This window comes from Gabonia massiliensis, from assembly GCF_001403595.1.
Lineage (GTDB): Bacteria > Bacteroidota > Bacteroidia > Bacteroidales > Coprobacteraceae > Coprobacter > Coprobacter secundus.
This window is the reverse complement of sequence record NZ_LN877939.1, coordinates 1,028,051-1,085,721: the sequence shown is the minus strand read 5'-3', so window position 1 is coordinate 1,085,721 and position 57,671 is coordinate 1,028,051. Positions and strand designations below refer to the sequence as shown.

Annotated in this window: 30 protein-coding genes and 1 pseudogene; 22 read left to right on the top strand and 9 right to left on the bottom strand. The window is 37.0% G+C overall.

What is annotated here, in order from left to right; translation table 11 throughout:
- Positions 1-58: 58 nt before the first annotated feature.
- Positions 59-373: a GNAT family N-acetyltransferase gene (locus tag BN2628_RS09085; protein ID WP_021931951.1), complete on the bottom strand. Its 315-nt coding sequence runs from the start codon at positions 371-373 to the stop codon at positions 59-61.
- A 202-nt stretch (positions 374-575) separates the two neighbouring features.
- Positions 576-1,055 carry a porin family protein gene (locus BN2628_RS09080; protein WP_044225675.1) on the bottom strand — a complete coding sequence of 160 codons (480 nt, stop codon included), beginning with the start codon at positions 1,053-1,055 and terminating at the stop codon, positions 576-578.
- A gap of 291 nt (positions 1,056-1,346) precedes the next feature.
- Here BN2628_RS09080 and BN2628_RS09075 point away from each other — a divergent pair, with 291 nt between their 5' ends.
- From BN2628_RS09075 to BN2628_RS09035, 9 genes are all read left to right on the top strand, one after another.
- Entirely contained in the window at positions 1,347-4,589 is a 3,243-nt protein-coding gene (locus BN2628_RS09075) for a SusC/RagA family TonB-linked outer membrane protein (protein WP_044225672.1), read from the top strand.
- Positions 4,590-4,602: 13 nt separating this feature from the next.
- Positions 4,603-6,399, top strand: a complete 1,797-nt coding sequence (locus BN2628_RS09070) for a RagB/SusD family nutrient uptake outer membrane protein (protein WP_044225669.1) — start codon at positions 4,603-4,605, stop codon at positions 6,397-6,399.
- A 34-nt stretch (positions 6,400-6,433) separates the two neighbouring features.
- On the top strand, positions 6,434-6,946 hold the full coding sequence (locus BN2628_RS09065; protein WP_157256072.1) for a T9SS type A sorting domain-containing protein: 513 nt from the start codon (positions 6,434-6,436) through the stop codon (positions 6,944-6,946).
- Complete coding sequence (locus BN2628_RS09060; protein WP_052431397.1) at positions 6,943-8,817, top strand: heparinase II/III domain-containing protein; 1,875 nt, start codon at positions 6,943-6,945, stop codon at positions 8,815-8,817. The genes BN2628_RS09065 and BN2628_RS09060 overlap by 4 nt, the downstream gene beginning before the upstream one ends.
- Positions 8,818-8,861: 44 nt before the next feature.
- A complete protein-coding gene (locus BN2628_RS09055; RefSeq protein WP_044225664.1) occupies positions 8,862-11,126 on the top strand; it encodes a carbohydrate-binding protein in 2,265 nt (754 codons plus the stop codon).
- A gap of 96 nt (positions 11,127-11,222) precedes the next feature.
- The gene (locus BN2628_RS09050; protein ID WP_044225661.1) at positions 11,223-13,064 is read left to right on the top strand and encodes a heparinase II/III domain-containing protein; all 1,842 of its coding nucleotides are present in this window, start codon (positions 11,223-11,225) and stop codon (positions 13,062-13,064) included.
- A gap of 7 nt (positions 13,065-13,071) precedes the next feature.
- Positions 13,072-14,277 carry a glycoside hydrolase family 88 protein gene (locus tag BN2628_RS09045; RefSeq protein ID WP_044226067.1) on the top strand — a complete coding sequence of 402 codons (1,206 nt, stop codon included), beginning with the start codon at positions 13,072-13,074 and terminating at the stop codon, positions 14,275-14,277.
- A gap of 29 nt (positions 14,278-14,306) precedes the next feature.
- A complete protein-coding gene (locus tag BN2628_RS09040; RefSeq protein ID WP_044225657.1) occupies positions 14,307-15,923 on the top strand; it encodes a hypothetical protein in 1,617 nt (538 codons plus the stop codon).
- Positions 15,924-16,018: 95 nt separating this feature from the next.
- Positions 16,019-20,050 (top strand): hybrid sensor histidine kinase/response regulator transcription factor, encoded by a 4,032-nt coding sequence (locus tag BN2628_RS09035; protein ID WP_044225654.1) that lies wholly within the window; start codon positions 16,019-16,021, stop codon positions 20,048-20,050.
- 157 nt (positions 20,051-20,207) lie between these two features.
- Here the strand turns inward: BN2628_RS09035 and fabD are convergent, their stop codons facing one another.
- Positions 20,208-21,089 (bottom strand): ACP S-malonyltransferase, encoded by an 882-nt coding sequence (gene fabD, locus BN2628_RS09030; protein ID WP_044225650.1) that lies wholly within the window; start codon positions 21,087-21,089, stop codon positions 20,208-20,210.
- Between the two features lie 146 nt (positions 21,090-21,235).
- Here fabD and tatA point away from each other — a divergent pair, with 146 nt between their 5' ends.
- Together tatA and tatC are read left to right on the top strand one after the other, a co-directional pair.
- Positions 21,236-21,439 (top strand): twin-arginine translocase TatA/TatE family subunit, encoded by a 204-nt coding sequence (tatA, locus tag BN2628_RS09025; RefSeq protein ID WP_021931954.1) that lies wholly within the window; start codon positions 21,236-21,238, stop codon positions 21,437-21,439.
- 77 nt (positions 21,440-21,516) lie between these two features.
- Positions 21,517-22,353 carry a twin-arginine translocase subunit TatC gene (gene tatC / locus BN2628_RS09020; RefSeq protein ID WP_044225647.1) on the top strand — a complete coding sequence of 279 codons (837 nt, stop codon included), beginning with the start codon at positions 21,517-21,519 and terminating at the stop codon, positions 22,351-22,353.
- A 182-nt stretch (positions 22,354-22,535) separates the two neighbouring features.
- Here the strand turns inward: tatC and BN2628_RS09015 are convergent, their stop codons facing one another.
- Positions 22,536-23,714, bottom strand: a complete 1,179-nt coding sequence (locus BN2628_RS09015) for a sugar transporter (protein ID WP_044225644.1) — start codon at positions 23,712-23,714, stop codon at positions 22,536-22,538.
- A gap of 34 nt (positions 23,715-23,748) precedes the next feature.
- Entirely contained in the window at positions 23,749-24,621 is an 873-nt protein-coding gene (locus BN2628_RS09010; protein WP_044225640.1) for an arginase family protein, read from the bottom strand.
- 237 nt (positions 24,622-24,858) lie between these two features.
- Between BN2628_RS09010 and BN2628_RS09005 the strand changes: the two genes are divergently transcribed.
- The 10 genes from BN2628_RS09005 to BN2628_RS08960 all read left to right on the top strand — a co-directional run bounded on the left by BN2628_RS09005 (position 24,859) and on the right by BN2628_RS08960 (position 47,165).
- Positions 24,859-28,902: a hybrid sensor histidine kinase/response regulator transcription factor gene (locus BN2628_RS09005; RefSeq protein WP_055096923.1), complete on the top strand. Its 4,044-nt coding sequence runs from the start codon at positions 24,859-24,861 to the stop codon at positions 28,900-28,902.
- Between the two features lie 220 nt (positions 28,903-29,122).
- Positions 29,123-30,772 (top strand): T9SS type A sorting domain-containing protein, encoded by a 1,650-nt coding sequence (locus tag BN2628_RS09000; protein ID WP_157256070.1) that lies wholly within the window; start codon positions 29,123-29,125, stop codon positions 30,770-30,772.
- Positions 30,769-32,640, top strand: coding sequence for a T9SS type A sorting domain-containing protein (locus BN2628_RS08995; protein WP_044225632.1), 1,872 nt, complete (start codon positions 30,769-30,771; stop codon positions 32,638-32,640). The genes BN2628_RS09000 and BN2628_RS08995 overlap by 4 nt, the downstream gene beginning before the upstream one ends.
- Before the next feature lie 66 nt (positions 32,641-32,706).
- Positions 32,707-34,344, top strand: a complete 1,638-nt coding sequence (locus BN2628_RS08990) for a T9SS type A sorting domain-containing protein (protein ID WP_044225628.1) — start codon at positions 32,707-32,709, stop codon at positions 34,342-34,344.
- 100 nt (positions 34,345-34,444) lie between these two features.
- The gene (locus tag BN2628_RS08985; RefSeq protein ID WP_044225623.1) at positions 34,445-37,447 is read left to right on the top strand and encodes a SusC/RagA family TonB-linked outer membrane protein; all 3,003 of its coding nucleotides are present in this window, start codon (positions 34,445-34,447) and stop codon (positions 37,445-37,447) included.
- An 11-nt stretch (positions 37,448-37,458) separates the two neighbouring features.
- Positions 37,459-38,952: a RagB/SusD family nutrient uptake outer membrane protein gene (locus BN2628_RS08980; protein ID WP_055096921.1), complete on the top strand. Its 1,494-nt coding sequence runs from the start codon at positions 37,459-37,461 to the stop codon at positions 38,950-38,952.
- A 161-nt stretch (positions 38,953-39,113) separates the two neighbouring features.
- Positions 39,114-42,272: a polysaccharide lyase family 8 super-sandwich domain-containing protein gene (locus BN2628_RS08975; protein ID WP_052431394.1), complete on the top strand. Its 3,159-nt coding sequence runs from the start codon at positions 39,114-39,116 to the stop codon at positions 42,270-42,272.
- Positions 42,273-42,326: 54 nt separating this feature from the next.
- Positions 42,327-44,642 carry a hypothetical protein gene (locus BN2628_RS08970; RefSeq protein ID WP_154668439.1) on the top strand — a complete coding sequence of 772 codons (2,316 nt, stop codon included), beginning with the start codon at positions 42,327-42,329 and terminating at the stop codon, positions 44,640-44,642.
- Positions 44,643-44,700: 58 nt separating this feature from the next.
- On the top strand, positions 44,701-46,296 hold the full coding sequence (locus BN2628_RS08965; protein WP_154668438.1) for a hypothetical protein: 1,596 nt from the start codon (positions 44,701-44,703) through the stop codon (positions 46,294-46,296).
- A 17-nt stretch (positions 46,297-46,313) separates the two neighbouring features.
- Positions 46,314-47,165 (top strand): alpha/beta hydrolase, encoded by an 852-nt coding sequence (locus tag BN2628_RS08960; protein ID WP_044225610.1) that lies wholly within the window; start codon positions 46,314-46,316, stop codon positions 47,163-47,165.
- Positions 47,166-47,515: 350 nt separating this feature from the next.
- Here BN2628_RS08960 and BN2628_RS08955 read toward each other — a convergent pair whose 3' ends face one another.
- The 4 genes from BN2628_RS08955 to BN2628_RS08940 all read right to left on the bottom strand — a co-directional run bounded on the left by BN2628_RS08955 (position 47,516) and on the right by BN2628_RS08940 (position 57,144).
- Entirely contained in the window at positions 47,516-48,058 is a 543-nt protein-coding gene (locus BN2628_RS08955) for a porin family protein (protein WP_074024073.1), read from the bottom strand.
- A gap of 305 nt (positions 48,059-48,363) precedes the next feature.
- Positions 48,364-50,112: a DNA/RNA non-specific endonuclease gene (locus tag BN2628_RS08950; RefSeq protein WP_055096917.1), complete on the bottom strand. Its 1,749-nt coding sequence runs from the start codon at positions 50,110-50,112 to the stop codon at positions 48,364-48,366.
- Positions 50,113-50,266: 154 nt separating this feature from the next.
- Positions 50,267-52,585 carry a translocation and assembly module lipoprotein TamL gene (locus BN2628_RS08945; RefSeq protein WP_055096915.1) on the bottom strand — a complete coding sequence of 773 codons (2,319 nt, stop codon included), beginning with the start codon at positions 52,583-52,585 and terminating at the stop codon, positions 50,267-50,269.
- The gene (locus BN2628_RS08940) at positions 52,582-57,144 is read right to left on the bottom strand and encodes a translocation/assembly module TamB domain-containing protein (protein WP_157256068.1); all 4,563 of its coding nucleotides are present in this window, start codon (positions 57,142-57,144) and stop codon (positions 52,582-52,584) included. Before BN2628_RS08940 ends, BN2628_RS08945 begins: the two co-directional genes overlap by 4 nt.
- 315 nt (positions 57,145-57,459) lie before the next feature.
- On the opposite strand from BN2628_RS08940, the pseudogene BN2628_RS17610 reads away from it, so the two are divergent.
- Positions 57,460-57,671: pseudogene (locus BN2628_RS17610) on the top strand (PepSY-like domain-containing protein); the annotation flags it as partial.

The window sequence follows — 57,671 nt, the reverse complement described above, 5'->3', positions numbered from 1 at the left end:
TCTTTATCTCTGTTGGAGTGGGTATTTTGTTAATTTAATGATTTTTAATGAGATATGATTATGCCTGAGGTTGTTCTATATAATGCTCTTTCATTACCATTTTTTTCCATTCAGGGTTTCTCTGAATATATTTGGCAACAAAAGGGCATAAAGGGATGAGTCTTAAATTTTGTTTTTCAATATCTTGTAATGCTTTTTTTACTAGCTGTGAGCCTACTCCTCTTCTTTCGAGAGCATAGGGGACTTCTGTATGAGTAAGATATATTTCTCCATTATTTGTCTTTATATATTCTATGCGGGGAACCAACCCTTCAATATGGAATTCATATTGATGTTTCTCTGTGTTGTCAGTCAATCCGTAGTCTTCGTTCATAATAATGAGTTTTAAAATAATCTTTTCTTATAAATTCAACACCTATCCAAAGGTTTTTGTTTAGAAAAAGTGTGAAGTTATTTAGAAGAAATGATGTAAAGTAAGAGAAGACGTTTACGGTATTATAATTTTTCGGAAGACAACTATATTCAAAGTCGCTTCTTTAGGATAGAAGAGGTGACTTTAAATAGATTCGCATAAATTAAAATTTGTACGCAATGCCCCAAGAAAGCTGGTCTGTAATACCAAAATGAAACGTGTTGGCGCCATTAATTTCTCCATATCCAAGATACCCGATTCCTAAGTTGGTAGAAAGATGTTCGGTTAGTTCATATATAAGTTTAGGTTGTAACCCTACGGCCCAGTTCTCATCTCCAAAAATTATTTCTGCTTTTAAGGATGGAGCAAAGTAAAGTTTAGATATTATTGGAAGATAATAACTGGCACCTACATTGATTCCGAAATGACAATCGTCATTACCGGATAGAGATATGCCGGCCTCTATAGCCCAATGTTCACTCAGAAAAATATTTACTTCAGGAGCTATTTTGTAAGAGTTTATTCCTTCAATATTTGTGTAACTCACTTCACCTTCCAATTCGATATCTCCTTTTTTGTATTGAGCATTTGCACTCATTGCAATAATGCTCAGTAATAAGCATAGTAATGTAATCTTTTTCATTTTGTATTGTTTTAGTAAATGTTATTTGTTATTGAGGTGCAAAGTTATATAAAATATGTTTTCATTATCATGTATGAAACGAAGAGTTTTTCCATTTTTATTGTGTGGGTATAATTTAGGAAAACTCGATTTGGGTCTTTATATATTTAATTTGACCGGATTGTGACGTTTTCTGAAATTTTTCTAAAGTGCGCAGATAGGTCTTTCCTATAATTTTGTAATCGATAAAGCAGGAATAATTTTTATAATGTTGAACAAAATCGAAATCATGAATAACTAAACTATTATATTATGAATAACACAACATTGTTTAGAGCGAAGTGTGTGTGGCTTTTACTTTTCTTTTTATTATCTATTCCTCTCATGGCCCAAAATCAGGAAATTTCGGGAGTAGTATTTGATGAGAATAAAGAGGCGGTTATCGGAGCTGCAGTGAGAGTGGAAGGTATCGATGTCGGAACGGTGACTGATATGGATGGTAAGTTTACATTAAAGGTTCCTGTCGAAGGTACTGTTAGAATCAGTTATATGGGATATAATACGTATCATCTAAAGTTAACTGGTGCAACTTCCTATATGGTCTATTTGGTTCCCGATGTGAAAAATTTAGATGAAATCGTTGTTGTCGGTTATGGCACACAGAAAAAAGTGAATATGACCGGATCGGTTTCTACTGTAAATTTCGGTACCGAGATGAGTAGTAGGCCTATTATGCAATCGTCGAATGCTTTAGCTGGGTTGGCAGCCGGAGTTTCAGTTGTACAATCTACCGGTAAACCAGGAAGCGACGGTTCGACAATAAGGATAAGGGGATTGGGTACATTGAATTCGAATACTCCGTTAGTTTTGGTAGATGGAGTAGAGTTCTCGTTGGATAACCTTAATCCGAATGATATAGAGTCGATCAGTATTTTGAAAGATGCTGCGTCTACAGCGATATATGGTTCTCGAGCAGCGAATGGTGTGATTTTGGTGACTACCAAAAAAGGATCGGGTAAAACGAAGATTACTTATAACGGATATTTTACTTTACAAAATCCGGTAAATAAATTAGAATTGGTTTCGAATTATGCCGATTTGATGGAATTGGTTAATGAAGCTGCTTATAATGTAGGAAAAACAGCCATTTATTCTCAATCGGCTATTGATCGCTGGAGGGCGGCAGAAGCTGATCCGTACGGTTTGAACGAATATGGTGTAGAGAATTGGAAAGCTTATCCGAATACCGATTGGTTCTCTGAAATTTTTAATCGGGGTTTGGTTCAGCAACATAATCTTTCTATTTCCGGTGGTAAGCCCGATGAAATGAACTATTATCTCTCTGTTGGTTATCTGGGAAATGAAGGTATTATGAATCAACGAGGGTTCGATTCTTCACAAAAGAAGTATTCGATTCGTAGTAAACTGGAGACAACTTTGTTCAAACATCTTACTGTAGGGTGTAATTTGTATGGGCAATTGTCTAAATTGGGTTTGTCGAATGTCGATGGTGCGTTTAATTATTTGGATAAAACAGTTCCTGGTATATATCCAGGTGATGGAGAGGGCTATTTCGGACAACCGGCTAATCCGGAAGAATCAACGAATGCGAATAATATTTTCGAGCAAATGACCGGAATGGAGGGATATTCTGATACATATAATGTTAATGGAACTCTATTTGCGAAACTGAAAATTATCGAAGGTCTTTATCTCGAAGGTGATTATACATATACTATATACCGTTCGGATGTAGAAAAATGGGGGCAGCCGAAAATTAAATGGAATTATACGGAAAATAAATTGGTCAGTGAAACTCCTTCTTCCGAAAGGGGGGTATCGCAGAGTGTGGGACGATCTAAACGTTCCGATGCAAATGCTTTGATTCGGTACAATTCTGTGTTTAAAGAAAGACATGATTTTTCAGTTTTGGCCGGATATTCTTTGTCTCATTACGAGACACAGACTTTCGGCGCAGGGAAGAATGGCATGAGCAGTTATGATTTGCATACTTTTGATACAGTAGAAGAGGTTATCAGTGCAACAGGTTCAGCATCGGAATGGGCTTTAGTTTCTTTCTTCGGAAGAACAAATTATATTTATGACTCTCGTTATATATTCGAAGCGAACGTGCGATATGATGGTAGTTCTCGTTTTTCACCTTCTCATCGTTGGGGGCTGTTCCCATCTTTTTCTGCCGGGTGGAGAATCAGCGAAGAGCGTTTTATGAAACAATTCAATTGGCTTTCTAATTTGAAGATTAGAGCTTCTTGGGGAAAGACGGGAAATAATGCTTCCGGTAATTATGATTGGCAATCTTTGTACCGGACGAATAAAGTGACGGTGGAAGGTGAGACGAGTACCGGTTTCTATATATCGAAAATAGGAAACAATGCTTTAGAGTGGGAGAGTACGACTTCTACTAATGTGGGGTTGGATGTCGGAATTTTCAATAATCGATTGACGTTAGAGGCCGATTTTTATAATAAGAATACAGATGGAATTTTGTATACGCCCTCTTTATATATGACTATGGGAACAGTTTCTGGTTCGACGGAGAATATTGCATCGGTAAATAATAAGGGTGTCGAGTTCCAGTTGAACTGGCAAGACAAAATAGGTAACTTTGAATATAAAATTGGCGGTAATTTTGCTTTCAATAAAAATGTCGTTACCAAATATAAAGGTAAGTTAGACCGCCATTGGGTGTATGATGAGAATGGAAATGTCGTCGATTACTATACAAATATAGGAGAGGTTTCTCAGAGTGGTTTCGGAGGTCGTATTCTCGAAGGTCACATGTTGGGAGAAACATATTTGAGAAAGGTTTATTCAGGCACTGGCGCTGGCTATGATGGGTCGACGTTGGATATCAATGCCGGGCCTAAAGATGGAATGATCCGTACAGATGCCGATTATCGATGGGTAAGCCAAATGGTAAAAGCCGGTTATACTTTTAATGGCAGTACAGATGTAGGTCCGGATGGTCTGTATTACGGAGATTTTATCTATGCTGATTTAGATGGCGACGGAGACTATGGAGATGGGGATGATTTTTATTTGAGCGGACATTCATATACTCCTAAATATAATTTCGGTGTGAATCTGTCTTTGGCGTGGAAAGGACTCGATTTTTACATGTTGTGGCAAGGACAAGCCGGACATTATCTTTATTGGCATCATAATCGGTATAATGGAACGGCAGTAAGTTATGGACATTCTTTTGCTAAATCGGTAGCTTATGATCATTATACTTTCGAAAATCAAGATGCGTATTATCCTCGATTGACGTTGGATTCGGAAATGAGTAATGGTTCGACAAGCAATTTTTGGGAGTATAAGGGTAATTGGGCGAAATTGAAAAATGTACAGATCGGATATACTTTCCCGCAGAAATGGACGAAGAAGTTTTTTGTAAATGATTTGCGCTTATATGTATCGGGAGAGAATCTTTTAACGATTACGAAATATCCCGGACTTGATCCGGAAATGGGAACAGATATAACTTATCCATTGGTAAAGCAATGGGCTTTTGGTATACAGATAACTTTATAAAGAGAAACAGATTATGAAAAAAATATATTTAAGTGGAATTTTATCGGTACTTCTTTTCTCATGTACGGATATATTGGATATAACTTCCCCCGATGCGATAAGTGGTTCTGTGATGTGGACTACCGAAGAGTTAGCTGATAAAGGAGTATTAGGTATATACGGAGTTTTTTATAATACAGATCTCAATGATATAGCAGCAGGTTCTGCCGGAGGTATCAATAAGCAAGGAATAGAGTCTTTAGGATTCTGTACGGCTTATGCCGGATCTTGTGGTATTTTAACTTCTGAGACTCCGAGTGCGAGTGATGCGTATGTGACGAAAGAGTGGAAATTCGGTTATGAGGGTATACATCGTTGCAACGATGCGATAGCTAATCTGTATAAAGCTCCTATTTCTGAAAGTAAATACGGCCGTTTAATGGCTGAATGTAAATTTTTGAGAGCGTTTTTCTATTATCGTTTGAATCAATTGTTTCAGGGAGTCCCGGTATATTTGGAACCGATCGAGAATGATGAGTGCACGAGAGGTCAAGTGTCGGCAGATTCTGTATGGCAAGTTTGTATAAACGACCTTACTGATGTAATAAAGGAACCCAATATTAGTGATAATACCTTGAATACGCTTTATGGTCGTCCTTCCAAAGGAGCTGCGTATGCTTTGAGAGGAATGGTTTATCTCTGGAAAAAAGAATATGACTTGGCTCTGAGTGATTTTGAAAATGTGGAGAAATGTGGTTATTCATTATTCCAAGGTTCTTATCTCGATCAATTTTCTTATGCCAATGAAAAGAATTCGGAAATGATATTCCCATTGCAATATTCCGATGCTATGGGTTATTATGATAATATACAACAGATGGTGGGAGCTCGTGATCATCATGATTCATGGACAGTTTTGCAACCGAGTTGCGATTTTGTCAATTCTTTTCAGAATGCAGATGGAAGTCCATTCGATTGGGCTGACCATTTTCCGGGATTCAATAATTTGACCGGTATTCAAAAAGAAATGTATTTTTTAAGAGACGGGTTGAAAAGTTCTACGGAAACTGCTTATAAAGATTTTTGGAATGAATTAGATAATCGTGGGGCTAACTCTTTGGTAAAGAGACTTTATCTTGACTCTGGAAATGAAGATCGTTTGCGTGCTTGTTATGAAAATCGTGATCCTCGGTTGAAGCAAATTGTAATTACTCCGTATGAGCCGTATGATTGCTATTCGATATGGGCGAATGATGCCAAAGTGATGAAAAATAAGGAGTTGCGTTGGCCTTTTTTGAACAGAGGTGCAGATGGTGGAGATATGTGGCCCGATAAACGGAACTCTTTTTATTACATATATCGAAAATATAATGAAATGACGAATAGTATTATCGATAATCGGGCGAAATGTCATAATGATTATCCATTGATTCGGCTTACCGATGTTGTTTTGAGAAGAGCGGAATGTTTGAATGCTTTAGGAGATATAGATGGTGCGATAGAACAGACGAATCGTATTAGAACCAGAGCAGGGATGCCTCCTTTGACGAATGGAGGAGATGGGCCTAATGCTGTTATAGATGCGGATGATATGTTGGCTCGTATTCAATATGAGAGTAGGATTGAGCTATGTTTGGAAGGAGTCAATTTCTTTAATGAAGTACGTTGGGGAACGTGGATGTCTAAGAAAGGTACCGGTTTTAAAAATGCATGGGGTGAAATTACGAATGGAAATTGGAAGCAGAATGATGCGAAATGGCCGTGGGGAGCTCCTGCTACAGAGGTACAAAAGAATCCAAATTTGAAAAAACGTGAGGGTTGGGCCTATTAGAATTTATGAAAAACACTAATGAATGTTCAAAAAAATGAGATCGAGTGTATATATAAAAGCATTTGCTTGTTGTTTGTTCCTCTTTTTTGGGGAGGTAATTGGCGTTAAGGCTGATGAAAAAGAGATTCGGTTGATTATTTCAGGAAATGGCGGATTGGAGATAGAGCGTATATCTATCTCCGATATACAGAAAATCAAATTTGTAGATGGAGTAATTCTGATTCAGGAAAAAACGGAATCTCAACGATCAGTAGTCATGTCCGAAATATCGAAAATTTATTTTTCAACAGAAGAACCTACTGATATTTTTGAAGAGAAAGTTTTGCCGGAAGCGATAAAAGTGTATCCCAATCCGGCAGTAAATAATATTACGGTCGTGTTTGGAATGCCGGAAGCACAACCGGTGGTTTTAATGGGAATGAACGGAATGGTATATTATAAAAATAATTCTTTCCGTTCAGGAGAGATGATCGATATTTCCCGTTTCTCTTCCGGTATTTATATTTTAAGAATAGCAGATAAGAATATAAAATTTCAAAAACAATGAAAAAGCTATCAGTATTAATAACATTTTTATTTGTCGGGGCTTTAGCGATTTATTCGCAGGAAGGAGCTAAAATGTTGATACATCAGTCTTCTACTGTTGTAGAGTATTTATTGTCTGAGATTGACAGTATTACTTTTAAGATTCCCGAAACACAGGCGGCTGTTCATCCCAGTTTATTTTTGAAAAAAGGAGAAGAAGCAGCTATGCTTGAGAGGATAGAAAGAAGTCCATTATTATCTAAAGTCCATAAGTCGCTTATATCGGAATGTGCTCCGATATTACGAACTGCAGTTTCGAAATATCAAATATCGGCGAATCGATTGTTGGATGTTTCGGAGGAAGTTTTTCGGAGAGTGTTTTTATTGTCATATGCTTATCGGGTAACGGGGACAGTATCTTATGCGGTTCGTGCTGAAAAAGAGTTGTTGGCTGCGGCTCGCTTTCAGGATTGGCATCCTTCTCATTGGCTCGATACGGCTACATTATTGGCAGCAATGGGGATCGGGTATGATTGGCTTTATGATTATTTGTCGGAAGAAAGTCGTATTGAAATACGAGAAGCTATTGTAGAGAAAGGTTTGAACACGGTATGGGAACAGGGCTTTAATCAGACGAATAACTGGAATTCGGTATGTAATGGAGGTATGGTAGTTGCTGCATTGGCTGTTCGGGATGTTTATCCGGAATTGACGAAGAAATTGGTTGAAAAAGCTGTTGCTTCGAATCCGAAAGTTTTGACTATGTATGCACCTGACGGTGGATATCCTGAAGGATATGGTTATTGGGGATATGGAACTACTTATCAGTGTTTGATGAGTGCTGCTCTTATCGATGTATATGGTACGGATTACGGATTGAGCGATTATCCGGGATTTATGGAATCGGCACGATTTCGGCAATTTACAACAGCTCCAACCGGAAAGTGCTGGAATTATTCCGATTGTGCAGAAGCTGCTTATATTTCTCCTTGTGTATTTTGGATGGCTTATAGAAAAAACGATCCATCGCTATTGGCAGTAGAAGCTCGTTATTTGGAATCTACTATTCCATATAGTGCCGGTGAGATTTTTAAGCCGTTTATTACGATTTACGGTTCACGTCTCGATTTGACTTCTGTTCCAGAAAATTCAAATCATTTTTGGTATAGCGGAGGGGTTACTCCTATATATGTGTATCGTTCTGGATGGAAAGAAACGACCGATACTTATTTAGGTATTAAAGGTGGATATGCTGCTTCGAACCATTCGCACATGGATGGAGGGTCTTTCTGTTATGAGTATGGAGGTGTCAGATGGTCAAAAGATTTAGGCCTTCAATCTTATGGGACATTAGAATCGGTGGTCACTTTATGGGACATGACAGATGCTTCTACTCGTTGGAATGTTTTTCGATTGGGAAATAGTTCGCATAGTACGTTGACTATAAACAATAAACATCATAAGGTCAATGGGGTGGTATTTCTCAAAGATACCTATATGACTGATAAGAAGCAGGGTGCACTTGCAGATATGTCCGGATTGTATAGCGAGGATGTGGACTTGATTCTTCGTGACATAACCTTGGAGGGTAATATTCTGACGATTAAAGATAGTGTCGAGGCGAAACCGACAGTCGATTGTGATATTCAGTGGATTATGAATACGGAAGCGACTTCAGAAAAAGAGAGTGATAATTCGTTAGTATTGTCGTATTTGACGAAAAAAATGAGGATGGTCGTAGATGCACCTTGCGATTTCAGTTTGTTGCAGTTAACAAATGTAGGACCTAATAGTTACGATATTGCTAATTCCGGTTGTCGGGTCGGTGTACAAACGAAATTCCCAGCGGGATTTAAAGGGACTATTACGGTAAAACTTATACCGATAGAGTAGAGAATTGATATATTATTTTTTGTTTAACTTTTAATTAGTTTATTATGAAAAACAAAAACTTTTTGACTGTCGCGATGTTGTGCTGTTCTACATTGGTGGCGTTTGGTCAGTTCGATTTGACGACGAACAACTTTATCGAGGCCGAAGATTGGGTCAGTGAATTGAATTGTCATGTCAATGATATGGAAGGAAAAACTATAAAAAGTAATGAAGGTTTTTCCAATAAAAAAAGTGTACAATTTATGTCTGGTGGAGTGGAATATGTGACTACATATGTAATAAACGGAATACCGAAAGCTGGTACATATAATTTGAATTTGTACATGGGGCAGATGAAAGCTCGTGCGATGCAAATCGGAGTCAATCATCAGGAGTATCAAAGATTATCTTTTGTCAGTGAAGTAGATTTGTCTCTTATGGGATTATCGAAAGATGTATTCGGGACGAAAACCGAATGGGGATGGTTGTTCCCACTTTCGGCCGATTGGTATTCTCCCGAACAGTATGTGCTTCCGGTACATTTGGAAGAAGGAACTAATACGATTACGATGACTGCTGGCCGTCATGCGTGGTATGATACATGGTTTACTGGATATGTAGATTATTTTACCATATCGGATGATGCTAAAATTGAGGTCGCTCGACCGGGAAATCAATGTTCAGTTGCTGTAAGGAGTGATATGAATGAGGCTACAGGTTCTTTCTCTATTGTAGAAGGTGCCGGCCTGTCTGGAGGAAAAGCCATTCAGTTGAAGGCTGGAGAAGCTGCTACATTGAATGTCGATATGCCTAAGGGTGGAGTATTTTATCTCGATATATTTTATTGTAGTGATGCTGAAAGAGGCTTGAAAGTTGTTAATGTGAGCGATAATAATAGAGAGTATACATTCGTCAGCGAGAACAATAAAACGAATACTGGAGAATCCAGTTTAGAATTTGGAGAAGATGGAGAGGGTAATGAAACTGTTACGTCATACTACGGAATGCGAGCCAAACGATTCGAAGTTACATTGAAAGCCGGTATGAACCAACTGGTCTTTTCTCCGGTAGCAAATGGAGATGAGACTTCTTCTCCAGTTATTGATATGGTTTGTGTGAACAATGACAGACCTTTTGTAAAACCAGCAACATATAATTTATTGATGTCGGATGAAACTACACTTTCTTGCGATAAGGGTACTATTGGGCTAAACAATATAAAAGATAATGATGAGTCGACTTCATTTGTTTTAGAGGGGCAGACGTCAGCAGATATTACGGTTAGTTTGAATTATGATCATATATTGATGGGATATCGGATCGTAACTTCATTGGAAAACAAAGATTTACTTGCTGATATGACGGTAATGGGATATCATCCGACTAACGGATGGGTGGCTATTCCTCTTATTTTGACGGAAGATCAAGGTACATATATGCAGTTGGCTTCGTATAATTGTAAGACGGTATACGGGCGTAATTCAAATTATGGAAACAATGTGTCTTATTCACAATATAAAATAACGGTAAAAGGAGTGAGCAAGATCGATATTTCTGAAATTCAGTTATTCGGTTTCCCGTTGAAAAACGGTGTAAATGATTGTCGAATATCCGGAAATTTGTTGCAAGATGTCGATGATAATACGTCTCGGGCTCGTATGTCTACGGATATGTATCAAAAAGAAGCCGGTTTTGAGGGAATGGCAGTAGACCGTTTTCCAAGCAATTATTGTTATAGTGAAACTGGAGTGTTAGAATCTTATTTGGAATACGATATGGTAACACCTTCTGCTATAGGTTCATATCTTATAGGAATTCCGTATAATATATTCAATTATAGTAAATCGAAATTTGCTTATACGACGACTTCTCCAAGAGATTTTGTTATGAAAGGATTCAGTGTGGAGAAAAATGATTGGGTCGTGTTGCATGAGATGAAAGATGTAGATTGGCCATTCATGGGAATCGCTTATATCTTCAATACGACAGATCGTACGACTGTATGTTCGAAAGTGAGATTGGAAATTTCAGATAATTGCGGTGGTTATCAAACAGAGATAGCTTCTTGGCAAGCTTTTGCGACAGCTAAAGGAAAAGATTTCGAGATTCCGGTCGGTGTAGAGGATGCGATTATATTCGATGGTACGGTTTATGGTCAAAATGGTAAAATCGTTCTGAATGGAGTGACAGGACGTTATTCCATCGTCGATTTGTCGGGTCGAGCTATAGCTTCGGGTGTTTCCGATGGAACTCTTATAGAACAAGATGCTCTATCCGGTATCTATATTGTAGTTACTGAAAAAGGAAATAAGAAAGTGATAGTGAGATAACAAAATATATTATTTTGAACGAAGCGAGGACTTTATAGATGTTCGTCGCTTCGTTCATCGTAATAAAGTATGATATCTATTTATTATTGAAAAAGTATGATTCGATATCCGAAATTTTTTATTGTCGTTTTTCTCTCTTTTGTTAGTATGCAACTCGGATTTTCTCAAAGGACAATTGATTGGAGTAAGTTGGAGAAACATCCTCGTTTGTTGTTGAAAGAGGGGGAAGAGATGAAAATAAAGGAGAAACTCGAGCAGTCTCCAGAATTACAGATTATTCACAGGAATATATTAAACACAGCGGATGAGTTTATTTTTAAGCCAACGAATTATTATTATAAACAAGGAAAACGTCTTTTACATGTTTCCAGAGATGCATTTCGTGTTTTGTTTAATTTATCTTATGCTTATCGTATGACAGGAGACAAACGTTATGCGGTACGGGCAGAGCAAGAATTGAGAGCTGTGGCGGCATTCCCGAATTGGAATCCCTCTCATTTTTTAGATGTGGGGGAAATGGCGATGGGGGTATCTATCGCTTATGATTGGCTATACGATGATTTATCGGATAAGACGAAAAAAATGGTAGAAGATGCTATAGAAAAATTCGCTTTCCTTCCTGCAGATCCAGTATATACGCCGGATATGGGAAAAGACGTGAACAACTGGTTTTATGGGGCTACTCATAATTGGAATCAGGTATGTAACGGTGGATTAGGAATGGCTGCTTTGGCGTTGTATGAATCGTATCCTGAAAAATGTGATAAAATTTTGAAAAGAGCATTAGAGACTCTTCCTATAGCATTATGTGAATATGCCCCTGATGGAGCTTACCCTGAGGGATTCGGTTATTGGGGATATGGAACTGGATTTCAGGCGATGCTGAATACTTCTTTAGAGACAGCATTGGGAACGGACTTCGGTTTATCCGATTATCCGGGATTTCTGCGGTCGGGAAATTATATACAGCATATGGTAGCACCTTCATTACAAGCTTTCGGATATTCAGATAGTGGGGCTAATAAAGTGTTGTCTATGTCTCCGATGTTCTATATTGCAGCGAAAATTGGAGATACTTCTTTGCTGTACAATGAGCTGAACTTGATTCGTATGAATCGTTTTACGGAGACGTTGCTACCTTCTTATTTGATATATGCCAAGGATCTCGATTTTTCTCGAGTAACGGCTCCTACAACAAAAATGTGGTATGGCAGAGGGAAAACTCCGGTAGTTCTTGTACGTACTGATTGGGTTATGGGGGCAAAATTTTTGGGACTCAAAGGGGGGTGTGCCCAGACCAGCCATGCTCATTTGGATGCCGGTTCTTTCGTATACGAATCAGATGGAGTACGATGGGCGATAGATCTTCCCCAAGATAGTTATTTACGTATAGAAACTGCGGGAATAGATCTTTGGAATCAGAATGACGGTTCAGAACGTTGGAATCTTTTACGCCAGAATAATAAGTATCATAATACATTGACAGTTAATGATAAAAATCATTTGGCAACAGCTGAAATAGGTATAGATAAGGTAATCGATACTCCTAAAAAACAGGGTGGAGTTTTAGATTTAACCCCTTTATTCAGGGGAGATTTATCGAAAGCTGTTCGGGAGATTTCATTGAATAATGGAGATTTCTTACAGATAAAAGATGATATTCAGGCGTCCGATTCGGTTACGAAAGTTCAGTGGACAATGGTTACGAAAGCAACTCCTAAAATTGTCGCTCCTCGAAAGATAGAACTTACACAAAATAATAAGAAGGCTGAATTAATTATCGATTCTCCGAAAGATGTTTCGTGGGAAGTTTGGAATAATAATCCGGGAAATACTATTGAGACTCCGAATCCTGGGACTTGCAGAGTCGGTTTTGTGAAAATGCTTTCTCCCAAACAGAAAGTTTCTCTTAAGGTGCGTTTGGTAACAAAAGATTGATAATATGATGAAAAGAATGATTTTTTCTTTGTTGGTTGTTGTCTTGTTTTGCTCATGTTCAGATAAACAAGAGAGTATGTCTGAATTGATAGATCGGGCGATGAATGTGGCGATTGTTCAATATAAAGATATGAATGAGACTTTACGACAAAATGCTTTCCCAAAGACGACGGCTCCGGATGGTTCGTTGGAGACGTCCGGTAAATATTGGTGGTGTAGTGGATTTTATCCTGGAACTTTGTGGTATTTGTATGAGTATTCTTTGGATACGAGTATTCGGAACTTGGCAGAGGAGTATACCGAAATGTTAGACTCTTTGAAATTCGTGACAAACGATCATGATGTTGGTTTTCAACTTTATTGTAGTTATGGTAATGGTCTGAGACTTACTGGAAATCCTGATTATAAAGAAGTTTTGTATACCGGTGCGCATTCGTTGTATTCAAGATTTAAACCGTCGGTGGGTTGTATAAAGAGTTGGGATAATAAGAAATGGTCATATCCGGTAATCATCGATAATATGATGAATTTGGAATTATTGATGTTCGTGGCTAAAAACTTCGATTGTGACTCATTGAAGATAGCTTCGTGTAAGCATGCTAATACGACGATGAAAAATCATTTTAGGGATAATTATAGTACTTATCATTTAGTTGACTATAATCCGGTAAACGGAAGCATAATTCGGAAGCAAACGGTACAAGGATTGAGTGATGGTTCTTCTTGGGCCAGAGGACAGGCTTGGGCTTTATATGGGTACACGATGATGTTCAGAGAGACAGGGACTGTGAATTATTTGGAGCAGGCACAGCATGTAGCTAATTATTTGATCAATCATCCGAACATGCCGAAAGATTGCATCCCTTATTGGGACTTCAATACGACGGATGCAGATGATTACAGGGATTCGTCGGCTGCAGCGATTATGGCTTCGGCGCTTATAGAGTTGAGTACATTTATAAAAGATAAAGATATCAGCCAAAAATATTTAGGTGTAGCCGAAACTCAATTAAGAGAACTGGCTTCGGATGATTATTTGGCAGCTCCTGGGAAAAATAATCATTTTATATTGATGCATGGGGTCGGTAACTTGCCAGGTAATCAAGAGGTGGATGTACCTTTGACCTACGGAGATTATTATTTTGTGGAGGCGTTGATGAGATATGATAAAATGGTACTCGATAAAAATATGTTGCAAGCATCGCTTCGATAATTTTGTGGGAATACAGACAGATATATATTATGGAAAATAAAGAAAGAGTAAAAATGGTATCGATGAAAAGATACGGATTGGTAATTTTGTCTATATTTGTGTTCTACGTTCTTAGAGCCCAACAGTACTCGTATGAAAAGGTCTTGGATAAAGATTTTATTTCGTTGAATCGACAAGCAATAAGAGAGTATTCGATTCCAGTTCGTCCAGGAGATAATGATGGTATGCCTTTTTGGAATAAGTACGCGAAAAGTTTTATGTTCGCCCCGGTTTTTGAGTTTGTGGGAAAAGATAAAGCTAAATATTATCGATATACTGTGAATGATACTATTCATTTTAAAGCCGATACACCTATAGCTTCGTTATCGGAAATATGGAATGTATTATCGATAGGTAACCATACTCTCGTCGTTGAAGCTTTCGATAAAAAAAATCGTTTGTTGGGAGAGATCGGACGTCGAGATTTCATAAAGAAATATCCGTTTAAAGGTCCTTACAATGAAGCGGTGAGAACGTATAGGGAAACGGCATTGAAGGGGTTACTTTTTTTTAGTCAACAACCGTTTTTTAATCATTGGATTAAGAATCAGGAACCGGATATGCGTCATGGATATAATTCTTATGCGTGTAAAATTATAGGATCTACGATTTCTATTGCTGTTGCGATTGCCCGTTATATTCCTGAATATAGAGAGAATGCCATACAGATAGCGAAAAATTCGGCTTCTTTCTTAATTCGTTTAAGTCAGCCGGAAGGGGCTCCTTTAGCATATTTTCCACCGACATATTATGGAGATAAAATGACTGCAAAGCGTCCGGAAAATGTAGGTAAAACGATGATGATGGAGGCGGTGTACGTAGCTAATGCGTTTCTCGATATGTATGATTTACTAAAAGATAAATCTTATTTGGATAGGGCCGTTAATATTGCTCGGACCTATTTAAAATTGCAACAAGAGGATGGTTCTTGGCCGATAAAAGTCGATTTCTGTACGGCAGAACCGGTAAATGATGCCAAGTCGACCCCTACGGAGTTGATATTGCTCTTCGACAGATTGAAAAACGATTATGGATTTACTGAGTTTGTTTCCAGTAGGGAAAAAGCTTTCGATTATGTTATGAATCATACGATGAAAACGTATGATTGGAGAGGACAATTCGAAGATATGACTGTATTTGTACAGCCGTATGAAAATATGACGAATTGTACACCATCATTGTTTGCTTGTTTATTATTGGACAAAAAAAATTTATCTGATGTAGATACAGAGAAGGCGTTGGAATTGATTCGTTTTTGTGAGGATCAGTTTGTTTTATGGGGGACACCGGCTGATGGGAATGGTATAGTTCCTATTGGTATTCCTTGTGTTTTTGAACAATATGATTACCAAACACCTGTGGATGCGAGTGCATGCAACATGATTAATGCATATATTCGTGCATATAATAAGACTAAAGATGCTCTGTATTTGGCGAAAGCAATGAGCCTGACAAACAATATCACTGTTTGGCAAAATACTGCTTCTGGATTTTTACCGACTTTGTGGAAAATAGGCCAAGGAAAGGATTTATGGATGAATTGTGCTTATGAATCGATAAAGACGTTGTTTTTTATGGATAATTATCTGAATAAGTTAGTAAAATAATAATAGATAGGCAAAATGTTGATAGATTTTTATATCCGGTATTGTGCTATATAAATCGGATATAGAAATTTCGTGTTATCGGATATTTGTTTAGTATGAGATTTAAGTTATCGATATATTTTCTCTTTTTATGTATCATTGATTCTTTTAGTGATATACGTAAGTATGATGTTTTGGATGGTCTTTCAGAGAATTCGGTGATGTGTATTCTTCAAGATCATTATGGATATATGTGGTTCGGTACGAAAGACGGAATAAATCGATTTAATGGGATTACTTTCGAACAGTTCAGACAGGAAGATGTGTCGGGATATGTAAAAAGTACGGAGGTCTTTTTTATCAATACTTTATTGAATCATGTTAATAAAAAGGATGTGTGGATAGGTAGTACACAAGGATTATTTTTATTTAAAAAAGATGAGCATAAGATATGCCCGGTGTGGTTGGATGAAGAGCGGCGGAAGCCTTTTCCTGATTTGTATTCTTTGTTGTACGATACGAATGGAAATTTGTGGATCGCTACGCATGAAGGCTTGTATATATTGTATCCGGACGGTCATATAAAATCGTATTTAGCGTCTAATTCATATCATGGTTTACTGTGTAATTCGTTCGAATCTTTATTCCTCGATCGAGGAGGACGTTTGTGGGTAGGGTCGAATAAAGGACTCTACTTGTATGATAAATCTCGAGATAAATTCCTCTCTTATTTTCGAGATTTTTTGAATTGCGATAGAATCGTGAATAATCATATAACCTGTTTTCAAGAGGATGCAGATGGATATTTGTGGTTTGGTACATTCGATGGTGGATTATATCGGGTCGATCAGAATACAATGAGGATAGAATCCCATTTTTCAATGGATGATACGTTGTATATTAAGCGGGTTCGAGTTATTTTCCCATATTCGTTGAATACGTTTATGATTGGTTCGGGTGACGGGTTATACCTGTTCAATAAAGATAATGGAACGTGTAATAAAGTGAAGAACTATTTGCAAAATGAGAGTGTTCGCTCTATTTGTCGGGATAGCGAAGGCGGAATATGGATAGGAACGTTTTTTAATGGGGTGAGTTATCTTTCACCTATCAAATCTAATTTTCAGAATGTCGGGGGACGTGATGGGAATATGGGAGCCGGTATCTGTTTCGGAGAGATGAAAGAGGATAATAATGGGGATATTTGGCTCATCAGTGAAAATCGAGGATTGTTTTATTATGATGTAAAATCGGCTCGTTTAATGAATTTTAATGAAAAATATCATCTCGTCCAAGGAAAAATCAGTTATAATAATTTACATGCGTTGATGATAGATGATGATCGGTTGTGGATAGGCTGTTATACGAAAGGTTTGGATGTCGTAGATTTGAAAAACGGTTCGGTTAAAAATTATTCGAAAACGGAAAAATCTTATTCTCTTCCAAATAATAATATAAACGCTATATATAAGATTTCGACAGGACGCATTTTTATCGGAACTGAAAGTGGATTATCCTATTTCAGTCCTGATAAAGATGGCTTTATTCAGATCCCGGAATTAAATGGATCCGATGTATATTGTATGCTTGAAGACGAGTACGGCTTTCTGTGGATAGCGACGGAAAATAGAGGTGTCTTTAGATATAAAATAAGTTCTTTGTTGTCGAGAAAACGGGAGAAGAATGATTTGGTAAATTACGGAGGTTTGGTATCCGATTCTGCTTTGATTGCCTCCAATAGCATCAATTGGCTGTATGTGGATGGTGAGGAACGTTTATGGATGGGAGGACGTGGTGAAGGTTTGAACTGTTTCGATTTTAAGACTGGCGAAATGAAGCATTACGGTGAGAACCAAAATTTGAAGTGTTACAATACGTATGGGATGTTGGAAGATGATTTCGGACAACTTTGGATCTCTTCTAATAGTGGATTGATTTGTTATTCTCCAGAAAAAAAAATTGTCAAAAATTATACTTATGAAGACGGGTTGCAAAGCAATCAATTCAATTTAAAATCTTTTCTTAAAACGAGGGATGGAGTGTTATATTTCGGAGGAGTTAACGGGTTTACCTCTTTTGCACCGAGCGGTATTGTTGTAAACACATTTAAGCCTCGTCTCGATATCAAATCGGTTACGTTATTGGGAAATATGGAGAGTACGCAATCTAAAATTGTCATACCGGAAAATAGAGAAATCTGTCTTTCTTATAAAAATAAGTCTATAAATATAGAATATAACAGTTTTAGTTTTATTCAACCTAAAAAAAATGTATATCGTTATAAATTAGAGCCTATTTATTCCGATTGGATAGAGACGAGATCGAACAATGTTTCTTTTTTGAATTTGCCGGCTGGAGAATATACATTTAGAATAAAAGGAAGTAATAATGATGGGTATTATTCTGATAAAGAAGAGTTTATCCGGATTAAAATTTCTCCTGAACCTTGGAAATCTACATGGGCGTATGTCGGCTATTTTATTTTGTTATCGACACTTTTGTTTATTGTATTTTACTTTTATTGGAAAAGTCAAAAAGAGAAAGAACGAAAGAGAATCCATGAAATAGAACAGAAAAAGGAGATTGAGTCTTTTCAGTCTAAAATACAGTTCTTTACGCAGATAACACATGAGATAAAAACGCCATTGAGCCTTATAATTTCTCCTTTAGATGAGGTTATACAATCGAATAAATGGACGGAAGATACATCTGATTATTTAGCAATAGTAAAGAAGAATGTAAATAGGCTTATGGATTTAGTGAAACAATTGCTGGATTTTAGAAAGATGGAACAAGGAGGCTATAAATTGAATTTGGAGCCTGTAAATGTGAATATACATGTTCAGGAGATGTTGGAACGATTTAATACTAAAAGCCGGTCAGATATATTTATAATCGCTCAATTCCAAAAGAATGATATTGAATTTAATTTGGATAAGGAGGCGTTTACTAAAATATTGAGTAATTTATTTATCAATGCGAAAAAGTATGCCAGAAAGATTGTTGTCGTAAGAATAGATGAATTCCGAAAGGGAGATAACCGGATTTTATCTATTGCGGTAAGAGATGATGGTAGGGGTATTTCTTCTGAAAATGTAAAGGCTGTTTTTGAACCTTTTTATCAGATTCCAGATACAGAAAAATCGACTTCGGGAATTGGATTGGGTTTGAGTCTTGTAAATTCATTAGTGAAAAAACATAAAGGTATCGTATATGTTAATGAGAGGATGGTATCGGGGTGTGAAATTATTGTGGAGATACCTTATATCGAAATGGCTGACGGAGAACAACATACTTTGTTACCGGTACAGAATGACACTGAACATTCTCAGGTAGGTCCAGTATTCGAAAAAACAGAAAAAAAAGAGTTGCAGTCGACGATATTGTTGATAGATGATGAAAAAGAGTTATTATATTTCTTATATAATAAGTTGAGTGAAAGATTCAACGTCTTTACTGCAGAAAATGGTCTGGAAGCGTTGGATATACTTCATTTGTACGAAATTGATCTGATTCTTTGCGACTTGATGATGCCTAAGATGGACGGTATGACATTTTTGCAAAAAATAAAGGGTGATAAACAGTTTTCGCATATACCGTTGATATTTTTATCTGCCCAAAGTTCAGAACAGTTAAAACTTTTAGGTTTTGAAGATGGAGCTGAAGCATATATCGAGAAACCTTTCGATATGAATTATCTTATCAGTATCATAAGGAGTTTTATTAATAACCGAAAACGGCAGAGAGAACATCTTGATACTTCTCACGGTATGGCGTTTCAGGGAAAAATTATTAAGAAAGCAGATAAGGAGTGGCTAGATAATGTGAATGCTATTATAGCAGATAATTTAACGAATGAGAAATTCAATATCGACATACTTTGTGAAGAGGTATATATGAGCCGTTCTAATCTGCAACGAAAATTTAGATCATTAGTAAATTTGACTGTGGGAGAGTATATTCGTTCAGTACGCATGGAAAAAGCCTATCAGTTGCTGAGCGAATCGGATTATAGTATATCTCAAATAAGTGAGATCGTAGGTATTAATAATGTTACTTATTTTTCGAAATGTTTTATGAAGCAATATGGATTTTCTCCGAAAGATATACGTAAAGGTACGAGTACATCTGGGAAATTAGAACTATAATTATATATAAAATAAGATAAACAAATTTCTTTTATTTTTATTGTTAGACTTGATTTTATAGAGATATGCTCGAAATACGGATAACGCCGACTATTTCATTATAAATCAGTCGGCGTTGTTTTATTTTTTCAAAAGACTTCGAATCGGTTTTGGGGAATCATTGGAAACCATTGGTAGCGACTTCTCTATTTATTTTTTTGACTAATCCCTGTAATACATTGCCTGGACCTACTTCTGTAAATGAGTTAGCACCATCGGCAATCATATTTAATACCGATTGAGTCCAACGTACGGGAGATGTCAGTTGAGCAACAAGATTTTCTTTAATGATATCAGGATTAGTTTCAGCTTTAGCATTTACATTTTGATAAACAGGACATGTAGGTGCAAAAAATTGTGTTTTTTGAATAGCTTCGGCTAATTCTGTACGCGCAGGTTCCATAATAGGAGAATGGAATGCCCCGCCAACCTTAAGTTTTAATGCACGTTTTGCCCCTGCTGCCAGCATTTTTTCACAGGCTTGATCGATACCGGCTTCACTTCCTGAAATAACGATTTGTCCTGGACAGTTATAGTTAGCAGGAACGACGATTTCATCTTTTATAGAATTACAAATTTCTTCTACTTTTTCATCAGGTAATGCTAAAACAGCAGCCATGGTTGATGGTGTTTTTTCACAAGCTTTCTGCATAGCCATAGCACGAGCTGACACTAAACGTACACCGTCTTCAAATGATAAAGCTCCGGCTGCAACTAGTGCAGAGAATTCTCCCAGAGAATGGCCAGCAACCATATCTGGACAGAAGTCAGGACCCATTGTCTTTGCTAATATTACAGAATGTAGGAAGATGGCAGGTTGTGTAACCTTGGTTTGACGAAGGTCTTCATCTGTACCTTCAAACATTAAATCAGTAATACGGAAACCCAATATTTCGTTTGCTTTTTCAAACATTTCTTTCGCTTTTGGATGGTTTTCGTAAAGGTCTTTACCCATTCCTACAAATTGCGCTCCTTGTCCGGGAAATACAAATGCTTTCATATAAATCTATTTTTATTAAGTATTGTTGCATAAAAACGGTTACAAAGTTAATCTTTTTCAGAGGAAAAAGCAGTTTATTGCCAACAATATTTCTTACATTTGTAAACTGTTATAGTTTTGTTATTAATTAAAATAAGAAGAATAGTATGAAAACCCTTTTGTTTTTAAATCTGGGAACTGGAGAAATCATCATTATCGCTTTTGCAATTTTATTGCTTTTCGGAGGTAAGAAGATTCCTGAATTGATGAAAGGTTTAGGTAAAGGTATTAGAAGCTTTAAAGACGGCATGAAAGATGTTGAAAATCAAATCGATAAGGCCGTTAATGAACCTGACGAGAAAGAAAAATAATTTTTTTGTATATATGTTTATAGGCGTAGTTATTAAACTACGCCTTGTTCTTGTATTCTTATTTGATCGTTTTGCTTATGGTTGAGATGAACTTTTGGGATCATGTAGAGGCTTTGCGTAAAGTCCTTTTCAGGTCTTTACTTGTTGTAGCTTTATTAGCAGGGTTATTTTTTTGTTTTATGACTGATATATTTGATCAAATTATATTGGCTCCTTGCTTTTCAGACTTTATATTATATCGTTTTATATGTAATTTGAGTCATTATATATCAGTATTACCTGATTTTTGTAATTCCGAGTTTCATGTCAATTTGATAAATATTCAGTTAGCTTCCCAGTTTTTTATTCATATGAGTACTTCTTTTTGGCTGGGATTGGTATTTGCGTTTCCGTTTGTAATTTATCAGTTGTGGACATTCATTAGTCCGGCTCTTTATGAAAAAGAAAAGCAGAATGCCCGGTTTGCTTTTTTAGTAGGAAATATCATGTTTTTTATTGGTGTTGCAGTCGGGTATTTTTTAGTATTTCCATTGACTTTACGTTTTTTAGCAGGATATCAGATCAGTACTATAATACCAAATCAGATTTCTCTTGATTCGTATATGGGTAATTTCCTTACTATGATTTTTATTATGGGAGTAGTTTTTGAATTACCTTTATTATCATGGATATTATCTAACATAGGGCTTTTGACTCGGTCATTTTTTAAAAGATATAGGAGATATGCTATAGTGGGACTATTAGTGCTGTCAGCAGTTATAACTCCATCAGGAGACCCTTTTACATTAATGGTTGTTTTCTTACCTATATATATGTTATATGAAATTAGTGCCTTATTTGTGAAAAAGGAACTACCTGAAGAAGACGATAATGGTGATAATATAGAAGCAGAAATAGAAGAAAGTAAAGTTTAAATATTGTTAATTTGATGATTTTTTTAGAGAAAAATATATGTTGTATAGCATAAATAATATATATTTGCACTGTGTTTTTCATAGTATTAGATTTAAGGTTAACGAAGATTGGTTGTCGTGAGACAACCTTTTCTTTTTTATAGGTTTTTTTATGTCCGAATAAGAGTGTGATAAAAGAGTATTTATTTTTGTATTAAGAGCCGTAGTACTTTTTTGATACAATAAATTGAAGCTATGATGGCAATAGCTCCTCCGACATATCCGATATCGGAAATTGATAAATGAGAACAGACCATTCCTCCGATTAGTGCTCCACTACCAATACCGAGATTGTAGATTCCTGAATATATTGACATTGCTATTGTTGTAGCTTGGGGAGCAAATCGGATAACTTCAGCTTGGAATACGAGATTGAAAGCTGTAATAGCTATTCCCCAGAAGATACATAAAGCTATGACAGTGTAATGACTGAAAGAAGAAAAGTGTAATAAAATCAGAAAAGTGGCAATACCTGTGATGGCAAAACATATAAACGGGTAAGGATGTTTGTCGAAATAACGAGAAAATAGAATACTCCCTATTATTCCAGAGATACCGAAAGCTGTTAATGTCAAAGTTATCCAGTTGTCTTTTAATCCGGCAACTTGGCTTAAAAATGGTTCTATGTAACTATACCCTGTATAATGTGCTGTTACAATAATAAAGGTCAGGCAATAAATACTGAGTAATACTGGATTATTAAGAATAGAAGGTAACATACGCAAAGTAATAGAGTTGCGGTTGGGAACCTTAGGAAAAATAATGACTAACAAGAGAAATATGGCAAAAGCGATAGCTGCAATGCAGAAAAATGTCATTCTCCAGCCTATGTGTAAGCCTATGATACGGCCCAGTGGCAGACCTACTATCATGGCTATAGATGTCCCGGTCACAATCATACTGAGAGCCATGGAACGATGCCCTTCAGGTGCTATATTAACGGCAAGAGGGGAGGCAATAGACCAGAAAACTGCGTGAGAACAAGCTACACCGATACGAGAAATCATTAAAGTTGCATATCCTATAGAAAGAGCTGAAAGTATGTGGCTTACAATAAATAAGATAATTGTATAAAGCAACAACTTGCGGTATTCCATTTTAGAGACGAGCAACATTAGAGGTAATGATGTCAGAGCGACGACCCATGCATATACAGAAATAAGTAAACCAGCATGAGCTTCAGTTATTTTTAAATCTGTAGCGATATCAGTAAGTAGCCCGATAGGTATAAATTCTGATGTATTGAATATAAATGCAGAAAAAGTTAAACCTAAAAGGGGGAGCCATTCTCTCAGTGTAATATTCCTGTGATATATGTGCATTTAAGTTATTAATTTGTACGGATTTAAAAATACTTTATTTTAATAGAGGTAATTCGTTCATCATATTTTTGAGTTTGATGGCAATCCGGGGCATAGGTTCAGCTATAGTAAGTCCTACTAAGTCATGTTTAGAGGCAATATCGTTGATAATGCGAATGACTTCTTTTATTTTCATTCCATTAGCTTCGACACCAACACCTGCAATGATTTCAGCAGGATCTAACACATCTAAGTCAAAATGAATAACAACTTTAGATACACCGGTATTTTTTAGCCATTCTAGTATTGCCGAACTATTGTTCCTTACTTCATCAGGAGATAAACTTTTTATTTTTAGTTCTTCTTGGCGTTCTTTCATTCCTTTATCCCATGAACGAAGGCCAACAATTAAAGTTTTTGAAATATCAAATTTCTCTGGTAATAAATTTATTATTTTTTTATCTCCCATGCCTAGACAGGCAGTTAAGGCCATAGCATGATAACCGGTGTATTCATCGTATGGAAGCGTTATGTCTGGATGAGCGTCTATCCAAATAATAGCTATATCATTTTGATATTTTTTTGCCAGATATGTGAAGGGAACAACACTGACTGAACAATCACCTCCGAGAGTAACAATTTTGTCGGGGTTGTTTTCTTTAATTGTATCAAGAGCTGATTTTGTCTGGTTTAGAATAACTTGATAAGAGTTGATTCCATTTTCAATTTTTCTATCCTTTATATCTAAAGATATTGGTATTTCAATAATTTCCTGATTAGTTTCTGGTGCCAGCATATTCAAAAGTTTTGCACCTAAATAATATCCTTTTGAAGCATCATTAGCTGGGATATCAAGCATCCAGTGGGAAATGACACCACCTTGCCATTGCGGATAAATTAGTCGAATTATAGATGATCTATTTTTCATATTCTGACAATATATAAATAATCTTTTTGGTGTTGCAAAAGTAGATAGAATCTGATTCTTTTATAACAAAAGCCGAAAAATTATTTATATATTAATCAAGAATTTGATAATGCTAAATTAAAATGTGTAATCTTATTTGTTTTTGAATTTGAATAATTATATTATATAATATATTATCTTTGGATTTAAATATTGTAATACTATATAAAATTTTGTTGTTGTAATTATATATTGGAAATGAAATTTTTTGTTGTAGGGTTACTTTCTGTTTATTTTTCTCTTTATTGTAATGCATTGTGTGCAGATGATGTTTATTTTTCGAGATTGGGAATGTCCCAAGGTTTGTCTCATCCTTCGGTAATGAGTATTTATCAGGATGAGTTGGGCTCTTTTTGGTTCGGAACTCGAGAAGGACTAAACCGTTATGACCAAAATGGAATACAGGTTTTTACTCCTGAACCGGGTAATCTAAATTCTCTGTGTGGTGAAAGGATCAGACAAATATGCGGAGATAAGAACGGAAGTGTATTTATTCTCACAAATAGAGGTATTTCGGAATATAACTTAAAGACAAATGCTTTTCTGACATTGAAAGATAATGTATGTACTGCAATTTCCTATGGATATAATCGGCTTTGGATTGCAGAGTATAATAGGCTATTTGTTTATAAAGATGGGTGTATCGAAAAGTTTTTTCAATTTCCGGATCAGGTAAATATATCAGCAATAAAGGAATTGAAAAATGGTTGCCTTGTCGTTGGGACATTTTCTTCAGGGGTGTATTATTTGGACAAGAAAAAGCGGATTACGCAACTGCTGTCGGACATAGGGAGAGTTTCTGTTATATATGAAGATTTGAAAAATGACCTTTGGATAGGGTCCTATACTAAAGGTTTATATTATTTTCAGGATACACGTTTGGTAGAGCATTATTGTACAGCGGCTCTAAAAGGCGAATGTCGTTTGTCTTCAGATTTTGTAAGAGATATCTGTGAAGATAATAATGGTGATATCTGGATAGGTACATCTCTTGGAATTAATCGGTTAAGTGAGGATCGACAACATTTGTATTTTTTTGATAAAGAAGGGGGGCGTGATTCTCGAAAATTGTCTGACTGCTCTGTTTGGTCTTTGTATAAAGATGTACAAGGTACTATTTGGGTTGGTACTTATTATGGTGGAGTAAATTATTTTAATCCCGAAATAAAATTGTATAATTATCTTGATTTGCAATATCCCGGAAAAGTAAAAAATTCTGCTTCTATTGTCGGGTGTATTATCGAAGACGAGCATGAAAATCTTTTTTTATGTACAGAAGGTGAGGGGGTGATTTATTATGACGTAAAGAAAAAGCAATGTGAGCAATACTCTATTAAGAATCCCCGAAATCAATATTTATTTAAGTCGAACATAAAGGCTGCATACTACGATAAGAATAAGCGTATATTATGGCTGGGACTACACTTTGGAGGATTGTGTAAATTTAATATGTCCACACGGGAATATACAATATTTGATGAATATCAGTATTCTTGGAATGCAGTCGGTGACGCTGCTTCAGTGCGGGCTATTAAGCCATACGGGAAAGATTCATTATTGGTTGGGACTCATTCTGGATTATATTTGTTTAATACTCGAACCAATGATTTCACTCTTTTTTCTGAACATTTACATAAATATAATCCTTTTGTTGTAGATATATTGTTCGATAAAAAACAGAATCTTTGGGTTGCAGGGAAAGGACTATTATATTTTAATGTTAAGACCGGAGAAATAAGAGAGTATTTGTATGACCCGAAAAAGGAGAATTCTTTAAGTAGCAATAATATGGAGAAGCTTTTTCTGGATTCACAAAATAGATTATGGGTGACAACGGGAGGAGGTGGTTTGAATTTGTATGATGAGAAAAATGATTGTTTTCATAGATTTGACCAACGTAGTTGTGGATTAAAAAATAATTATATTGGTAATATAGCTGAATCCAGAAACGGGCATTTAATTCTTTTGCATACTGAAGGTATTTCGTTGTTTGATCCTCGGAATAGGAAGGTATATAATTATGGGATTGAAAATGGGTTTCCGCTTTCTTCTGCTTATGGTGGGGATATTCATATTACTTCTGACGGGCAGATTTACCTTTCTGGAATAGATGGAGTTGTGTCATTTACAGAAAAAGACCTGAAGCAAGAATATATACCTTTTAGAGTTGAATTTCAGGAGCTTATGGTGAATAATTGTAAGATTGTTCCCGGTGATTCTACAGGTATATTAAAATCGGTATTGGCATATACAAAAAAAATAGATTTGAAGTATGACCAGACAATACTTTCTATTTCGTTTATTTCAGATAATTATATTTCATCTAATCGTTGTGTTTATGAGTATCAGATGTTTGGATTGTCGAATCAGTGGGTTAAAATACCACCACATATATATAGCCTTAATTTTATGCACCTTGCGGAGGGAGATTATACACTTAAAATTCGAGGGAGATGGGAAGGAACTCAGCAGATTGCTTCTGAAAAACAATTATTGATTCATGTTTCTCCTCCATTTTACAAATCATGGTGGGCGTATCTGATATATATATTTGTTATTATTTCTTTGATTTGGGTTTATCTGTCTTCGGCTAAATCTAAATTATTATTGAAAACATCTCTTGAATATGAAAAAAAAGAAAAGGACCGTATAGAACAAACCAATCAATCTAAATTGCGTTTTTTTATAAATATATCGCATGAGTTTAGGACGCCTTTGACTCTTATTTTGGGTCAGGTCGATATGCTGCTACAAACATCCCGTGTTTCTCCTGTGGTTTATAGAAAAATTCTTGCAATAAAAAGGAATGCATCTCATATGCAAAGTCTTATTACCGAATTACTTGAGTTTCGCAAATATGAGCAGGGACATCTGATTTTAAAAGTTTCTCAAATAAATATAAATGACTTTTTGGATGAGATATACGTTTCTTTTATAGAATTGGCGCGGTTAAGAAATATAACATTTAAATTAGAAAAAACAGAAAAGGATATTTTTGTATGGATAGATCCGTTACAAATGCAGAAAGTATTTTATAATTTGATTTCTAATGCATTTAAATTTACATCATTTCAGGGGTCTGTGACGATTAAGGTTTTAGAGAGCGATAAGGATGTGTCTGTTTCTGTGACGGATAGTGGAATAGGTATTTCTCCGGAACATATAGACAAAATTTTCGATCGTTTTTATCAGGTCGACAATGGAATGCAAGTCAGTGATATGACACTCGGTACTGGTATTGGGTTAGCTCTGTCCAAGATGATCGTCGATGCTCATTCTGGACATATATCGGTTACCAGTACGCCGGGTGTGCAGAGTTGCTTTACAGTTTCAATTCTGAAAGGAAAAGAGCATTTTGATGTGTCCGAAATACATAATGACGCTGATATTAAACAAGATTGTGATTGCATAGGGCAGTTATCTCAATCCGATATGGATTTTATCGTTGATATCATTCATGAAAACGATATGTCTGACAAGGAGAAACCATCGATCCTGATCGTTGAGGATAATCCAGAGTTGAGGTTTATGTTGCGCGATGTATTCTCTTCGGTATATAGTGTTATTTTGGCAGTGGATGGTATTGATGGGCTGGAAAAGGTGAATGAGTGGCATCCGGACATTGTTTTGAGTGATGTGATGATGCCTCGTTTATCTGGGTTTGATATGTGTCAGAAAATAAAATCCAATTTAGATACTTGCCATATCCCAGTTGTTTTATTGACTGCTCGGACGACAATAGAGAGTAACATTGAGGGATTGAAAAACGGGGCAGACGATTATATAACTAAACCGTTTAATATCAGGACTCTTGTCGTTCGTTGTAATAATTTGATAAATAATCGAAGAATTCTTCAGGATAAATTTAGTAAACATCCAGATTCTTCGGCAAAGGTTTTGGCTACGAACGAGCAAGATATGGCATTTATCGAAAGAGTATGTGCTGTCATCGAAAAATATATCGATGATCCGGAATTTGATGTCCCGACTTTATGTTCGGAACTAAATATGGGAAGAACGAAGCTATTTTCGAAGATGAAAGGTATTTCGGCGCAAACGCCTAATGATTTTATTTTGAATATACGGTTAAAAAAGGCATCTTTCTATCTTCGAGAAAAGCCGGATATGTCTATTGCCGATATAACGTATGCTTTGGGATTCAGTTCTCCCAAGTATTTCAGTAAATGTTTTAAGGACCAATTCGGGGTAGCCCCTACAATTTACAGAAAAGAAACGCATTAGAATATTTCTGTAGTTGTAAAAAGATAGATAAGAATGTCTCTTCATACTTTTTTTGTGGAGAGACATTTTTTTGTAATGTTTCGTATTTGATAATCTATTGAAAATATTGGGTATAAATATCTGAAAACGGAAAAAAGCAGATAATATTCAGTACAAAATTATCCAATGTCGGATAATTTTCTCTTCTATTTTTGCGGTGTTAACATTAAAAATGAATTATATGAAAAACCTAAAATTACTTTTTGTTTTGCTATGTATTATAAATGTAGCTTCAGCAAAAACACTTTATGTAAAGCCCGATGTTTTGTCTACTGCATGGTCAAATGTCGAAGGTACAGTTTATACGAGTATTTCTACTGCATATTCTGCAGCTGTTGCTGGAGATCAAGTTTGGGTATCAGCAGGAGAATATGTGTTTTCGGAAATGATGTCGTTGAAAAGTGGAGTTTCTTTATATGGAGGATTTGCTGGGACAGAGACTTCATTGGATGACCGTGCGAAAAAAGAGGGTGGACATGTATGGGATTTTGTTAATGAAACGGTAGTGACGAGAGATGAAGCTCTTACAGCATCGAATTTTATCGGGCAAAGCAATACATTAGCCATATCGGCTATTATCGATGGCATTACATTTGAAAAAAGTATCGGCTCTGCTGTTACGGTCAGACAAGGCGGTATTGTCCAAAATTGTATATTCCGTGAGAATATTTCTATAGTAGGCGGTGGTGGTGTACAAATGTACATGGGCGGAACAGTGAGATATTGCTATTTTTATAAAAATAGATCTCGTTTGGCAACGGAAGGTGTTGCCGATACGAATGGAGGGGCTGGATTATATGCACATTCGACTAATGTGAATACTCCTTGCTATGTGGAGAATTGTTTTTTTGATAGTAATGTCGGACTTGGATGGGCTACAGGTGGTGGAGCTGGAATGAGAGCCAATGCTGCTACAACGGTTGCAAATTGTATTTTTTACAATAATATGGCGGCTGGCGGAAAAGGCTCGGCTATTTTCTCTTCTTGGGCATCAAATACATTTGTCAACTGTTTGATATATAATAATGTAGGTCATAGCGCTATATATGCAAATGATGGAGGAAATTTTATCAATATGACGATTTGTAATAATGTTGTAACCAATCCGGTTCATTTTGCTAAAGCTACGGCTAATGGTTATAAATTGGTAAATAGTATCGTTTGGAATAATAAAACGGCAAAAGGAACTGCAACTAAAATAAATAGTGTGGGTAATACTTCGAGTACGACTCTTAGTTATCTAGCTTGTAACAACGGGGCTTCTGGAATAACTGGGGCAATTACGACAGATATGCTTGAAGATAATTTCGTGTATGATCTTTCCGATAATAATACAGGCTCAGAAGAGGGGGTAAATTATCCAGAATTCGTACTTCCTACCTCTTTTGTAGGAGTAGTATATACTTCAGATGTCGATTCTTTAGCCGAATTGAGCGCTGCCGACTGGAAAATAAGAGGATCTTCTTTCTTGATTAATAAAGGAAATAATGAATTCGTACCATTGGAGTACGATACTGATTTGTCTGGGAAAGTTCGAGCTTTGACCGAAGAGGATCGTGTCGATTTAGGAGTTTATGAGGTAGAACCTTCTAATCCAACTGCTATTGCAGTATCTTCTATAGAGGATGAGAAATCTATATATGCAGCATCTGGAGTTTTGCATGTAGGTGTAGAGAATAGTATAGTGTCAGTGTTCGATATCTCAGGAAAGCTCGTAGCTTTTTTCCGTACAGGAAATTCGATGGAATCGGTGATCTTAGAGAGTGGAATTTATATTGTGAAGGTTGAGTCGGAAGGTGGAAGTTTAATAACAGAAAAAGTAATATTATGAAATATTCGATAAGAACGATTGTTTTAGGGGCAACATTTTTAGCGATCGGCGGAATTTCCGCCGATGCTAAAATCGTGTATTTGACTCCTGGAGGAATGGGGGCTGGGACGAGTTGGTCCGATCCGGCTTCGGATTTAAATGCTGTAATGGAAAATGTTGTATCTGGAGATGAAGTTTGGATGTCCGGTGGTTTATATACAGTTTCTAAGACGATAAACATAGTAGAAGGTGTGAATATTCGTGGCGGATTCGCGGTCGGAGCGACTTCATTATCGGAACGTGTACAGCCGGATACAGAGAAGCCTTGGATTTTTTCTGAAGTGACGTCTATAAAGGGGAGTGACCCGTCGATGCGTTTGTTCGATCGCATTGATAAAACGACGGAATGGAAAACGGAGACTTGGATAGATGGAATTACAGTCGATGGTTTTCAAACTTCGAACGGGAGAGTATGTTATTTTAAAGAGAAAGTAAATTTGTTGAATTGTCGGTTTATCGATTGTGGGGCAACAACTTCAATTACTTATTTCGAAGATGGGGGAACGATTATTGGATGTTTGTATGATGGGACGAAGTCGGGGGTATCGTTGGATCTTCGCCGAGTTAAAGCATCTGCTGATATCGTGACTGTTGATAATGTAGAAATTTGTCGTTCGAACTCTTGTGCGTTGGCTTATTATTCGACATTGGGAGCTGGAGAAGTCAACCCGAGCGAAATGGAAGGTTTGATGGCTGGAACTATTTCTCGGGTGAGGATTCATGATAATCATGTCGGGGTTCCGGCTAACTATAATCCAGCGACAGATAACGGAACTTCCGCCGGGATGGCTATCACTCATTCGCTTACGAAGGGGTTGCATATTACGGATTGTTGTATTGAGAACAATTCTATCGAAACGATGGGGGGAGCTGCATTGATTTGTAAGTATACGGGTTCTACGCGTTTTTCTCGTTGTGTTTTTAGAAATAATGAGAATAAATCGGATATATCGGTTGTGACTAAGCCGGCAGCGATTATTTATTCGGAGAATGGATTATTGATGACAAATTGTTCAGTTTATAATAATTCTGCACCCGATGTTTGCTTCAATCTTATCGGTGGATCCTATTTGAATAATACATGGGTGAATAATGTTGGGGGGATATATGCTTCTCAGACATATATTGGAATGGTCAATAATTTAATTGTAGGTAATATGTTGAATGATTCGCCTGCGTTTATTAAAGCCGATAATGCTTTTTACAGTGAGTTTTATAACAATGCATTGAATAAGGATATTCAATTTATTGTACCTACAGGCGGAGATTCTTCTGCTGCTAATACTTCTGTTGTCGATGGAAATTTCGTATTGTCGGAAAATAACACATTTGAAAGACCTACATCTTTTAGTGGAGTAGCGCAAACCGATGAACAAGCTCAGGAGATTGCTGCTGTAGATTGGATGTTATCGGAGTCCAGTGTTTGCGGGGGTGGAGGATCAGTTCTTTATTGGAATTTCTGGACCGATAATTATGATACGGGAGAGCCTGTTTTGTGGTATGATGCAATTTATAAAACTGATTTAGCGGGAAATTCTCGTCTTTCGGGGAATAAAATTAGTATCGGTGCTTATGAAAAAGGTGTATCCAGTTTGATAAAACAAGCGGAGGAGGATAATGACGGATTAAAAGTACGGGTTGTGGGAACCGATATTATTTTTGATACCGATGAGTCGGGTGTGATAGAAGTTTTTGCGATAAATGGTTCTTTGATAAAGACTCGGGCATTTATTTCGGGAGTGAATATAATAAGTGTCGATGCTCCGGGTATTTACTTATTACATGTCACACAGAATGGAAGTGTGCGGAATCTGAAAATTAAAATCTGAGTTTTTCATCGTTACAGTTATTTTTTAGGACGTTGTAGATGAATATTTATTGAAAAATTGAATGATATGAAAAAACTGAATTTATTTCTTGTTTCACTTTGCGTAGTAAGCGCGGCTTCGGCTAAAACGCTTTATGTAAAACCGGATGTTTCGTCTGTTGCATGGTCGAATGCATCTGCCGGGTCGGTGTATACCGATTTGAAAACAGCCATGGAAAATGCAGTATTCGGAGATGAAATTTGGGTGTCTGCCGGAGAGTACCAACTTTCGGAGGCGTTGAATATGAAAGACGGGGTTTCTATTTATGGGGGATTTGTCGGTACAGAAACTTCTGTAGAAGACCGGGCCAAAGTCGAAGGTGGTAATCCTTGGGATTTTGTGAATGAGACGGTGATAACGAAAGATCCTTTGCTTGCGGCTTCAAATCTTTTCAACCAAACGGCAACATTTAATAATCCAAGAATTACCGATGGGTTTACTTTTGAAAAGAGTATAGGCACAGCTTGTACTGTTAGAAAAGGAACTACGGTCCAGAATTGTATATTCCGAGAGAATGTTTCTACATGGGGTGGCGGTGGCGTACAAATGTATCAAGGCGGAACTGTAAGATACTGTTATTTTTATAATAATATATCTCGGTCGGATGATAGAAATGGGGGGGCCGGATTGTATTCGAATGCATCTACTCTCGATACTCCAATGTTTGTGGAGAATTGTGTTTTTGATAGCAACTACGGACGTCCTTACCATTATTCTATACAGGGTGGTGGTCTGAAAGCAAATGCTGCGACGACTGTTGCGAACTGTATTTTTTATAATAATATGGCCGGTGATGCCACTCTCGGATATGGTCAGGGAGCTGCCATTTTTTCAGCATATCCCTCGAATACGTTTATCAACTGCCTTGTTTATAATAATTCTGGGTCTCCGGTTGCTGTTTCGAACGGAGGTACTTTTGTGAACCTGACTGTTTGTAATAATTTGGTAGGGATAAAGGGTAGTTCTGACGCTGTTTATTTTGGCGGAGCTCAGACCCAGATTTTGGGAAACAGTGTAATTTGGAATAATCAATATACGAATAAGGAGATTTCTGGTATATATACTGCTGTGAACAATTATGTTGCTATCTTATATAATTTGGCACATAATGGGGAAATTATTTCGGCCGAGACATCTACATGGGATGATCATGTGTATGTTTTGTCGAATGATAATATGGGAAGCGCTGAAAATGAGAATTATCCGGAATTTATTAATCCTACAACTTTTATCGGAGCATCGGTTACTTTGGACGCTGATTCTTTAGCAGAGATAAGGTCTGCCGATTGGAGAATAAAGTCTACGTCATTTCTTGTCGACAAAGGAGACAATCTTTCTGTCGACATTGCTTATGATAAAGATTTAGCTGGGAATATCCGTGCTTTGACAGAGGGGGATCCCTGTGATTTGGGAGCTTATGAAGCCGTGAAAGGTGATTCGCATTTGTCTTTATCAGCTATTGATGAATCATGTATATATGCTTCTTCTGGATATTTATATGTGAACTCGGAATATAGCCGAGTATCGGTGTTCGATATTTCGGGAAAACTTGTTGTGTCTTTTAATACCGGCAATTTGGTCGAACCAGTAGCATTGGAGAGTGGAATATATATAGTAAAAGTGGAAACGGACGGGCATTCGGTGACAGGGAAGGTTGTGTTATGATTGTTGCGATAAAATAAGTAAAGAGAGCTGTATATGAGCTAAGAAGGCGATGTGAGTCCGATAAAATTTTTCGGACTCACGTTTAAATAAACTAAACATTATGATTAGAAAACGAATAATTTTTTTATTCCTTTGTTTGTTATGTGGAATGGGCATATCAGCTCAGGAAATGGTAGTAAAGGGAAGAGTGGAAAGTAAGACCGGTGAGGAAATTCCGGGAGCCTCGGTTTTTGTAAAAGAAACGAAAAAAGGTTCGATGACCGACGGTAATGGAGATTTCTCTATGTCGTGTACTTCGAAATCGGTTTTGCAGGTATCTTGTATCGGTTATAAAACAAAGCAGGTATCGGTTAACGGAAAGAATTTCTTAAAAGTGGTGTTGGAGGAGGATGACCATAATCTGGATGAAGTGGTGGTAGTCGGTTATGGAGTGATGCGCAAGTCCGATTTAACAGGGTCTGTGGCATCGGTAAATGCAGGAGAAGCGTTGAAACAAATGCCGGCATCGAATATTACGGATGCTTTACAGGGAAGATTGTCCGGTGTCAGCATCGTTTCGGCCTCCGGTCAGCCGGGGTCATCGGCTACAATTCGTGTGCGTGGAGTTAACTCTATCAATGCTGATACGGGACCATTAGTGGTAATAGACGGTTTTATAGGGGGTAGTCTTACTTCATTGAATCCAGCAGATATACAGTCTATCGAAGTTTTGAAAGATGCTTCTGCTACTGCAATATATGGATCGCAAGGTGCAAACGGTGTAATACTGGTAACTACGAGAAATGCAGAGAAAGGAAAAGTCAGCGTCCACTATAATGGTTATGTAAATTTTAAAACACCATATAGTTTGCCAGATAGAATGACTCCAGGTGAGTTTGCAAGATTGGCGAATGATTATGGAAATGAATTTTATACAGCTTCAGGAGCTGCTCCGAGAGTATTCTATACTGATGATGAAATTGCAGCTTTCGATAATGGAAGCGCCGGATACGACTATGTCGGAAATATATTCAGAAAAGTGGCGATCGAGCATACACATGAGGTTTCGGTGTCTGGTGGAGAGAATAAAACTCAGTATCTTATTTCGGGCCGTTATTCTTATAATGATGGTATTGTAAAGACTTCTTCGAGCAAAACCGCGAATTATAGAGTGAAAATCGATAGCGAAATAAAACCTTGGTTGAAAGCCGGTGTAAATTTGTGGGGGGAATACGGAACTTCGATTGGTCCGAGATTTTCCCAATATCGGGGAATATTGATAGAGAGTCTCATTTTTCCGAATACCGTTGCTCCTAAAAATGAAAATGGAAAATATAATAATCTTAATCTGTTGTCGAGTGCTCAGTATAATCCGATGGGGCATATATGGGAATTGGATAAAGATGACTATACGCTCAGTACCCGTTTGCAAGGATATGTGGAGTTGACGTTGTTGCCGGGGTTGACTTTGAGAACGAATCATAGCGTTACATTCGGATCGAATCTTTACCGTTCGACTTTTAATGAGGATTCGTATGAGGCTTGGTCGGGAAACGGTCTTTCTTCGGCAAGGGCACAAAGCAGTCAGTCGAAAAGCTGGGTAAATTCGAATATATTGAGTTATATGAAAGAAATAAATCGCAATCATAGATTGAATGCAACCCTTGTTTTCGAACAAAGTTATAGTGATAGTTTTCTCAATACGACTACTGCTGTGGGATTGCCTTCTATCGAAATCGGAGCGAATAATACATCGTTAGGAGCGACAGTAGGTGCATCCTCTTCGAGATCGAAGGCTACTTTGATGTCGGCTTTGGCTCGCGTCAGTTACGTTTTGATGAATCGGTATATGTTGACGGCTTCATATCGTTGGGATGGTTCGTCTCGTTTGGCTTATGAAAATCGTTGGGATGCTTTTCCGTCTCTTGCTTTGGCTTGGGATATCAAGCAAGAACCTTTTATGGAAAGTACTCCATTCGATCAATTGAAGCTCCGTTTAGGATACGGACAGACAGGGAATCAGGCAGTTGCCGCTTATTCGGCATTCAATGAATATTCGGCATCCAGAAATGCCGCGAATGAATTATTGCTCCAATTGGTACGTATAGGAAATCCTAAGTTGAAATGGGAGCATACGGAACAATATAATTTAGGATTAGATTTCGGTTTTTTTAATAATAGATTGGCTTTTAATGTTGATTTATATCATAAATTGAGTAAAGATGTGTTGATCAATGTCAATGTCCCTTCTTATACAGGACAAGAGACGACTTTAGCCAATGCTGCTCATATTTTGAATAAAGGTATAGAGGTTACGATCAATGCAACTCCGGTAACGACGAAAGAGGTGACTTGGAACAGTGTTCTGACACTTACTCATAATAACGGGACTTTCGAGAAATTTTCGGATGGTACCGATATGATTGTTCCGTCAGGAGGATATGAATACGATTATTTCCGTTATATCAAAGGTCAGCGGATCGGAACGATTTGGGGGTATGTATGCGATGGTATTTGGAAAACCGATGAAGTCGCTGCTTTACCTGCTGTGGTAGATCGACCCGAGGCTGGTCAATATAAGTATAGAGATATTGATGAAAGTGGTTCGGTAACGACAGATGATCAGTGTGTCATTGGAAATGGACAGCCTAAGTTCAATTGGGGGTGGAGCAATACGGTCGCTTATAAAAATTTCGATTTCAGTTTGTTTATGATCGGGTATCATGGCTTCGACATTTACAATTATACTCGTCAAGCCAGAACCATAGGATTGACTCCTAATCCGGAAATGAATAATCGTTGGCGTCCGGATAATGAGGCTGGTTATATCGAGGGATTTGTTAAAACACCTACTACTCGTCCGTCTTCTTTATTTGTAGAAAAAGGCGGTTTTTTGAAAGTAAAAAGTATTACTGTCGGGTATACTCTTCCCAAGAAGGCTTTACAGAAATTGAGGGTGAATTCTTTAAGATGTTATGCTTCTATTCAGAATCCGTTTTTGATAACGAAGTATTCGGGAATGGATCCTGAAGTGACATTGAAGAATCCGTTGACCTCAGGTATCGATTGGGGATATTATCCGAATGGACGTAATTATATGATAGGGCTGGACTTTTCATTTTAAAAAAGAAGATCATGAAGAAAATTATTATAAGTATTTTAGGGGTTTTATCTTTGTTCGGATGTGTTGATTTGAAGCAGGAGCCGTTGAGTTTCTTGACCCCGGAAAATGTATCGTACGACGAATCGAATATGACTACTATGGCGAATGGTTTGTATCGTGCGCTTTGGGGCTGGAACTACGGATATTGCTGCCGTTTATTTACGTTGACGTTGGGAGCCGATGATGTGATTGCCGGACAGTTGAGTAAAACTCGGGTTATCGTTATCGATGAGTTACGTGCCGATGCTACGATCAGTGAATTGGATGTGAAATATTTTTGGACGAATATGTATAATCTGATTTTGAATTCCAATTTGATGATTGAAGGCATTTCCGGTAGTTCTGGATCTTTTGAAGAAAAGAAACCCTATTTGGGCGAGGCATACTTTATGAGGGCTTTTGCATATTATAACTTGGTGAGAATTTTTGGTGATGTTCCGGCTATTATCGATTCGAAATCGGCTCAGGATGTTTTGGGTAATGAAAATATTGGTCGCAATAGGGTTGCAGATATTTATGATAAAATTATTGTTCCCGATTTGATAATGGCCGAAGAGTATTTGCCAGAGGTTCCTCGTACTCGGGATAATTCGTCTGTCGGAAAGATTGCTGCCCAGACTTGTCTGTCCGAAGTATATTTGACTATGGCAGGATGGCCTTTGAAACGAACCGAATATTATGCAAAAGCTGCGGAAAAGGCGAAACAGATAATAGAGGCTTCTTACAACACGCATCGATTGGTAGAACATTATGAAGATTTGTGGAAAGAGGTGATGAAGAGTGATAATACGGAGCATATTTTTGCCATCAATTGTTCTCGGTTGAATAGTATGGCCAGTCAATATGGTATTTCTTTTCTTGCTATGGAAGAAAATGGTTGGAGTGATTATTTAGCAGATGAGGCTTTTTATCTAAAGTATCCAGATGACGAACGGAAAGCGTTTAATTATAAAACGACCTATAATCGTGCGGGAAGACCTGGGCAAACGATCATCGTACCGTATACGCAGTCTACCATGAAGTCTCCTTTTATCAATAAGTATCGTGATTATGGGACAGATGCTGCCCAATCCGACGGAATTATTCCTATATATCGGTATGCAGACGTATTGCTTATTTATGCAGAGGCTCAGAATTTGGCGAACAATGGTCCGGATGATTTGGCTTATCGTTGTATAAACGATGTCCGGAAAAGAGCGACAGGTGGAACACCCAATGATATCCCGGAAAATCTTTCTGGCGAGGATTTTGATAAATATGTTTTCGATGAACGGGGATGGGAGTTTTTTGCTGAATTCAAGCGCTGGTTCCAGTTGGTCCGTCGTGAGAAAGTAGAAGAGTGTAACCGATATAATTCTCGTGTAGTAGAGGCTGGATATATAGATAGGAATAAAGAAAACTATTTGATGCCGCTTCCTCCGAAAGAGGTAGAATTGGCTAAATTTCCTCAAAATGCAGGGTATTGAAACCGGTTTCAAGAATTTGAGCCGAAAAGTTTATAACCTGTTCCTGAGTGGAGTAATGAATTTTTTAGATGAGAATATAGAAAATGGGTAAAGCAGACTCTTTTAGACCCATTTCCTTTTGGTTTTGGACTGAGGTAACATTTGTATAAAAAAGATTTTATATGAAAAAAATAATATTTCTGTTGTTGTTGTCGGTCGTATTTGAAAGTAAAGCTCAGACACTCTTTACTTTTGAGGATGCAGTTCCTTCGAATTGGACGGTAACGGGAGGAACTCTTTCTTTAACGGATCGTACGTATAAGGAGGGAAGTTATTCTTTAGAGTGGACTTCCAATGCGAACTCTGTGATTAATATTCCTATCGACCTTAAGGTCCTGGCTACGAATGGAACTCTTTTATATGTATATTCTCCGAAAATAACGAATGATACGATCGTTATTCGTTTTAAATATCAGGGTGCGGTTAAAAGAGAGGCTCGCATATTGTGTAACTTCCAAGGTTGGAGGGAATTTAATCGTACTTATGTGGAGTATAAAGATCAAACATCTACTCGGGTCGATAATATAGAAGTCGGTTTACATTGGAATAAAAAAGTTCTGGGAAGTCGGAAAATTTTGTTCGATAATGTAGAATTCAATAATACGACGATTACTTCGAGAGTCGAAGGTCCGCACATGATTCTCGATAAGCAATATTTAAAAGGCGATGTCTCTTATTTGGAGCTTTATGCATCGGAAAGAGATATTCCGGTGACTCAGCCTACACAAGATGAGTTGAACGGTTTGCAATTGTTACGGGAGAGGTTAGCTAGAAAAGTAAATACTCCAACTTCGGTACAGTTGAGAGTTTCGATGAATTTTATAAATGCTCTGAATATTGTCGAGAACGCGGACGGTACGTTGCGTGGAACACCGATCGATATTTCGTATAGCGCTTTGAGCGATACATATATCGAAGCGGTATTTACTCATTTATCCAATTTATCGACCAGAAGCGATTATAGAGAGACATTTTTGAAAGCGGTTCGGTATTTTCTGGATCAAGGTGTGGGAGAAGGGTGTAATTATTTTATGAGTTCGAACATGAATTTTTATACAGCAGGTATGAATATACCGGCTCATGTAATAGATGTTGCGTATGCTTGTGAAGGGGAGTTGCGCCAACGTCTTTTAGATTTCGCCCAATGGTTCTCATATTATAATGAGGTATATCGTTCGGAAGAGGCATATAAACAAAATTTGGTATCGGATTATATGTATCTGTATTTGTCTCATTTCCCAGCTATAGCGGCATATCAGACAGATGATGCTGTTGCCGTGAGGGAACTGAAGGCGGTAAAGCGTTATATGGAACGTAGTACAGAATATACACCGGGATGTAAAGGTATATTGAAACCCGATGGGACGGGATTTCATCATAATACTCATTATAACAATTATATGTATTCGTATCAGCCTTGGACCGTATGTATGTGGTATATGCGCGGAACTCCGTTTCGGATAGCCGAGGATGCTTATGAACGGTTCAAGAAAGCCGTGCTTTCGGAGTATATTATGGCTACGAAAGGTTCTCTTCATTATTTTGCCAATACGTTTGCCGGACGTAATCCGTTCGGTGCTGGTATAACCTTGGCTTATAGCAATGATCATTTTAATAAATTGATAGAGACTGGTGTTGATATTAAAGGTGATAATGCTGAGTTGAAGGCTGCTTACAATTATTTTTCGGGAACGAATACTTATGCTGTAGATGTTGCCGATTATAGCGGTTTTTATGCATTTAATTATAGTCCGGCAGCAATTTTCAGAAAAGATAATTGGGTCGTATCGATGCGTTCTATTACGACGAAATTTTGGGGGGCCGAAATATATAGCGGTCAAAATAGGTTCGGACGTTATCAAAGTCATGGAAGTTTGGATGTGCTTTATGACGGAACTGTAGCAGAAAGCGGTTATCCGACTACTGCTGCCGGTTATGATTGGAATGTCGTTCCGGGAACGACGACGGTACATTATACCTCATGGTCGAAAATGATGCCGAAAGAGTCGACTACTCAGCGTTTCGATCAGTTCAGTAAAGAGAAAAATTTCTCGGGAGCTTTGGCGTGGAACGATTGCGGTGTTTTTGCAACGGATTTCGACCAAATTGATAGATGGGGTGGTACGGTATGCTATACTTCGACGAATTTGGTATTCAAGAAGACGATGTTTGCCTTTGGCGATATGGTTGTATGTATAGGAAGCGATATTGCTTCGTCTGGGACTTATGATGATGATATGATTACGGCAACTAATTTATTTCAAAATGTTGTGACCGGATCGGTCGGAGATTTGATCGTAAACGGAGAGGTTGCTCAGCAGGGTGAGAGAACGATCAACTCTGCTACGACAGATAATTGGTTTATTACTCCTGCCGGTACGGGTTATTTCGTACCTAAAGGTAATGATCCGATTGTTTTAAAATTCGGAGAACAATCTACTCCGAATCAGACGGGGGCGGACTGTGCGAATCCGACGACTGCATTGATTGCGGCGAAAGCATATATCAATCATGGTGTAAAACCTTCCGGGGCAAAGGATGTTTTTGTCCTTCTTCCTGCAACGACGACAGAGGCAATGAGCCAGTTTGCCATGAGGATGCGTAGCACTCAGGCAAAAATATTCACAATAGAATCTCAGACAGATAAAGTACATGCTTTGACTTACTTACCGAACAATACGACCGCGTATGCTTTTTATGATGCGGTAAGCGATTTGGATTTCGGAATAGTAAAAGCGACTACATTCAGGCATTTGTTGATGGTAAAGAGGGATGTCACTTCAAATCGGTATAAATTTGCGGTTTGTAATCCTGATTTGTGTCCCGAAAGCGATGCTGTTTATGTATGGCATTCTACACCGACGTCTACGACTTTGACGATAAATGGCAGTTGGGATTTGGTTACTCCTGTAGAAGGGGTTGCCATACAAAGTAGGACGAACACTGAAACGTTGATCAATGTAACAATGAAAGAGGGAGAGCCTGTCTATTTCGATTTGAAAGATCCGAATGATACAGGTATACGTGATTATATCAGTGATAGAAATCATATAAGAACCGAAAGAGTATCGGATGGAGTTAAATTTATATTTGATTATCCAATGAATTCAGCTATGGATGTGAAAGTCGTTTCGGTAGATGGTAAGGTCTTATTTTCCGACTTTTTGCTTTTTAGAGATAAGTTTGAATATTTTATTCCGAAAGAGTTTTTTACGAAAGGGATGAATATTGTTCGTTTGGTGTATGGAGGGGAAGTAAAGACTTTTAAATTAATTTTCTGATAGGATAAAATAATTTTAAGAAAAAATACTTATAAGATTTAGAAAATGGATGGTATGAAGAATAGATTTTTGATTGTTATAATTGCCTTTTTCTGTGTCGTTTTTTATTCGGTGAGCCAACCTTTGAAGATAGATATGCAGTCTGTTTTTAAAGGTGACTATAAAGTTCAGGTTTACCAGACCGACATGGGAGGAGGCGGATATATTACGGGTATCGTTCAGGACAAAACGAATCCGGATGTATTGTATGCCCGATCGGATGTTGCTGGTGTATTCAAGAGTGTAGACGGGGGAAAATCTTGGATACCTCGAAATGGAGGGTTAGATAAGATGTCCGATCATTATTGCCATTCGATGGCATTGGATCCATTCGACAACCAGTCGTTATTGCGTGCTACAGGAGATGTTCGTGATTTCCGTTTTATCGGACGGATTCATAAATCGACGGATGGAGGTAAAAGTTGGTATTTGGTAAAATCGGGTTTAGACTATTATGGAAATGGTCCTACTCGTCAGTTCGGGGAATTGATATGTTACAATCCGAATAAAAAGGGTGAAGTGGCTGCCGGTTCGTATTCGAAAGGAATATGGCTGAGCAAAGACGGAGGAGAAACTTGGAAATATTCAGGATTGTCAGGTGACCGTATTTCGTGTGTCAAGTTTGATAACAATCGTATTTATGTAGGTACGATTTCGGACAAAGCGATGTTTAAAGGTGATCTGGATAAGAATAGAATAAAAGAGAAGTTGGCCGAACTTCAAGACTTTCCACGAAATAAGACCGGACGTTTGTATATGTCGGATGACGGGGGCAAACATTGGCAAGTTTTATTTGAAAGTGATAAAGCTGCTTTATATGAATTAGTGATTGCAGATAATGGAAATACGGTGTTGTTCGCTTCTCAACCAGGAGTATATCGCAGTACCGATGGCGGGCGGAGCTTTTCGATAGTTGAAGATTTGCCTCATCAACTGAAATACCGTACGTTAGTGCAATCCGATTTAAATCCTGATGTCCTTTATGCAGCAGAAGAGTTTCCTACAAAATATCCGGTGACCATCTATAAATCTGAAGATAAAGGTGCATCATGGCTCCCTATTAGTCCGAATTGTAAACCGGAAAACATGTTCGAATTTCCTAAAGAATGGCATGGACGTAGGCCCGAGAAAATCGGTAGTGCCGTTTCTCATATTTTGCCAGATTGCAAGGATCCGAATAAACTATATATTTCGAATTGGTGGGGTGTGACGATTACTTACGATGCCGGAAAGAATTTTTATGGACATCAATTTAAAGGTATCGGAATCATTTGTTGCGAAACGTTGATAAAACATCCCACTCTGGATGGCGTTTGGGCATGTGGGGTTTGTGACCATGCTCCAGCTCTTTCGTTTGATGACAGTAAGTCGTACAAAATGGCTCCGATAACGGTGGGCCCAGGAAGAACTGCCAGTTTTTCTATGCGTGATCCGGAGTTGCTTTTGTTTGCTGCTCAACGGAAAGGACAATATATGAGATTGTACAAGAGCAAGGATATGGGAAAGACCGGTCATATCGTATGGGAGCAGAAAGGTCAGAACTTTTTACAAGATATAAAAGAAGACCCTTTGGTACCGGGACGTTTTTGGGCTTATATGGAAGGTAATATCGATACGAATGTTGATGGTGAGATTCCTGCAGGGATATATGTTAGCAATGATTTCGGAGAGGAATGGGAAAAAGTGAATAATCCTTGTTGGGGAAATATCGAAACGTTACCTGCGGAAGAATTTAAAATCGACAAGGATTTGACACCTATTGTAAATTATCAGCATAAAAACGGATGCGGGACGGGCCAGATGATGGCTCTCGATTCGCAGAAAAAGGATGTTATTTATGTTGGAGAATGGACCGAAGGTATTTTCAGAAGTGATGATGCCGGAAAAAATTGGGAAAGAGTCGATAAAAAGTTACCGTTCGATAAAAAGAAAAATAGTGTTTTATCGTTGCTGTATACCGATCCGGATAAGAGCGGTGTCGTATATGCCGGTTTTTGGAATGGAGGGTTGTGGAAAAGCGAGGATTATGGTGAATCATGGTCTCAGGTAAAACCTCGGGGACTAAAGAAGTACAATGCCAGTTCATTTTCGATAAGTAGAGATAATAGTGGGCGTCCGTTGATGGTGTTGGCTTGCTCTAATCATCCTTTGGGGGATACGCCTACTCGTCTTTTTATCAGTACGGATATTGACGGAAAAGAATGGACGGATATTTATGATGCTTCGTTAGGTTGTTTACGTTGGATTTCAGTTGTTTCCGATGCAAAAAAACAGCGGATACATGCGGCAACGGCCGGAAGCGGAATATTTTATTTTGATATTTTTAAGTAATGTAATAATAGGAGATAAAGTATAAACCGAAATAATAAAAAAATATTGTAAAATGAGTATGTATAAGAGGATAATAGGGATATTTATTTCTACAATTCTATGTGCCGGTTCGAGTGCACAGAAATTCACTCCGTATGAGTATTTATTAAAGTTTGATTTCGATGAATTGAATAAACGTGCTGCTGCAGAATATTTGGTTCCTGTCAGACCGGGAGATGGCAAAAAATTCCCGTTTTGGAACGGCTGTGCTCCATCGTTTATCTATGCTCCGGTTTTTGAGTTCGCTCCAGTAAAAAAAGCAGCTTACTATGTTTTTTCTATAAATGATACCATTACATTTAAATCTAATTCGGTGTTGTCATCTTTGTCTCAAGTGTGGGATAAAGTTCCGGTAGGAAAAAACAATGAATTGGTAGTGAAGTCGTTCGATAAGAAGGGACAATATATAGGGGATGCCGGTCGTCGCACATTTGAAAAAAAGGCGGTATTCGAAGGTCCATATATACAGAATACCCGTTCTTATAAAGAAGCAGCGTTGAAAGGAATGTTTTATTTTTGTCATCAACCGTATTTCAAACATTGGATTACTTCTCAGGAACCGGATATGAGCTATATTCATAATGCGTATCCTTGTAAGATTATCGGAGCAACAGTATCGATGGCAGTTATGATTGCGAAATTCAATCCCGATTTCGGAGAGAGTGCTGAGAGGATCGCGAAAAATGCGGCACAGTTTTTGATAAATCAAAGTCGTCCGCAAGGTACGTCTTTGGCATTTTTCCCTCCGACTTATTATGGAAATCAATTGACTGCCCGAAGTCCGGAGAATATCGGGAAGACGATGATGATGGAAGCGGTGCAGGCAGCTAATGCTTTTCTCGATTTGTATGATTTGGTGCATGAAGAGATTTATTTGAATCAAGCATTGGGAATCGCTCGGACTTATTTGAATACACAGTCAGAAGATGGCTCATGGCCTGTTAAAGTAGATTTCGAAAGCGGAGTTCCGGTTAATGATGTGAAAGCTATTCCGATAGATTTGATTTCTTTTTTTGATAGATTGAAATCCCAATATGGATATACAGACTTTAGTTCTGCTCGGGAAAGAGCATTCAATTATATTAAAAAAGAGATATGTCCGGCTTATGATTGGCATGGGCAATTCGAGGATGTTACCGTATTGCTTAAACCGTATGATAATTTGACGAATTGTACAGCTGCGCCTTTTGCCAAGATGGTGCTAAATGATAAGAACTCGACAAAAAAAGATATACAGTATGCTTTGGAGTTGATGCGTTTTTGTGAGGATCAGTTTGTAATATGGGATACCCCTAAAGGTAAAAACGGTATTTATCCGATAGGGACGCCTTGTGTATTTGAGCAATATCATTATCAGACACCGGTAGATGCCAGTGCTTGTAATGTGATAAATGTCTTGATGGCAGCGTATGATAAGACGAAAGATCCGCTATTATTGGCTAAGGCTGTAAGTCTGGCGAATACGATTACGGTATGGCAAGATGCTTCTTCCGGATTCTTGGCTACGTTGTGGATAGTGAGACCGGGAAAAAGTTTTTGGATGAATTGTGCTCTTGAATCAGTGAAAACTCTTCTCTTTTTAGATGAATATATCAGTGGATTAACTGGAAATTGAATATTTTTCTTTAATATATGATTTCATTGTTGAAATATTTTTTGCCGCTTATTGGTTTGTGGGTATCTCTTCCGGTCATTTCTTCTGTAGTCGATACCGTAGAGGTGAGAAGTAAGAAGATGAACCGGGATATTCCTTGCGTCGTTATTACGCCTGATAGAATGACTGGTGGGTTTCGATGCCCGGTTTTATATCTTTTGCACGGGTATAGTGCAAAAGGATATAGGGATAGTCATAAAGTTTGGGTCGATAATATCAAAACTGAACTACCACGAATTGCCGACCGGTACGGAATGATAATCGTTTGTCCGAATGGGGAAAATAGCTGGTATTGGGATAGCCCAAAAGATAAGAACTCTCGATTCGAAACGTTTATATCAAAAGAACTGATAAAATATGTAGATGATCATTATTATACGGTTGCCGACAGAGATGGGCGTGCTATAACAGGTTCCAGCATGGGTGGACATGGTGCATTGTGGTTGGCTATAAGGCATCAAGATGTTTTTGGTGCTGCGGGCAGTATGAGTGGTGGCGTCGATATAAGGTCGTTTCCTGATAAATGGAATATTCATAGTCTATTAGGAGACCGAGCGAAGAATAAAAAAGTATGGGATAAGCATATGGTTATAAGCCAGCTTAATAAATTGAAAAATGGGAATTTAGCTTTAATAATAGATTGTGGGTGTGATGACTTTTTCTTATCCGTGAATAGTGACCTTCACCGAAGACTACTGGAGCAAAAAATTGATCATGATTATATTATTCGTCCAGGAGGACATACTTGGTCATATTGGAATAATTCAATTGATTATCAAATATTATTTTTTAGTAATTTTTTTTGTAAAAACAGGTTGAACTATAGATAAAATTTAATGTCGTAATTGGACGCTTGACTATGAAAATTGGGGTGCTATTATGTCTTTGATAATTTTTTGTAAGGCTTTTGGACACTTATTTGGAAAGATATAAGTATTTGAAATGAGAGAAAGATTGTAAATTATTTAACGGAGGCGTATTTTTAGTTCTGTTTGTGTGGGATAAATCGGTATAAATAGGGATAATAGGAGAATGTAAAAATGTGGTAGAGTATGTATTTTAATATGGATGTTTTTAAGTATAGCAATTGAATATCGGGTGGTTTCAGTTGTAACATAAAAGAAAACCGTATACCTAAAGTAAAGAATGGTATACGGTTTGGCATTATAAAAAATTTATATTAAAATTTCCATCCTAAAGCAAGTTGGAATACACTATTTTTAGGGTCAGAATCTTTAATTGCTTTTGTGGCACTAATAGTATAACGGAATCCTGCGGTCAGTCCCATTTCGGTTTCATATCCAAGTCCTACCCCAATAGCGAAATCACAAACGTTTGTAGCGTCTTTAATACTATAACTTTCGTCTCCTATTTTACTTTTTCCAACAACTCGAAAACCAAGTTGGGGACCAAGTTCCAGATTTAGTCCTTTCCACAGGTACCCTTTTACCATAACAGGGATTTGTATATAATCTAATTTGGCTGCCACCTCATTATATTTACCTCCTTGCATGGCATATTGTAGTTCTGGTTGAAGAGCTACATAATCGTTGAAACGAATATTGGCAAACCCTCCGATTACAAGACCGGGACGAACATGGTATGATGTTTCTGTCAAATTTGCGAGAGAAAGTCCTGCTTTAACTCCGAATCCAATTTCTTGACCGAAAGAATAAATGGCTGTAAGAAATACCATTGTTGTTGTAAGTACAAATTTTTTCATATTTCTTTATTTTGTGTCTTGGGAGGCAGCGAGACAGATTCATTTATAAAATATGACCTCCACAACACTTCTGTTGCATATTTTATTATGCAAAATAAATGTATTGTATTTATTGTGTCAATGTCAATTTCTCTGTTTTTATGTTCTTTTTTAATGTTTTTTGTAAAAATGTGCTTTAGGTTGAAATTTTTTGAGTTGCTAAATAATTCTTTTATCTATGATTTATATAGAAAATCCCTGCAAATATATGTTGTATATGTTGCAGGGATTTTTGTAATTAGAGGTTTGTATGATAAAATATGTGTTTATAATGACCAGTCAGAAGGTGTACATTGTTCCTTTACGCTTTCAGGAATTACTGGGAAAAATTTTATACCGGTCAACTGTTCTATTTCGGTTACGGATTTGCAATAGTTTTTTAATAGGCTGGCATCATTTTCTATAGCTTTGTGTTCGAGCCAAAAACCGATGGCTTTCAGCTCATTTGCCGAACATTCAGGTATGGGTTTTCCGGAAGAACCACTTCTGGTGCGTAGTATGACTTTAAAATAATGAGTTGGAACTGGGCAGTCTTTTGAGATTTGACTCTCATTATTACCGTTACAGCCATCCCTTGTTGTTGTATAGTTGTTTCCGAAGTAGCAACCTGTAACAACGTAAAGTGTATCATTGCAAATATTATCTCTGATTTTTCCTTCTAATGTACCCCAGATACCTCCATTAAAGTCTCCTGATTGGGGGGTCATGTTGGACGCGTAGAATGTCTGATTGTTTAATTCATCATTTGCCGTACGGTCAGCCGACGGAATTTGATGTCCTCTGGAATAATTTCGATAAAATGTTAGTCCATCTGTTCCATATAATTTAGGTTGATATTGTTCTTCTATTAAAGGATCAGCGGCCCAAGCCTCGGTTCTTCCACTTCCTCCCCGATAGGACGAATGTAATGGATATGCAACCCAATGTGCAGCATGCATGTTTTTATCGAAACACATCGTATAATTTCGAACTTTTCGGTTATTTAGGGTTGCAGAATGAGTGATATATTGATAATTATTTATAGTAAGATTTAATTGAGGTAATTCTACCAATGGATATTGTGTTACATTACCGAAATCAATAATATTTGTAGATGTGGTACCTGAGGATAGCTTGACGTCGTCGACACGTATTTGGTTAGAAACGGTTGTTTGAAAACGGAAATGTAAAGTTGAAGTTTCTTGTTTTAATGAAAAAGAAACAGTGGCTAAATCCCATTCTTTACTATTATCCCTGCTATAAGTCAGAGGTATCCAAGATATTCCGTCTTTGCTTATTGATATAGTTAGATGAGAAAAATTGAACGCATTGGCTTCTTGGCAGCCAAATGTAAATAAAAAGTCTTTTTGGTTGTTCGGGATGGTAATATTTTCTATAACAAAATAACTGTTTGCCGATGAGAAATAAAGATTATTTGCTCCGGAGGCTTGTCCTCGATAAGCGTTTGTAGGATTAAAGTTAGAGAACCAATCGTTTCTAACACTTAAACTTATAAAAGAATAGGTAACAGTTCCACTCCCTTCTCCGTTTTTATTATCCCAGCCATTGAATTGGTCAAGATATGGCCAATAGGAGCCATTATAAGTCTTGGTGGCAATTTCTTTATCAAAGTTATTACTATAATATATTGTTGTATTGATATTATTTTTTCGTTTGACAGTAATTTCTTTTGATATAACATTTTTAGGTGTTTTTGCCTTAGTTGTGATAGTCAGTTTATAATTTTCACCTGAAGGCAAGTCTTTTATTGTAATTTTATCTTCTCCGGCATCTCCGGTATTTTTATCTATTTTTAGAGATTGATGACTGGTTGTTGCTTCCCAGGGATAATTACTTTTGATGGTAATTACATTTTTACTGGCATCCGATTCATTGAATGTCAATACAACATGTGATACGTTTAGAAATGCATCTTCTTCATTTATGGGTTCGTCATTTTCGTTAGAATCAGAGCACCCAGACATAACAGATGATAAAAATACCAAGAGTGAAACGTAAAAAAACAGATTTTTCATGAAATTCTTTATTATTTGATAATATAAATGCAAATTAAGGTTCTAAAACTATATGTAGAACTATCAATGCGTCAAATTAATCATTCAAATTATCAAAAAAGCTTGTTTTGATAATTTGAATGTAGTAGAATATGACGATTTTATATCTGTTTTTTTAGAATGGATAACCGATTGCTAAATGAAATCCTAAACTGTTCTTGAAACTTGACATATTATAATAATGCGGTTTATCAGGATTTTCATATGGAGCATGCAGTCCGATTCCTAAATCAGCTCGGAGTACGATATAGCTTATGTCATAGCGTAGTCCGAAACCCGTACCTAAGGCGATATCTTTTCCAAAAGTTTTTAGTTCCAGCTTTCCACCAGGTCTTTGCGGGTCATTTTTCAGTAACCAGATATTTCCGGCATCCATGAAAATTGCACCATGAAGGCTTCCCATAATTTTGAAGCGGAACTCGACATTGGCTTCGAGTTTGAAGTCTCCAGTTTGGTCAAAATATCCATTCGCTTTATCGGCATCGGGCCTATAGCTTCCAGGACCGAGAGAGCGGATTGTAAATGCTCGTATGCTATTTGCCCCTCCGATATAGAATTGTTCACTATATGGCATTACTTTAGAATTGCCATATGCATGTCCAGCTCCTACCATAAATCTGGATGCTAACCAGTTGTCTCCCCACAACCTGCGATAATATTTCAGTTCAGTCGTCCCCTTTACAAATTGGGAAAATTGATTTCCAAAAAGTTCTTTCTGGCCTTTTTTCCCTGCTAAATCCATGATTCCGGCTAAAATATTTCCAGCAGAAGTAGCAGACGTTTGCCAGAATATTCGATTATTTTGATTTTTCCCAAAACTTCGATCAAATGTATAAGTGTATCCGGTTGTAGGAATAAACTGGTTTTTGAAACTCAGAGCAATAGCTTGGTTTTCTTCCAAAGTTTTATCGAATGAGCTGGTTGTATTTAAAAGTTTGTTATATACCAGCTTTACTGGGGTCAAAGTATGATAACTTGATGAAGAAGTTTGAAAATCATAATTAGCAGAAGCGTTGAATGATAACATACGGAAATAATGCGGACGATTCATTAAGTCAGCTCCCAATTGGAAATAAGTTTTTGCGCCATATTTCCTGTTGTGCTTGATAAAGCGAGGTACTAATAAGCGTGGAAAAGTTAATGTACCGTTGATGCCTAATTCGTATGAGTTCAATAACGATGATTTAGCTCCTTTTACTTTTTTGCCGGTTTGCCATTCATATGAACCATTAAGTTTTACGGATAGAATTTCTCCGGCTCCGAATAAATTCTTTTTGCTGACACCAAAAGTCATGCCGGGTCCGATAAAGCTGTTAGACTTAGAAGATACATCAACTTCAAATTCTGATTCGAGTGGGATGTCGAATGCAGCATCGATAGCAACATTTAATGAATCAGATCCTTTTAATGAATCTATGGGAGTTACATTCAAATTTACATAGCGAAATATATTTAGTTTGCTCAAATTTGTTTGACTTTGGTCTTGTTTTTCTACTGAATATATTTCTCCTGGTTGTAATGTTATATTACTGGGCAATACAAATTTTCGTAGATGCATTGGTTTCTGAAAGGTAACTTTCATATTCTTATAATGTAAGCTGTCTAGATTTCCTTTTCCGTTTGCACTTGCCAAAAATACATTAATGTCTCCTACTTTATAAGCTTTTAAAGCTTCTGCAGGAACTCCTTTTCCAATAATCATTTTTAAATTTATGCCAAAAGCTTTTTGCGTTGTATCAGCCAGATATTCAATATATTCAGGACGAAAGTAAAAATAACCGTTGTTCCTTGCCAAAGTTGCGATACGACTTCTTTCGGCAGATAAAGTGTCAATGTTATATTGTGAACCGACATGAAGAAGAGTATTTACTCGGCTACTGTCGATTAGTTGAGTAAGCGGGGATGTCGGTTCTGGAAATGAAATACTGTCATAGAAAGATGGAGGAGGAACTATGACTTTATAACTGATTCTTGCCTTTTTTTTGTTCTTTTTATTATATATCAATTTATATTGAGTATGAGCACCGAAATAACCGAAATTGCTCAATATATCGTCAACGACTTTTACTCGCAATTCTGGATTTACATTGGATATTAGCACAGGTTCTTTGGCAAATTTGTTATAAAACCAATGTTTAAAACCTTTTTCTTTTTTAGGAGGATTCATATGATTATAAACCCATAGACCAAAAGGAAACGGAGAACGAATATATGGACTGAAGAGGGGATTATTAGGTTTTACTGAAAGGGGAGACTTGATGGCCGATTTAACTTCTCCGGGAACTTTCATCCCGTTAGCTCCTTCTATTTCCATTTTTTTTACTCCGGTATATAAAACATCTCCTTCTGCCAAACGTTTAGTTGTAGAGCAGCTGGTAAATATGAAGAATAGTGATAGTAAAACTATATATATGTTGTAAAAGAGCTGTTTCATTTTTCAGTATTTTTAGATTTTCTTGAACTGATGCGGAATAGCTCACTTAATTTGAATAATTTTTTACGGACAACAAATCCAACTCCAGTTTGTGTTATTTCTCCTTCAAGAATACTTTCGTAACCCGTATGGTGGAAGAGTTTAATTAACATGTTTTCTCTTTTATCGAGCATATATTCCAAAGAAACGTCATCAATGAGGTTTTCTTTTAAATTCTGATTGGTATTATCATCAGGGCTGAAACTGCCGCCGATAACAACTTTAAATCTGTCATTAAAAAGAGTTTTTGATACTTGGTAGGAGTAGTCGGTGTGGGTTCCTGTGCCTCCGGGAGTTCCATCGTCATAACTATCGATTCCAAAACTGACATCGATGTTTTTAAGGTTGTTTTGTGCCCATTGATTTAGCTCTTTTGTTATAAAGGAGTTTAGTGGATTACCTGTTGCAATTTTGGAAGATGAAGACCCTGGTCCCGAATATGTATTATATATAAGTAGGTTCATTGCTTGTGTAGCCCTTTGTTCTGCAGTTAGAGCCATAAGTTCATTTTGAATTGTCAGGTCTTGTGGTGCTGATACGTCGAATGTTATAGCTAAGTTTTCGAGCGAATTTTTTATATTAATGCTGACATCGAATGTGACCGGACGACTTGTTTTATCATCTTCAGTAACATTGATGCGGAGAGGGTCTATAGCTGTAATGTTCATATTGGGGTCTGCTATGTTTCCACTCCAGGAAACATAACTGCCTTGTTGGATATTAAAACTTTTCTCTGCAATAATAGGAGGCGAATAACGTACAGTTCCTCCTGTCAGCTCATATCGTCCGGTAAATCGGCTATCACCGAGTGAATTCATGGAATAGGACAGATTGCCTCCGCCTTGCAGATTAATTCGATTTTTACCGTCGGCCGATAGATTGACAGCTAATTTTACAGCACTGGCAATGTTTACATTTACAAGTATATCCATCCCTCCGATACGGGATACGGGTATGGAGTCTTCTTCTACGACTGTAGTATCATTAAAAGAGACGAATGTAACCATATTTTGAGTTTCCTGTTTTATATCCAGAGGTGAGTCTTGCATTACATAAGTTACATCTGTTCCGTTTAATAATCCGATATTGCCTCGCAACCTTAATTCATCTACAGCACCATTTACGGTTAAATCAAGGTCCGAAAAAGCTTTTCCATAGACCATTGATTTATTATTCTTGGATACGTTAACTAATTGGAATTCTGTTGCAGTTATTGATAAGTTGGTCAGGATGTGAGAAAATTCTTGAAAGTCAACATTCCCATTAATAACTAAAGGTTGTTTGTTAGGACCGTTTATAGAATACTTTTGGAATAATATTTGGTTGTCGACTATTTTAAGTTGATCTGATGAAAAGCCAAAGGATGTACCTATCATGGGGACATTTACAGATGTCGACATTAATTGCAAATATCCGTTGATGAGAGGTGAGTCTGTATTTCCTGTTATTTTCATATTCCCTTTTAGGCTCCCTTGCAATCCAGCCATTCCAGAGAGAAATGGATTTACAGTCTCAAGTGGAAGTGATGGTATATCGACAGTTACCCCAATAGAATTTTTGTCATTTGTATCGTAATTACCTGAAATAGTTAAAGCTTTGGTTTCGTTTATTATTAAATCTGCATTGACTTGTTGTCTATTGATCGAATCGAGTTTATAATATACACCTAAATTGATGTCCCCGATTCTTTGTTTATTATAATTCATGTCGGAAATACCGATAGAACCTTGTACATCTACTTGTTGTTGAGGGAGATATAAGTTCATATTTGTAGAGAAGATGCCTCCTAATGGTGGAGCAAAAGGAGAAACACTTAATAGAGATGCAATGTCCAATCCGTCTATTTTTATGTTTAGTGCTCCTTTTTTATATATGTTTTTATCGGCGGGTTGAAGAATTATATTTTTACCAGCAGCTTTCATTGTCAGGTCTGCATCCAAGCTGTTGTCAAAGAAATATTCAATAAAGTTATTTTTATTGACGGTCCATGGTTCAAATCCGAGTATTGGGTCAGGTAAAAAAGAAATTCGTACTAAACTATCTTGTAGCCATGCTTCATAACCAAAGTTGAATCCCTGTTCTCCTGAACGATTCTTTTGTTTGCATCTCATCAACATATGATTGCTCTCTATGTATCCAGACATTCCTACCTGTGCAGCTTGGTCTAAATTTCCTGGAACATTTCCGATATGTAAATGGTATACAATTTTAGAACTGTCACGTCCTTGATGTGCATACATGCGTATCGTATCAATTTGTATTCCGCTTTTGACAAGTTGATCGATGTCGGCTTTTATATGGAATGGGCGTTTTTCTGAAGATTCTACTTCAACTCCAGCTTGTTTAAAATCTATTCCTGCAGGTTCTAAAATAGATTTTAAAAAATCATTTTTGGATGCTTGAGCTGAAAAAGAGAATGGTGGAAGTTGCTGTTCTAGGGATGCAAGATTAAATTGCCATTCTTGCAGTTGTTTTTCCAGTAATTGTTGGGTATTTTCAATTCCCTTTGTTAGTATATCTATTCCTACCGGAGAGTCAAAACGGACAGATATATTATCAGCTGCAAATTTACCGTGAATGAAATCTTTGTCAACATTAGTATTGAGAGTTATTTGTTTTAGTTTATTCTCTTTGGAATTCATTCTTAATATAAAGTCCTTGATATTGACATTCGCTGAATACTTATCTTTTTGATCAGTTGATCCTTCAATATCAAGATGCATACCCATCGAAAGAGGTGAAGAAGAAAAATGCATTTTTTCTAAGTTTAATTGGTTGACAGGACCAAAAATATGAGCTTGAATGAGGTCAGGGCTCAATACTCCATTTATTTCTAAGTCTATATCCAGAGCTTCAGCATTACAAGATAATGCCCCACTTAGTATTTGTTTGTTTAATGAGGCTTTCAGTTCTATATTCTCATAATTATACCCATTATATTCTGCTTGATTTATGTTTATTAAAGCATTGGTAAATGTTTTTTCTGAAAGAAAGTCAAAGCCTTTTCCTTTAGCTTTGGCTTTGACAGATAATAGACCGAGAGAGTCTTTCGGCAAAAAACTTTTTACAGAAAAAGAATCAATAAGTAGAGCCATATCATAGACTTCTCGTTTTGGATTTATAAGTCCAGAGAGCGAAATTTTTCCATTGTCTGTGATAAGATACATATCTGGTCGATAGTTTTGTCCTGCAATGGATATTTGACCGTTAAGCTTTATGTTGTTGGGAATTATAATACGGTTTCGTAAAGCTGTATCAAGCAAAAGAGTTTTTACAAAATCTAAATGATTGAAATTTCCCTGCCATTTAAAATCACCGCTCATTTTCTCAGGTTGAGTGATAGAGTTTAGATTTCCGTTGCTGGTTAATACTGCATGTCCAGGAAAGTTTATGTTTATCTCTTTTATCTTTACTTTTCCTAAAGTTCCTGTAATGTCAGCGTTTGCAATAAGTTTTTCCACAGGAAGTAGTTTTAGTTCCTTTTTTATAGAAGGATATAGAGCATAAATATCGGCAATACCTATTTGTGCATCTAACAAGAAAGATAAAGGTGTTGAGGGGGCCATTTCTGATATAGACATCCCTATATTAGCCTTAGCTCGTATATCAGAAGTATATGTTTTCAGTGCAAATTTTTGTAAAGACAGCTGCACAGAATCCATAAAGAATATACCGTTACTTTGGATGATAGAAATCCCGGACCGTTCATTTAGAGACAAATGTTTGAGATTAGCTTCTATTTTACTACCTCGATTATATAAAGAATCGATTAGCATATTAATGTTGTTGGCAGAGATGTAGTTTAGGTCTAATCCTGGTTCCGGTATATGATTAGGAAGTCCGTATGTGGCCTGATTATCAGTTAATTTTATGTGATTAGCTTGTACAGTCCACGGGAGAGATGCTTTATCAGGTATATCGGACTGTGTTTTATTATATCGGGCTGTATCGGCCAAATATGAATATTGGCCTTGCTCTATCAGTAGCGAGTTTACATCAACTGTTTGTTTTCCTAAATCAATAAGTCCTTGTTTAAGCAAGGCATTTTTGATTTTTACACATAAGTCTGTTTGAGGCTCAGACATTTGCATTGTAAAAATTATATCTGAAAGTGCAAGTTTTCGTACATCAAAAATCCATTTTATCGGAGTACTTTCTGATTTTAGTGTGTCAGGCTCGCTTTCTCCTAAAGAGAGATTAACCTGTCCTCCCTTTAATATTATTCTTGGAATTTTTGCCTCTTCTGTAACTAAGTTTGCTGAATTTACAGATAATATAAAATGTTGGATATCACCTGAAATCTTAAATTGGGAAGTACTATCTGAATAAGAGAATTGGGTATTTTTAAATGAAAATTGATTGACTTTTACTTGTTTCTTTAATAACGGATTCAATGCAATATCCAAATGTAACTCTTCTGAGTGAAGAAGTGTATCTCCTTGTTCTGTAATTACCTGGCTATGTTCTATGACAAGGTCTAAAGGAAAAGAAAGCCTAATCCTTTCGATTGAAATTTGCATACCCATATTTGTTGAAATATATTCCGTTGCAATATTTTTTATCCAATTCTGTATTGTGGGTATATATAATAAGACCGGTAATGAGATAAGAATTGCCAGTATACAAATAAGAAAAACAATAATATATTTAAATATTCTTTTCATAAAGATTTGAAACCCTCCGAGTATTGCATATTTAGTGCTAAATATACACAAACTTACTGAAATGGAAAAAACAATTTTCTATTTGTTATGCAACATCTGTTTATATATTTTAATAAACATCTTGTCTATAGTTTTGTTTAATAAAATAAGATGAATTTAAAATATAGATTTATGAAAAAATTGATATTTACGTTGGTCCTAGTATTAGGAATTGCTGTACCTCTAGTGATGGCAGGAGATAATAATCGTATTTCGTACGACCAGTTACCATCGGATGCTCGTAATTTTATCGAAAAAATGTTCCCAGGAATGAAGGTTGTAAAATGTGAACGAGAAATGCCTTGGACCCGGTATGATGTAAAATTGGCAAATGGGTATGAACT

Excerpts from the sequence above, each read along its gene's own strand:
- BN2628_RS09085 (WP_021931951.1), bottom strand. The coding sequence starts at position 373 with ATGAACGAAGACTACGGATTGACTGACAACACAGAGAAACATCAATAT.
- BN2628_RS09080 (WP_044225675.1), bottom strand. The coding sequence starts at position 1,055 with ATGAAAAAGATTACATTACTATGCTTATTACTGAGCATTATTGCAATG.
- BN2628_RS09075 (WP_044225672.1), top strand. The coding sequence starts at position 1,347 with ATGAATAACACAACATTGTTTAGAGCGAAGTGTGTGTGGCTTTTACTT.
- BN2628_RS09070 (WP_044225669.1), top strand. The coding sequence starts at position 4,603 with ATGAAAAAAATATATTTAAGTGGAATTTTATCGGTACTTCTTTTCTCA.
- BN2628_RS09065 (WP_157256072.1), top strand. The coding sequence starts at position 6,434 with ATGAGATCGAGTGTATATATAAAAGCATTTGCTTGTTGTTTGTTCCTC.
- BN2628_RS09060 (WP_052431397.1), top strand. The coding sequence starts at position 6,943 with ATGAAAAAGCTATCAGTATTAATAACATTTTTATTTGTCGGGGCTTTA.
- BN2628_RS09055 (WP_044225664.1), top strand. The coding sequence starts at position 8,862 with ATGAAAAACAAAAACTTTTTGACTGTCGCGATGTTGTGCTGTTCTACA.
- BN2628_RS09050 (WP_044225661.1), top strand. The coding sequence starts at position 11,223 with ATGATTCGATATCCGAAATTTTTTATTGTCGTTTTTCTCTCTTTTGTT.
- BN2628_RS09045 (WP_044226067.1), top strand. The coding sequence starts at position 13,072 with ATGAAAAGAATGATTTTTTCTTTGTTGGTTGTTGTCTTGTTTTGCTCA.
- BN2628_RS09040 (WP_044225657.1), top strand. The coding sequence starts at position 14,307 with ATGGAAAATAAAGAAAGAGTAAAAATGGTATCGATGAAAAGATACGGA.
- BN2628_RS09035 (WP_044225654.1), top strand. The coding sequence starts at position 16,019 with ATGAGATTTAAGTTATCGATATATTTTCTCTTTTTATGTATCATTGAT.
- fabD (WP_044225650.1), bottom strand. The coding sequence starts at position 21,089 with ATGAAAGCATTTGTATTTCCCGGACAAGGAGCGCAATTTGTAGGAATG.
- tatA (WP_021931954.1), top strand. The coding sequence starts at position 21,236 with ATGAAAACCCTTTTGTTTTTAAATCTGGGAACTGGAGAAATCATCATT.
- tatC (WP_044225647.1), top strand. The coding sequence starts at position 21,517 with ATGGTTGAGATGAACTTTTGGGATCATGTAGAGGCTTTGCGTAAAGTC.
- BN2628_RS09015 (WP_044225644.1), bottom strand. The coding sequence starts at position 23,714 with ATGCACATATATCACAGGAATATTACACTGAGAGAATGGCTCCCCCTT.
- BN2628_RS09010 (WP_044225640.1), bottom strand. The coding sequence starts at position 24,621 with ATGAAAAATAGATCATCTATAATTCGACTAATTTATCCGCAATGGCAA.
- BN2628_RS09005 (WP_055096923.1), top strand. The coding sequence starts at position 24,859 with ATGAAATTTTTTGTTGTAGGGTTACTTTCTGTTTATTTTTCTCTTTAT.
- BN2628_RS09000 (WP_157256070.1), top strand. The coding sequence starts at position 29,123 with ATGAAAAACCTAAAATTACTTTTTGTTTTGCTATGTATTATAAATGTA.
- BN2628_RS08995 (WP_044225632.1), top strand. The coding sequence starts at position 30,769 with ATGAAATATTCGATAAGAACGATTGTTTTAGGGGCAACATTTTTAGCG.
- BN2628_RS08990 (WP_044225628.1), top strand. The coding sequence starts at position 32,707 with ATGAAAAAACTGAATTTATTTCTTGTTTCACTTTGCGTAGTAAGCGCG.
- BN2628_RS08985 (WP_044225623.1), top strand. The coding sequence starts at position 34,445 with ATGATTAGAAAACGAATAATTTTTTTATTCCTTTGTTTGTTATGTGGA.
- BN2628_RS08980 (WP_055096921.1), top strand. The coding sequence starts at position 37,459 with ATGAAGAAAATTATTATAAGTATTTTAGGGGTTTTATCTTTGTTCGGA.
- BN2628_RS08975 (WP_052431394.1), top strand. The coding sequence starts at position 39,114 with ATGAAAAAAATAATATTTCTGTTGTTGTTGTCGGTCGTATTTGAAAGT.
- BN2628_RS08970 (WP_154668439.1), top strand. The coding sequence starts at position 42,327 with ATGAAGAATAGATTTTTGATTGTTATAATTGCCTTTTTCTGTGTCGTT.
- BN2628_RS08965 (WP_154668438.1), top strand. The coding sequence starts at position 44,701 with ATGTATAAGAGGATAATAGGGATATTTATTTCTACAATTCTATGTGCC.
- BN2628_RS08960 (WP_044225610.1), top strand. The coding sequence starts at position 46,314 with ATGATTTCATTGTTGAAATATTTTTTGCCGCTTATTGGTTTGTGGGTA.
- BN2628_RS08955 (WP_074024073.1), bottom strand. The coding sequence starts at position 48,058 with ATGAAAAAATTTGTACTTACAACAACAATGGTATTTCTTACAGCCATT.
- BN2628_RS08950 (WP_055096917.1), bottom strand. The coding sequence starts at position 50,112 with ATGAAAAATCTGTTTTTTTACGTTTCACTCTTGGTATTTTTATCATCT.
- BN2628_RS08945 (WP_055096915.1), bottom strand. The coding sequence starts at position 52,585 with ATGAAACAGCTCTTTTACAACATATATATAGTTTTACTATCACTATTC.
- BN2628_RS08940 (WP_157256068.1), bottom strand. The coding sequence starts at position 57,144 with ATGCAAATTTCAATCGAAAGGATTAGGCTTTCTTTTCCTTTAGACCTT.